This is a genomic window from Streptomyces sp. NRRL S-37 (genome assembly GCF_000721605.1).
Lineage (GTDB): Bacteria > Actinomycetota > Actinomycetes > Streptomycetales > Streptomycetaceae > Streptomyces.
In genome coordinates, this window is sequence record NZ_JOIZ01000012.1 from 171298 (window position 1) to 214515 (window position 43218).

A 43218-nucleotide genomic window follows, 5' to 3' on the forward strand; every position below is an offset into this window, starting at 1 on the left:
CGAGCGGACGGACCGCCTGTTCCCGGAGACGACGACCACCCGGCTGCGCGGGGTGAGCGACGCGGCGGGCTGGGAGGAGGGCGCCCGCGCGGCGGACGACGCACAGGTCAGGGCGCGCCCGCGCCTCCCCTGAGCACCGGGCGGGTCCGGCGGGGTCCGCCGCGGTCCGGCGGCGTCCCCGAAGGGGCGCGGGACCGTGCCGAGGCGCCGTCGCCGTGCTTCCGGCGGAGCGTTCAGTCCCCCGCCTGCTGGTAGGCGCTCACGGAGATCCTGTGGCCGGCCTGCCCGTCGGACGCGACCGGGCCGTACGTCCAGCGGAAGGTCCGGGTGCCGGAGAGGCCGACCCGCAGACTCTCCGCGTCGAAGGCGCCGTCGCCGGGCGTGCCGCGTTCGTAGGTGAGGGTGAAGGACGCGGACTCGCCCTTGGCCAGGGTCAGCCTCTGGGCCGTGGCGCCCTCGGCCGGCGGCACCTCGACGGTGGGGGAACCGCCCACACCGGCCAGCCGCACCTCGGGGAAGCCGTCCAGGACGCAGGTGGCGCTCTGGTTGGTGAGGCCGACGGGAACCTCGCCGGTGTCCCCGGCGGCCGGCGCGACGCTCGCGGGCCCGACCTCCATGCTCACCGTGTCGACCGAGCAGGCGGCGCTCTCCCCCTTGCCATCGTCGCCCCCGGTGTCGCAGGCGGCCAGCAGGAGGAGCGCGGTGAGGGCGGCGGGGACGGCGAGCGGCGTGGTGCGCATGAGTGATCCTCTGGGGTTCGTGGAGGTGCCCACCGGTCATCATCACGCACCCGCCACCGGCCCGCCCCGCGGACACCCTCTAGGAGCCCAGCCCCTCCGTCGGCAGTCCCGTCGGGAGGGAGTCGCCCTCGGCCCTGGTGTACGTCTCGGTGCCGAGGGCGCCCTCCCAGGTGACCTTCAGGGAGTCCTCGCCGACGGAGTCGACGGTGCCGTTCGTCCGGCCCTCGGCGCCCTCGCCGCACTTCAGGCGGATCGAGCGGGTCCCGGCCCGCTCCCGCGCGGTACCGCTGCACACGGTGCCGCCCGTGGCGAAGAGGGCGGCCTCCTCACCGTGGACCATCAGGACCACCGCCTTGCCGTCGGCCGTGGTGAGCCAGCTTCCCTCCAGCTCACTTGCCGGTGCCGTGCTCGTACCGGAGCCCCCGGTGCCGCCACCGGAGTCCGCGGTCGCCGTGGCGGACGGGGCGGAACCGGTCGCGGAGCCGTCCGGGCCGTCGGAGCCGCCCCCGCCGCACGCGGTCAGCGCGAGCGCGCCGGCCAGCCCCACGGCCGCGGCCGCGACTCGCCCGCGTCGGGAGCGCGGCCCGCGCGATGACGGCGATACGGGCGGGTACGTCACCGAAGCCTCCGAAGTCACTGCGACCCCCCTGGCTGTGGCCGGCCCCGTCGGCCGGACGACCGCCGCCAGCTAACAGGACCCGCCCGGCACCCCACCAGCCTCCGTGACACACCTCGCACAGCATGTACACGGCGGACGGCGGACCGGTGTGCGGGAAAAGCGCGGAGCGCACAACGGAACATGATGGAACAGAAAGGCCCCCGCGTGCGTCTCCTAGAAAGCGGGGTCGGGTCAAGCGTCCGCCGAAGCGGGCACGGCACGACCGTCGAGGCTGTAACCGCGGGAGCACCCCGCGTGCACGTGCATCTGCTCATGCATCAGCACATGAACAAAGCTATGATCCCGGTCAGTTGACCACTGCATCAATGGCCACACCAGCCAGTGCACCAGCGGGGAGCGACCTGTGGACCACGACGTGTACGACGGTGACGTGTACGACGGTGCCGACGCGCCCGGCGTGTACAACGGCATGGCGGCCACCGGACTGGACGGTGTGGCCTGGCAGAAGAGCCGGCACAGCAACTCGCAGGGTTCCTGCGTGGAGTTCGCCCGGCTGCCCGGCGGGGAGGTGGCCGTGCGCAACTCCCGCTTCCCCGACGGACCCGCGCTCGTCTACACCCGCGCGGAGATCGAGGCCATGCTGCTGGGTGTGAAGGACGGCGAGTTCGACCACCTGGTCGCCGGCTGACCGGCCCGCCGGGGCGGACGACGTCCCCCCGGTCCGCTCCGGAAGAGGCCGGAGTGGACCGGAGTGACCCAGGAGGCGCTGACGCGCGTAGAACCGCGGCGCCCGCAAGCGCCGCGGTCCGTCATGTGCCGGGACAGGGGCGGTCGGCGGGGCGCGGCAGCCGGAACAGCGCCCAGACCACCTTGCCGCCGAGCGCGCCGGCCATCGGGTGCCAGCCCCAGCCGTCGCTGAAGGACTCGACCAGGAACAGTCCCCGGCCCGACTCGGCGGAGAAGTCGTCCGACGCGCGGGCCACGGGGCTGTCGTCGCTGGGGTCGCGCACCGCGCACACCAGCCGCTCGGTCCACCGCATCAGGTGCAGCCGTACCGGCGTCTCCGGCGCCGCCGGCCGCGGGGTGCCGGCCGGCAGGCCGTGCCGCAGGGCGTTGGTGACCAGCTCGGAGGCGACCAGGCACACGTCGTCGAAGCGGTCGCCCAGGTCCCACCGGTTGAGGGTCTCACGGGTGAACCGCCGGGCCTCACGGACCGCTTCGTAACGGGCGGGGAGGGCGCAGGAGGAGGCGTCGGACGCGGCCGCGAGGTTCAGCGGCGGAAGGCCCTGCCGTAACGGCTCGAGCATGGTCGATCCATTCGTCCCCATGCGAGGCACTCCCGGGAATTCGCGGTCGTAGCGAGGCTGCGGTGGTGCGGAGACCATGGTTTCGGATGCGTACAGCAGATGCAAGGGCAGATGCACGTGCAGCTGACCGAAATCGTCCCTGCCGTACTGGTTTGTTGGCCAATTTTTCCGTCATCTTCCGGTCGTCTTCCGGCTGTTCCCTTGTCTCCTCGTTGCTCCTTCCTTCTCCTCCCGTGCCCGTTCCGTGTCCCTTCCCGACCGGTGTCCCCGGCCGGATTCCGTTTCCGTAACCGCACGAGTACTGCTCGAAGTGTTTTAGTGGCAGACTGCGGGCCCTGAAGACGTTGGGGAGGCTGGCGAACGTGAGCGCGGGAGAGCCGGGATCGGTGGTGCGGCGCATGCTGCTCGGATCACAACTGCGGCGACTGCGTGAGGCGCGGGGGATCACGCGCGAGGCGGCGGGCTATTCGATCCGCGCCTCCGAATCGAAGATCAGCCGGATGGAGCTGGGCCGGGTGAGCTTCAAGACCAGGGATGTCGAGGACCTGCTGACGCTGTACGGCATCACGGACGAGCAGGAGCGCCTGTCGCTGGTCTCCCTCGCCAAGGAGGCCAATGTGGCCGGCTGGTGGCACAGTTACTCGGACGTGCTGCCGAGCTGGTTCCCCACGTACGTGGGCCTGGAGGGGGCCGCCTCGCTGATCCGGGCGTACGAGGTGCAGTTCGTGCACGGCCTGCTGCAGACCGAGGAGTACGCCCGCGCGGTGGTGCGCCGCGGCATGAAGGGGGCGAGCGACGAGGACGTCGAGCGGCGGGTGGCGCTGCGCCTGGAGCGGCAGAAGTACCTGGTCGCGGAGAACGCCCCCGAGTTCCACGTCGTCCTCGACGAGGCCGCCCTGCGCCGGCCGTACGGCGACCGCGCGGTGATGCGCGGCCAGCTCCAGCACCTCATCGACGTCTCCGAGCGGCCCAACGTCCGGCTGCAGGTCGTGCCGTTCAGCCTCGGCGGGCACTCCGGCGAGTCGGGCGCGTTCACCATCCTCAGCTTCCCCGAGTCCGACCTGTCGGACGTCGTGTACCTGGAGCAGCTCACCAGCGCGCTGTACCTCGACAAGCCCGAGGACGTGGCCCAGTACGAGAAGGCGCTCAAGGAGCTCCAGCACGACGGCCCGGGGCCGGCGGAGAGCCGGGACCTCCTGCGGGGACTGCTGCACATGTCCTGAGGTCACCCTCAACTCACATGAAACACAAGTACGATGACGTTCGATCAGGCCTCCCGGTCGATCAGTGCTCCACTGATGCAACGACGCGGCAAGGGATTGAGGGATCACATGTCGTCGTACTTCACCGACCTGGCTCAGCAGTACATCGACGGTGAGTGGCGCCCGGGCACCGGTTCCTGGGACATCATCGACTTCAATCCGTACGACGACGAGAAGCTCGCGTCGATCACGATAGCCACGGCCGACGAGGTCGATCAGGCGTACCGGGCGGCCGCCCGCGCGCAGAAGCAGTGGGCGGCGACCAATCCGTACACGCGCCGCGCGGTGTTCGAGAAGGCGCTCAGACTGGTCGAGGAGCGCGAGGAGGAGATCTCCGAGGCGATCGTCGCCGAACTCGGCGGCACCCGTCTGAAGGCCGCCTTCGAGCTGCACCTCGCCAAGGAGTTCCTGCGCGAGGCGGTCCATCTGGCGCTGGCCCCCGAGGGCCGGATCGTCCCCTCGCCGGTGGACGGCAAGGAGAACCGCGTCTACCGCGTGCCCGTGGGCGTCGTGGGCGTGATCAGCCCGTTCAACTTCCCCTTCCTGCTCTCCCTGAAGTCGGTCGCCCCCGCGCTCGCGCTCGGCAACGGCGTGGTGCTCAAGCCGCACCAGAACACGCCGGTCGTCGGCGGCTCCCTGGTCGCGAAGATCTTCGAGGACGCGGGCCTGCCCGGCGGTCTGCTCAACGTCGTCATCACCGACATCGCGGAGATCGGCGACGCCTTCCTGGAGCACCCGGTCCCGAAGGTCATCTCCTTCACCGGCTCGGACGCGGTCGGCCGCCACGTGGCCACCGTCTGCGCCTCCCTCTTCAAGCGCTCGGTCCTCGAACTCGGCGGCAACAGCGCGCTGGTGGTCCTCGACGACGCCGACCTCGACTACGCCGTGGACGCGGCCGTCTTCAGCCGGTACGTCCACCAGGGCCAGGTCTGCATGGCCGCCAACCGCGTCCTGGTGGACCGTTCAGTGGCCGACGAGTTCACCGAGAAGTTCGTCGCCAAGGTCGGCTCCCTCAAGGCCGGTGATCCGCGCGACCCGGAGACGGTCGTCGGCCCGCTGATCAACTCCCGTCAGGCGGACGCCGTGTCCGGCGTGGTCGAGCAGGCGCTCGCCGAGGGCGCCACCGCCCTGGTCCGGGGCGCGCGCAGGGACAACCTGGTCGAGCCGTCCGTCCTCACCGGGCTGCCCGCGGACTCGGCCCTGCTGCGGCAGGAGGTCTTCGGACCCGTCGCCTTCCTCGTCCCGTTCGACGGCGAGGAGGAGGCCGTACGCATCGTCAACGACACCCCGTACGGCCTGAGCGGCGCCGTGCACACCGGTGACATCGAGCGCGGCGTGAACTTCGCCAAACGGATCGACACCGGCATGTTCCACGTGAACGACGGCACCGTGCACGACGAGCCGATCGTCCCCTTCGGCGGCGAGAAGCACTCGGGCATCGGCCGGCTGAACGGCGACACCATGCTGGACGCCTTCACTACGGTGAAGTGGATCTCGGTGCAGCACGGCCGGAGCGGCTTCCCGTTCTGAGCGGGCGGGGCAGCCCTCTAGGGGCAGGTCCCTGGGGGCCTAGGCTGGGCACATGTCAGTGATCCGTCTTCTGGTGCTCGGCGCGGTGCGCCAGCACGGGCGGGCCCACGGGTACCAGGTGCGCAACGACCTGGAGTACTGGGGCGCGCACGAGTGGTCCAACGCCAAGCCCGGCTCGATCTACCACGCGCTGAAGCAGATGGCGAAACAGGGACTGCTGCACGCGCACGAGATCGCGCCGTCCACGGCAGGCGGCCCGCCGCGCACGGAGTACGAGATCACCGAGCAGGGCACCGAGGAGTTCTTCCGGCTGCTGCGGGAGGCCCTGACCTCCTACGACCAGAAGCCGGACGTGCTCTCGGCGGGGCTCGGGCTCATGGTCGACCTGAAGCGCGAGGAGGCGCTCGCGCTCCTCGAACAGCGGATGCGCTCCATCGGGGAATGGCGCAAGGCCGTCACCGAGTACTACACGCCCGAGGACGGTCCCGGTCAGCTCGGCCACATCGGGGAGATCATGGACTTCTGGGTCCACTCGGCCGACTTCGGTGCCGATTGGACCCGGGGGCTCATCGAGCGCATCCGGGGCGGCGCCTACACCTTCGCCGGTGAGGGCGAGCCGTTCGTCGCCGTCCTGGCCGAGGGGGAGGAGAACCCGTACGGGACGGGGGAGCGGCATCCCGGGGACGACCGTTAATCAAGTTTGACTAGAGGAAGGCGCGGGTGTGCGGTCCGGGCTGGTAGTCAAGTTTGACTAGCGAGGGAGTTTCTGTGTCCGACGCGGCGATCACCGTCGAGGAAGCACACAAGATCTACAAGGGCGGCGGCAGCGGCCCCGCACTGGACGGGCTCGACCTCACGGTCGCGCGCGGCACGGTGCACGGAGTGCTCGGCCCGAACGGCGCCGGCAAGACCACCCTGGTGAGGATCCTGGCCACCCTGCTGCGGCCCGACGCGGGCCGGATCGAGGTGGCGGGACACGACGTCGTGCGCGAGGCGTACGCCGTACGGCTGCGCATCGGCCTGCTCGGCCAGCACGCGGCACTCGACGAGGAACTCGGCGGCCGGCAGAACCTGGAGCTGTTCGGCCGGCTGCACCACCTGGGCGCGCGACGCGCACGCGCGCGTGCGGACGAACTGCTGGAGCGCTTCGACCTCTCCGGCACCGGACGCAAGGCGGTCAAGCAGTACAGCGGCGGCATGCGCCGCCGGCTGGACCTCGCCACCTCCCTGATCACCGAACCGGAGGTGCTCTTCCTGGACGAACCGACCACAGGCCTCGACCCTCCCCCAGTTCTCGGCTTCGCTCGAACCGGGGGGACCCCCATGGCCGCGCGGAGGTGTGGGACTCGGTCCGTTCCCTGGTCGGCGGCGGTACGACGGTCCTGCTCACCACCCAGTACCTGGAGGAGGCCGACCAGCTCGCCGACCGTATCTCCCTGGTGGACGCCGGCCGGGTCGTCGCCGACGGCACGGCGGACGAGCTCAAGGCGGCCATCGGCGGCGACCGCATCGACGTCGTCCTGCGCGACGCCGGACAGCTGGGCACGGCCGTCGCCCTGCTGCCCGTACCGGAGGACGCGGTCACCGTGGACTCCGACCGGCGGCTGCTCAGCGCCCCCGTCACCGACCGCATGGCGGCCCTGGCCGGGGTCGTCCGCGCGCTGGAGGAGGCCGGCGTCGAGGCCGAGGACATCGCCCTGCGCAGGCCCACGCTCGACGAGGTGTTCCTGCGGCTGACCGGGCACGACGACCGAGTGAAGGAGGCCGCGTGACCACCATGACGTACGCCCTGACCGACTCCTGGACCATGACCCGCCGCGAACTCGCCCGCTGGGGGCGGCAGCCGGCCGCGGTGGCGGTGAACCTGGTCTTCCCGGTGATGCTGCTGCTGATGTTCGGCTACCTGGTCGGCGGCGGCCGGGGCGTGAGCGGCGAGTACCTCGACTTCCTGGTGCCCGGCATGCTCGCGCTCACCATGGCCTTCGGCCTGGAGGGCACGATGATCGCCGTCACCCATGACCTCGACAAGGGCGTCATCGACCGCTTCCGCTCCATGCCCATGGCCAACGGCGCGGTCCTGGTGGGCCGTTCCGCCGCCGACATGCTCCAGTCGGTGCTCGGCCTGGCGGTGCTCCTCGCCGTCGCCGCCGCGCTCGGCTGGCGCGCCCAGGGCGGCCCGGCGGGCTTCCTGGGCGCCGTGGGACTGCTCCTGCTGTTCCGGTTCGCGATGCTGTGGATCGGCATCCACCTGGCGCTGGTCGCCGGGAAACCGGAACTGGTGCAGGCCGTGCAGATCCTGGTCTGGCCGGTCGGCTTCCTGTCCAACGCCTTCGCCGACCCCCGGTCCATGCCCGACTGGCTGGGCACGGTCGTCCAGTGGAACCCCCTGTCCCAGACCGCCACGGCCGTACGCGACCTGTTCGGCAGCCCTGGCGGCGAACCGGGCCACGTGGGGGCCGCCGTCGTCTGGCCGCTGGGCCTCCTGGCGGTGTTCTTCCCGCTGGCGGTACGCCGGTTCTCGCGGCTCAGCCGCTAGTGGTGGAAGCCGGTGGCCGCGTTCCTGTCATGGGTGAGGGGGCGCGGCTGCCGGCGCAGCTCCGGCAGCAGCCGGGACAGGTCCTCGGCGAACACGTCCGCGAGGTCCTCCGAGAAGCCGTTGCGGCACACCACGCGCAGCACGGAGAGGTCCTCGCGGTTCGCCGGGAAGGTGTACGCGGGCACCAGCCAGCCGTGCTCCCGCATCCGCCGGGACACGTCGAAGACGTCGTACGCCGTCACGTCGCCGGCGGTCGTGAACGCGAACACCGGGAGCTCGTCGCCCCGCGTCAGCAGCCGGAAGTCGCCCAGCGCCCCGATCCGTTCCGCGAGCCCCCGCGCGACGTCCCGCGCGGCCTGCTGCACCGCGCGGTAGCCCTCCCGGCCCAGCCGCAGGAACGTGTAGTACTGCGCCACGACCTGCGCGCCCGGCCGGGAGAAGTTCAGCGCGAAGGTCGGCATGTCACCGCCCAGGTAGTTCACCCGGAAGACCAGCTCCTCGGGCAGCGCCCGCGCGTCCCGCCACAGCGCCCAGCCGACACCGGGGTACACCAGGCCGTACTTGTGCCCGGAGGTGTTGATGGACGCCACGCGCGGGAGGCGGAAGTCCCACACCAGGTCCTCGTCGAGGAACGGCGCGACCATCGCCCCCGACGCCCCGTCGACGTGCACGGGGATGTCGAGTCCGGTGCGCTCCTGGAGCCCGTCCAGCGCCGCGCACAGGTCCGCGACCGGCTCGTACGATCCGTCGAAGGTGGAGCCGAGTACGCCGACGACTCCGATGGTGTTCTCGTCGCACAGCGCGACGGCGGCCTCCGGGTCGAGGTGGAACCGCTCGCCCTCCATGGGCACCTGACGGGGCTTCACCTCCCAGAAGGTGCAGAACTTGTCCCAGCAGACCTGGACGTTGACGCCCATGACGAGGTTCGGCCGGGCGCCCCGCGCGGGGCCTCGTCCGCTCCAGCGGCGCTTCAGCGCCATCCCGGCGAGCATGCACGCCTCGCTCGAACCGGTCGTCGAACAGCCCACGGCCGCGGCCGGATCGGGTGCGTGCCACAGGTCGGCGAGCATCGCCACACAGCGCCGCTCCAGCTCGGCGGTGCGCGGGTACTCGTCCTTGTCGATCATGTTCTTGTCCCGGCACTCCGCCATCAGACGGCCGGCCTCCGGCTCCATCCAGGTGGTGACGAAGGTGGCCAGGTTCAGCCGCGCGTTGCCGTCCAGCATCAGCTCGTCGTGCACGAGCTGGTACGCCGTCGAGGGCGCCATGGGCGTGTCGGGCAGCCGGTGCTTGGGCGGCGCCTCGGTCATGTCCCCGACCGGATTGGCCGGCCCCAGGAAGGGATTGACGGACACGGGGCGCTCGTCGTGCTGCGGGCCTTTGTGGAGTGGCACGGGGTCTCCTTGGTCTCGGGGCGACGGGGTCGGGGAGAGGAAGGGGGAAGGTCATCGCACGGCTGTCCCGTCCTCCCGCAGCTGCATCAGCGGGCGCCCCGTCACCAGCAGCCAGGCCGGCAGCGACGCGACGCACAGGAGGGCGAGGATCCCGGGGGAGGCGACCAGGACGGCGGCGACGAACAGGCTCACCCAGCCCTGGCGGGTGATGGCCAGCAGGATCCCCAGCACCCCCGCCGACACGCCCACCGCTGGCTGCACCCCGGGCACCAGGGCGTGCGCGCACAGCCCGAGCGCGGTGCCGACGAACACCGCCGGGAAGATCCGCCCGCCCCGGAAGCCGCAGGACGCGGCGACGAGCAGCGCGGCCAGTTTCACCACCGCCATCGTGGCGAACCCGCCCGCCGACCAGCCGTCGGGATCGCGCGCCAGGACCGCGATCTCGTCGAGCCCCTTGAACAGCGTCAGATGCCCGCCCAGTGCCGCCAGGGCGCCCAGCACCACGCCACCGGCCGGGAGCATCAGCATCGGGTGCCGCAGCCGCGCGAAGGCCCCATGGACGTACGGGAAGGCGTACACGGCGCACATGCCGAGCACCGCGCCCACCGGGGCCACCACGAGGGACGCCAGCAGGTCGCCCCAGCCGGGCCGCCCGAACGGCGGCAGACGCAGGTCGAAACTCGGCCGCGACACCAGCGAGGTGGTGAGCGCACCGGCCCCGGCGGCGGCCAGCGGCGCGAAGAGGCTGTCCCACAACCGCCCCTTGATCCGCTGCCCGGCCAGCGCCTCGGAGATGACCAGCGCGGCGGCGACCGGCGTGCCGAACAGCGCGCCGATCGTCCCGGCCTCCGCCAGCGCCACCCAGCCGCGTTCCTGGGTCTGCGGGAAGGCCCTGAGGCCCGCCCAGACCGCCAGCGAGACGTTCACGGCGATGATCGGGTTCTCGGGCCCCAGACTGGGCCCGCCGGCCAGTACGAACGCCGTCGCCAGCAGCAGCCCCGGCAGCACCGCGGGCGGCAGTACGGGCGCGTCCAGACCGGTGGTCGCCGGATCGGGGCCCGCGTGGCCCGGTACCTTCCACACGACCAGTCCGACCACGATCCCGGTGGTGACGAGCACCACGAACATCCACGGCACGGAGTACCCGCCGACACCGAGGGCGTCCGGCAGGTCCTGCCAGAGCACGTCCTGCAGCTCCTCGGCCGCCGTGCTCACCCCCACCAGGATCAGGCTCGTCGCCACGCCCACGACCAGCGCGGGGACGACGGCCGACAGCAGGGCGCGTGCCGGGGCGGCGGGGGGTGCCTGCTGCGAGCTGTCCTGGGCCACCCGCACACGATAAACGGACAAGCAGCGCAAATCGGTAACCGGCTTGCACCTCACGTGGCGTGAGGACCCAGGCTGGAGCGCGTACCCAGAAGGGAGCGGAAGTGAGCTACTCCGTGGGACAGGTGTCTGGCTTCGCCGGTGTCACCGTGCGCACCCTGCACCACTACGACGACATCGGCCTGCTCGTGCCCAGCGAGCGCAGCCACGCGGGGCACCGGCGTTACAGCGACGCCGACCTCGACCGGCTGCAGCAGATCCTGTTCTACCGCGAGCTCGGCTTCCCGCTCGACGAGGTCGCCGCCCTGCTCGACGACCCGGACACGGACCCGCGCGCGCACCTGCGCCGCCAGCGCGAATTGCTGACCGGCCGGATCGAGAAGCTGCAGAAGATGGTGGTGGCCGTCGAACACGCCATGGAGGCACGCAACATGGGCATCAACCTCACGCCCGAGGAGAAGTTCGAGGTCTTCGGGGACTTCGACCCCGACCAGTACCAGGAGGAGGTCCAGGAACGCTGGGGCAACACCGACGCCTACCGCCAGTCGCAGCAGCGGGCCGCCTCGTACACCAAGGAGGACTGGCAGCGCATCCAGGACGAGGCCGACGAGCTCACCCGGCGCTTCGTCGCCCTCATGGAGGCCGGTGAGCCCGCCGACTCCGAGGCGGCCATGGACGTCGCCGAGGACCACCGGCGGGGGATCGACCGCAACCACTACGACTGTGGGTACGAGATGCACACCTGCCTGGGCGAGATGTACGTCTCGGACGAGCGTTTCACGCGGAACATCGACGCCGCCAAGCCGGGCCTCGCCGCCTACATGCGCGACGCGATCCTCGCGAACGCCGTCCGGCACACCGCGTGACGTCCCGTCCCGGTCGCTCCCGGACGGGGGCCGCCGCTCCTCCCAGGGCGGTGCCGGCGCCCCCTCCGGGCCAGGGCCGCCGGCCGTGATCCTCCACGGCCGGCGGCCCACGGCTTTGTCCGGGGCGGGGGACAGGGCATGCTGGGTACCCCACGGAACCTGGGCCCGAGCGGCTGCGTTCATAATTTGGGCAGCCAGGCCCAGCCCCTACCCCCCAGCAGCAGGAGCCACATCCCCGTGACCACGCTTGCGCTCGGCCCCGAGTGGCTGAGCCCGGACTACCTGATCGAGACCTTCAGCCTCCCCGGCATCCTGCTGATCGTCTTCGCGGAATCCGGACTCTTCGCGTTCCTGCCCGGTGACTCCCTGCTGTTCACGGCGGGTCTCTTCGTGGCCGAGGGCAACTACATCAGCCAGCCGCTGTGGCTGGTGTGCACGCTGATCGTGATGGCCGCCGTCCTCGGCGACCAAGTCGGCTACATGATCGGCAAGTTCTTCGGACCCAAGCTGTTCAGCCGGCCGAACTCCAAGCTCTTCAAACAGGAGAACCTGGAGAAAGCACACGAGTTCATGGAGAAGTACGGCCCCAAGGCGATCGTCCTGGCCCGCTTCGTCCCGATCGTGCGCACGTTCGCCCCCATCGTGGCCGGCGCCGGCCGCATGAAGTACCGCACGTTCTTCGTGTACAACCTCATCGGCGGTGTCGCCTGGGGCAGCGGTGTCACCCTCGCGGGCTACTGGCTCGGGCAGATCGAGTTCATCAAGACCAACGTCGAGCCGATCCTCGTCCTGATCGTGCTCATCTCCGTGGTGCCGATCATCATCGAGTACCTGCGCGAGCGCGGGAAGAAGAAGCGCGCCGCCGAGACCCCGGCCGCCGCCCCGCAGTACCCCCAGAACCCCCAGCACCCGGTCATGGACGACGCCACGACCCAGCTGCGCCGCATCACCCCGCCCACCCCGCAGCAGCCCCGGCAGCAGCACTACGGCAACCAGGGGTACCCCCAGCAGCAGCCCCAGCAGCCGTACGGCGATCAGGGCTACCCGCAACAGCAGCCTCAGCAGCCGTACGGCGACGAGTACTACAACCAGCAGCAGCCTTACAACCGCGGCTACTGAAACCCTCAGGGGCGCGGGGCTGTGCCGATGTGCGGCTTCGCCGCGTGGGCGCGAACAACCCCCACCGGGCCGCGGTCGCCGACGCACCCCCGGCCCCCGAGTCGGACGGCGCCCGGGGCCAGACGGCGCTCACGCCAAAAAACCCGCGTCCGGCGCTAAAAGCCCCGCGTCCGCTTCGCCGCCCGGCGCTTCTCCGCGGACCCGATCCGCAGGAAGATCCGCGAGATCTCCGACCCGAGGTTCACCCCGATCGCGATGGCCATGGCCAGGGCCACGGCCTTCGTGAGGGAGGTCAGCCCCGATTCGACCTCGTTCTGGGCGATGCCCAGCAGACCGAAGTACGTGGCGGAACCGGGCAGCAGCGGCCCGATCGCCGCCGTGGTGTACGGCAGCGCGGACGCGAACCGGTACCGGGCCAGCAACTGCCCGAACAGGCCCACGAGGCCCGCCGCCGCAGTCGTGGACGCCACCGGCGAGATGTCGCCCGTGTAGTGCATCGCGCCGTACACCACCCAGGCGACCCCGCCGTTCAGGGTCGCCATCAGCACGGTGGACCGTTCCTGCTGGAGCAGCACCGCGAAGGCCAGGGACAGCAGCATCGACGCGGCGATCTGCCACAGCGGGTCGTCGGAGACGCCGAGCTTCGCGTCCGGGTTCAGCCTGGCGCCCAGCTGCACGCCGAAGTACAGCACCGTCAGCACCCCGGCCACGATGCCCACGAAGAAGTACAGGACCTCCAGCAGGCGCGCGGACGCCGTGATGTAGAAGCCGGTCAGGCCGTCCTGCACACCGGCCACCAGCGCCCGCCCGGGCAGCAGCGCGAACAGCCCACCGGTGATCACCGCGGACGCCTTCACGTCCACGTGCGCCAGCGTCAGCGCCACCCCGATCGCGGCCGGCGGCATCGCGGCCACCGTGAACTGGTAGAACTCCGGCAGCCCGCGCCCCGCGCACAGCCAGGCCAGCCGGTCACCGAGCATCGCGCCGGCCGCGGCCGCCACGAACACCAGGAAGCCGCCGCCGACGAGCACCGACGCCGCCCCCGCGAGCAGTCCGCTCGCCAAGGTCAGCGCCCAGCCGGGGTACGGGTGCCGGTTGCGGCGGATCTCCGCCAGCCGCCGGTAGGCCTCCTCCAGGGAGACGTGCGTCTCGTCGTCGCTGAGGTCGTCCACCAGCTGGTAGACGGCCGCCAGCCGGGTGTAGTCGGGGCTGCGGCGCCGCACCGTGCGCGACGCGGTCACCGGGTCGTCGACCAGGGACGGCTGATGGGAGATCGACAGCAGGGTGAACGTGACGTTGGGCTCGCAGCGGTCCAGGCCGTAGGAGCGGCACACGGCGAACATCGCCGCCTCCACGTCCTCGGCGCCCTCGCCGCCCGCCAGCAGCAGCTCGCCGATGCGCAGGGTCAGGTCGAGCACGCGCGGCACGGCCGGCCCGGTCTCGTCGTGCCGCTGCACCGGCTCCGGAGCCGGCCGCTCGGTCACCGGCATGCGCAGCATGGTGCGCATCCGGTCCTGCCACGGCACGTCCTTGGCCAGGCTGACCAGCGGGATCCCGCTCGCCGGGGTGAACGCGGCCGTCTGCTTCGCGCTGTAGGTGCTCGGCGTGCTGAACGCCGACCCCTCCGCCCCCTCCGAGGGCGGCGGGGGCACGTCCAGCCCGTCGGGAACGGCGAACTCGGAAGTCGTCTCGGACTCCGTACCGGTCGCCGGTACGGCCAGCCCCTCGGGGACGGCGAACTCGGAGGTCGTCGACGACTCGGCCTCGGCCGGCGCCGCGACACCGGAGGGAGGCGTGAACGCGCTCCTCGCCTCGTCCGACTGCGGCTTGCGGTCCTCCGCGTCCGTCACCTGCTCCGCTCTCCCTTTACGACACCGTCCGCGACACCGTCCGTAAACCTGCCCCGTACAGCCTCAGTATGCGCACGCACGGCAAAACGGGCCGCACGCGTGCGTGCGGCCCGTTCCTGCGTCGCGCAGGCGGGAGGGCTCAGTGGCCGCCCGTCTCCTTGAAACGCTTGTAGGACCGCTCGATCTCCGCCTCGGCGTCCACCCGGCCGACCCAGTTGGCGCCCTCGACCGACTTGCCCGGCTCCAGGTCCTTGTAGACCTCGAAGAAGTGCTGGATCTCCAGGCGGTCGAACTCGGACACGTGGTGGATGTCCCGCAGGTGCTCCACGCGCGGGTCCGTCGACGGGACGCACAGCAGCTTGTCGTCGCCGCCGGCCTCGTCCGTCATCCGGAACATGCCGATCGCGCGGCAGCGGATCAGGCAGCCCGGGAACGTCGGCTCGTCCAGGATGACCAGCGCGTCCAGCGGGTCGCCGTCCTCGCCGAGGGTGTTCTCGACGAAGCCGTAGTCGGTCGGGTAGGCGGTCGAGGTGAAGAGCCGACGGTCCAGGCGGATCCGACCCGTCTCGTGGTCCACCTCGTACTTGTTCCGCGAACCCTTCGGGATCTCGATCGTGACGTCGAACTCCACCGGACGCTCCTCCATGATCAGCACATCGTTCTGGTGATTAAGTGTCCCTCACGCAGGTGTGTGATCGCGAAAGGGGCTGGTGGTCGTGCCAGAGCTGAGGCCTTGGCGGGCCGCGGGACCGCATGTCGCGCGGATCGCGGACGCCGTACGGCCGCGTCTCGCCCGGGCCGCGGAGACCGTACGGCCACGTCTGGCGCGCCTCGCCGCGGCCGTCGGGCCACGGTTCGCGCGGCCGGGCCGGCCGGGATCACCGCAGGGCCCGCGGGTCGCGCTGCCGAAGACCTGGCAGTTCACCGCGACCGCCGCCACCGCCGGTCTGGCGCTGGCCGCGGGTGTGGCGACCGCCGCCGGTCCCTGGGACTCTTCGGGTCAGCGTACGGCCGAACGGGACCGGGCCGTGGCCCTGGAAGCCGCGCGTGGCACAGATCACGGCGGCACCCGCGCCCACGCCGGCACGCCGCCCCGCGGCCCCCAGGCCGCCCCGCCGGCCGTCTCCGTGCTCACCGGCCTCGGCGGCACCGCCACCACCGTGAAGTCGGCGCCCGGCGGCAAGGCCCTCGGCGCCGTCCTGGACCCGCTGCTGAAGAACCCGGCGCTCGGCCGCCACTCCGCCGCCGTGGCCGACGCGGCCACCGGTGACCAGCTCTACGGCACCGGCTCCGAGGACGCGCTCACTCCCGCCTCGACCACCAAGATCGCCACTGCCGTCGCCGCGCTCTCCGCGATGGGCGCCGACCACCGCCTCACCACCCGCGCGGTGTACGAACCCGACACCGGGGAGGTCGTCCTGGTCGGCGGCGGCGACCCCACGCTCACCGCGCGGAAGGACGCCCAGGGACTCGCGAGCCTGCGCGACCTCGCCGAGCGCACCGCCGCCGCCCTGGCCAGGCGCGGGGTGCGCGAGGTGACGCTGTCCTACGACACGACCCTCTACAAGGGCACCACGATCCACCCGATCGGGGTCAACCCGAACCTCGCGGCCGTCACCCCCCTCATGGTCGACGAGGCCCGCACCGACGGCTCCACCAGCGGGCCGGCCCCACGGGCCGCGGACCCGGCGGCCGACGCCGCGCGGACGTTCGGCGACCTGCTGAAGGAGCACGGCGTCAGGGCCACCCCGCCCGGCCCGTCGAAGGCGACCACCCGCGCCGCCACGCTCGCCACGGTCTCCTCGCCCCCGCTGGCCGCCCTCGTCGAACGGATGCTGACCAACAGCGACAACGACCTCGCCGAGGCCCTCGCCCGCCACACCGCCCTGGCCACCGGCGGGAGCGCCGACTTCGCGGGCGCCGGCGCGGCGGTCACCACCCGTCTGAAGCACCTCGGGCTCCCCCTGAAGGGCGCGGACGTCAAGGACGGCAGCGGCCTCGACCGGCGCGACAAACTCACCGCCGGCCTCCTCACCGCCCTGCTCGTCAAGGCCGGCGACCCGGCCCACCCCGAGCTGCGCCCCGCCCTCACCGGCCTGCCCGTCGCCGGCTTCACCGGCACCCTCGCCGGCCGCTACACCGACGGTGCGGCCGGCGTCGTACGCGCCAAGACCGGCACGCTCACCGGCGTGAACACCCTGGCGGGCACGGTCGTCGACAAGGACGGCCGCCTCCTGGTCTTCGCCTTCCTGGCGAACGACACCACCGCCCCCACGGCAGCCCAGTCCGCCCTCGACAAGGCGGCCACAGCCCTGGCGGCATGCGGCTGCCGCTGACTTCCCACAGGGGCGCGGGGAACTGCACAGGGGCGCGGGGAACTGCGCAAGGGGGTCTGGGGGCGAAGCCCCCAGGGACGGGAAGGGGCGGCGGGGGCGAGAAACCAGGGAACACGACGACCGCCCGCCCCCCGACCACCACGGGCCACGGGCCCGATGACCACCCGCTCCCGGCCCCCGCAGGCGCCGGCGCCGACGACCACCCACCCCCCGGCCCCCTCACCTCACCGTCCTGCCCGAAACCGGGCCACTCACGTACCGTTGACGCATGACGAGCATCGGTGGTGCTGCCTCTTCCGGGATGGTCGACTGGAACCTCGCGGTCGCGACCGCGACCCGCCTCATGCGCCCGGGCCCCGACGTGAGCCGCGACGAGGCCCGCGCCGTCGTCGCGGAACTGCGCCGGCACGCGAAAGCCTCGGAGGAACACGTCCGGGGCTTCACCCGTCTGGGCACCGAGGAGACCCACGACACCCCCCTCCTCGTCGTCGACCGCCCCGGCTGGGTCCGGGCCAACGTCGCCGGCTTCCGCGAACTGCTCAAACCCCTCCTCGACAAGATGCAGGAACGGCGCGGCACCAGCCCCGGCAACGCGGTCCTCGGCGCCGTCGGCGGCAAGGTCACCGGCGTGGAACTGGGCATGCTGCTGTCCTTCCTCGCCTCCCGCGTCCTCGGCCAGTACGAGACCTTCGCCCCCGCCACCCGCGACCTCCCGGCCGGTGCGAACGGCGCCGGACGGCTGCTGCTCGTCGCCCCCAACATCGTCCACGTCGAACGCGAACTCGACGTCGAACCGCACGACTTCCGCCTGTGGGTGACCCTCCACGAGGAGACCCACCGCACCCAGTTCACCGCCGTGCCCTGGCTGCGCGACCACCTGGAGGGCGAGATCCAGTCGTTCCTGGAGGAGACCGACGTCGACCCCATGACCGTCCTGGAACGCGTCCGCGAAGCCGCCCAGTCCCTCGTCGGCGGCCGCCCCGAGGGCGAGGAGGGCGACGACGGACACTCCCTCGTCGAGCTCGTGCAGACCCCCGCCCAGCGCGAGATCCTCGGCCGCCTCACGGCCGTGATGTCCCTCCTGGAGGGCCACGCCGACTTCGTGATGGACGGCGTCGGCCCCGCCGTCGTGCCGAGCGTCGCCGAGATCCGCGAGAAGTTCCAGCAGCGCCGCGCCAAGGGCGCCTCCCGCCTGGACATGGCCCTGCGCAAGCTGCTCGGCCTGGACGCCAAGCTCCGCCAGTACCGCGACGGCGAACGCTTCGTGCGCGCCGTCGTCGAGGAGGTCGGCATGGACGGCTTCAACCGGGTGTGGACCTCGCCCAACACGCTCCCCACCAAGGCGGAGATCGCCAAACCGGCGGACTGGATCACACGGGTGCACCGGAAACCGGAAGCCTGACCCCCGCGCACCGTCATGCACCGCACCCGGCCGACGGCAGACGGACGCCCCTCCAATCACCCGTCCGAGGGACCGTGAGTCCCGAGTAGGCGTGCAATGCTCGGGGAACGGCCCGGTTCTGTCACCATCTACACACTCTGAGTGACCGAACCTCGGGTTCACCCCCCGACAACTTCATGAAGGGAACCGGACATGGGTCCCCATCCTGCGGTCGCGGCGATACGCCTGGCGGTCCGCCGCGTCCTGACCGACATCCTCGACGACCACGGCCGAGCCCCCGGCCGCGCACCGCACGAGCGGCCGCCCTCCCCGCTCGTGCTCGTGGCCTGCTCCGGCGGCGCCGACTCCATGGCGCTCGCCTCCGCCCTCGCCTTCGAAGCCCCCCGCCTCGGCGTCCGCGCCGGCGGTGTCACCGTCGACCACGGCCTCCAGGCCGGCTCCGACCTGCGCGCCGCCGAAGTCGCCTCCCGCCTGCGCGAACTCGGCCTCGACCCCGTCGAGTCCACCGCCGTCACCGTCGGCCGGGGCGGCGGACCCGAGGCCGCCGCCCGGGACGCCCGCTACGCCGCCCTGGATGCCGCCGCCGAACGGCACGGCGCCGCCGCCGTCCTGCTCGGCCACACCCGCGACGACCAGGCCGAGACCGTCCTGCTCGGCCTCGCCCGCGGCTCCGGCATCCGCTCCCTGTCCGGAATGGCCGCGGTCTCGGGGGCCGACGGCCGTTACCGGCGTCCCTTCCTCCAGCTCGACCGGCAGACCGCCCGCAAGGCCTGCATGGTCCAGTCCCTGCCCGTCTGGGACGACCCGCACAACGCCGACCCCGCCTACACCCGCTCCCGGCTCCGCCACGAGGGCCTGCCCGCCCTGGAGAAGGCCCTCGGCAAGGGCGTCGTCGAGGCCCTCGCCCGTACGGCCCAGCTCTCCCGCGACGACGCCGACGCCCTCGACGCCTGGGCCGGCCGGGTGGCGGCCGGCGTCCGCGACGCCGACGGCCGCCTGGAGTGCGCCGCGCTGCACGACCTGCCGCCCGCCGTACGCCGCCGTGTGCTGCGCCGCGCCGCCATCGAGGCCGGCGCGCCGGCCGGTTCGCTGTTCGCCCGCCACATCGAGGAGGTCGACCGGCTGATCACCGGCTGGCGCGGTCAGGGGGCCATCAACCTCCCCGGCCGGGTCGTGGTCCGCCGGCAGGGTGGCAGACTGGTGATTCGGCAGGGCTGATTCCGGACCCCACCGACCCGTACGAGTCGCGGGACGGACCGGACCGGCCGGTGGGACGACCGAAAGTGATGCGGGTGGACGCGAAAGACATGGGTGCCGACCTCGAGAAGGTACTCATCACCAAGGAAGAGATCGACGCCAAGCTGGCGGAGCTGGCCGCGAAGATCGACGCGGAGTACGCGGGCAAGGACCTGCTGATCGTCGGCGTGCTCAAGGGCGCGGTGATGGTGATGGCCGACCTCGCGCGGGCGCTGTCCACCCCCGTCACGATGGACTGGATGGCCGTGTCCTCGTACGGGGCGGGCACCCAGTCCTCCGGTGTGGTGCGGATCCTCAAGGACCTCGACACCGACATCAAGGGCCGGCACGTCCTGATCGTCGAGGACATCATCGACTCCGGACTGACCCTGTCCTGGCTGATCTCCAACCTCGGCTCGCGCGAGCCCGCCTCCCTCAAGGTGTGCACGCTGCTGCGCAAGCCCGATGCCGCCAAGGTCGCCATCGACGTGGAGTGGGTCGGCTTCGACATCCCCAACGAGTTCGTCGTCGGTTACGGCCTCGACTACGCCGAGAAGTACCGCAACCTCCCGTTCGTCGGTACGCTCGCGCCTCACGTCTACGGCGGCTGAACCCCGGGGCCGGGCCCGCCGTACGTGATCGGGAACCCCGGCGGGCTCCGCGGCGTTGGAGCATGCGTGGACGCGATTGCCGGCTGTCCCCCGCAGCTTCGGGGGACCAAGCTGGGGTACCGTCCGAAGAACAGCCTTTATCAAACTCACTATGGCAGGAGGGACGGGGCGGCACCGCTCCGTATGGATGGACGTGAAGCGATACTTCCGTGGGCCGGTCATGTGGATCGTGCTGGCCGTCCTCGCCGTGGTCGTGTTGATGCAGGTCGTCGGCTCGTCCGGCGGCTACAAGACGGTGGACACCGGCGAGGTCGTCCAGGCGATCAATGAGAACAAGGTCGAGTCGGCCAAGCTGACCACCGGCGACGAGCAGATCATCAAGGTCCAGCTCAAGGACGGCGTCGAGGTCAAGGACAGCTCGAAGATCCAGGCGAGCTACATCGGCGACCAGGGCGTCACCATCGCCAGCACGCTGCAGGACAAGTTCCAGAACAAGCAGATCCCGGACGGCTACACGGTCTCGCCGTCCAAGCAGAACGCGTTCGTGAGCATTCTGCTGTCCCTGCTGCCCTTCGTCCTCATCGTGGTCGTCTTCCTGTTCCTGATGAACCAGATGCAGGGCGGCGGCTCCCGCGTCATGAACTTCGGCAAGTCCAAGGCGAAGCTCATCACCAAGGACACCCCGAAGACGACGTTCGCCGACGTCGCGGGATCGGACGAGGCGGTGGAGGAGCTCCACGAGATCAAGGAGTTCCTGCAGGAGCCGGCGAAGTTCCAGGCCGTCGGGGCGAAGATCCCCAAGGGCGTCCTGCTCTACGGCCCGCCCGGTACGGGCAAGACCCTGCTCGCGCGTGCCGTCGCGGGCGAGGCCGGTGTGCCGTTCTACTCGATCTCCGGTTCCGACTTCGTCGAGATGTTCGTCGGTGTCGGTGCCTCCCGGGTCCGTGACCTGTTCGAGCAGGCCAAGGCGAACGCCCCCGCGATCGTCTTCGTCGACGAGATCGACGCGGTCGGCCGCCACCGCGGCGCCGGCCTCGGCGGTGGTCACGACGAGCGCGAGCAGACCCTGAACCAGCTCCTCGTGGAGATGGACGGCTTCGACGTCAAGGGCGGCGTGATCCTCATCGCCGCGACGAACCGGCCCGACATCCTCGACCCGGCGCTGCTGCGGCCCGGCCGCTTCGACCGCCAGATCGCGGTCGACCGCCCGGACATGCAGGGCCGCCTCGAGATCCTCAAGGTGCACCAGAAGGGCAAGCCGGTCGCCCCGGACGTCGACCTGTCGGCCGTCGCCCGCCGCACCCCCGGCATGACCGGTGCCGACCTGGCCAACGTGCTCAACGAGGCCGCGCTGCTGACCGCGCGCAGCGATCAGAAGCTGATCGACAACAAGATGCTGGACGAGGCGATCGACCGTGTGGTCGCGGGCCCGCAGAAGCGGACCCGGATCATGTCGGACAAGGAGAAGAAGATCACCGCGTACCACGAGGGCGGACACGCCCTGGTGGCGGCGGCCTCCCCGAACTCCGACCCCGTCCACAAGATCACGATCCTCTCCAGGGGCCGTGCCCTCGGCTACACGATGGTGCTCCCGGACGAGGACAAGTACTCGACCACGCGCAACGAGATGCTGGACCAGCTCGCCTACATGCTGGGCGGCCGCGCGGCCGAGGAGCTCGTCTTCCACGACCCGACCACCGGTGCCGCCAACGACATCGAGAAGGCCACCGGTGTGGCCCGTGCGATGGTCACGCAGTACGGCATGACCGAGCGGCTCGGCGCCATCAAGTTCGGCGGCGACAACACCGAGCCGTTCCTCGGACGTGAGATGGCCCACCAGCGCGACTACTCGGAAGAGGTCGCCGCGCTGGTCGACGAAGAGGTCAAGAAGCTCATCGAGACCGCGCACAACGAGGCGTGGGAGATCCTCGTCGAGAACCGTGACGTCCTCGACAACCTGGTCCTGGCCCTCCTGGAGCGGGAGACGCTGGGCAAGGAGGAGATCGCCGAGATCTTCGCGCCGATCGTCAAGCGCCCGCCCAGGCCCGCCTGGACCGGCTCCTCCCGCCGTACGCCGTCCACCCGCCCGCCGGTCCTCTCCCCCAAGGAGCTGGCCCTGACGAACGGGGCGAACGGCGCGACGCCGGCCATCACCACCGCCAAGAGCACCGCGACGGACCCCGTCCCGGCGCCGGAGCGGACCCCGGAGGAACGCCCCGAGAGCTGATCCCGAGGCTCCCGGTGATCCCACCGGGCCCGGAATGGATGCCGCGCCCCCCTGGTTCTAGCCTGGGGGCGCGGCATTTCGCGTACCGCAGTGGAGACGCGTGCCCCTCACGCGTGAAGGCACAGGAACGAGGCACCCACATGACCGACCCCGTGACGCTGGACGGCATGGCCCCCATCGGCGAGTTCGACGAGAAGCGGGCCGAGAACGCCGTACGCGAGCTTCTGATCGCGGTCGGCGAGGACCCGGACCGGGAAGGCCTGCTGGAGACCCCGGCGCGGGTGGCGCGGGCGTACCGGGAGATATTCGCGGGGCTGTGGCAGAAGCCCGAGGACGTGCTGACGACGACGTTCGACCTCGGCCACGACGAGATGGTGCTGGTCAAGGACATCGAAGTCCTGAGTAGCTGTGAGCATCATCTGGTGCCGTTCGTCGGGGTCGCCCATGTCGGTTACATTCCATCGGTCGACGGCAAGATCACGGGCCTTTCGAAGCTGGCTCGGCTCGTGGATGTCTATGCCCGCCGCCCGCAGGTGCAGGAACGACTCACCACGCAGATCGCGGACTCCCTGATGGACATCCTGGAGCCGCGTGGGGTGATCGTGGTGGTGGAGTGCGAGCACATGTGCATGTCGATGCGGGGAGTGCGGAAGCCCGGGGCGAAGACCATCACGTCGGCCGTGCGGGGGCAATTGCGTGACCCCGCCACCCGCAACGAGGCGATGAGCCTGATCATGGCGCGCTGACGCGCCGCGCGTCATGCGCCGGCACAGGTGTGCCTGAGGGCACGGGTGCGTCTCAGGTCGTCGGTGCCGTGCCCGGGCCGTTCGTGTCGTCGTCCTCCGGGAGCTTGCAGACGCGCTCCAGGAAGATGGCCGCCGCTATGACGCCGATGCCCGCCAGGACCGAGAAGCCGGCGTAGATGGCCTGGTCACGGCGGGCGGGGATGTCCAGGGACTCCAGCAGGAAGACGCCCGTGCCGCCGTACATGCCGGCGACGAGCGCGGCCACCAGGGCGCTGGCCTGCCCGAACACGACCGCGCGGGCGGCCATCAGGGGGTCGACGCCCTTGGCGTCGGCCTGCCGCTCGCGCTGGGCCTTGAGGCGGGCGCGGAGGGAGAGCGCGGTGGCCGCGAGGACCACCGCGATCAGGGCGAGGACGATGGGCGCGGCCACGGGCACGCTCGGAAGGGTGCCCAGGGAGTTCCAGAGGCGGGCGCCGGCCCAGGACAGGATCCCGGCCACGACGAAGACGCCTGCCAGCACCCTGATGCGCAGCTCTTTCACGGTGTCCCTTCGCGTTCCCCCGGACGGTGCCCCGGAATGTGGTCGTCTCGACCTTAACGGCTACTCGGGCAGCCGGAGTTCCAGGTCCGCGCGGGGCGTGACGCCTTCACGGGTGACCGCGCCGAGGAGATCGGCGACCGGACCGCGCCCGGGCAGCTCCGCCTCGGGGTCGACGTCGTGCCAGGGGGCGAGCACGAAGGCGCGCTCGTGGGCGCGCGGGTGCGGGAGCGTGAGCCGCGGGTCGTCGGAGTGGAGATCCGCGTACGAGACGATGTCCACGTCCAGGGTGCGCGGGCCCCAGCGCTCGTCCCGGACTCGGTGGAAGGCCTCCTCGACCGCGTGCGCCCGCTCCAGCAGGGAGGACGGGGGCAGGGTGGTCTTCAGCACCACGACCGCGTTGAAGTACGAGGGCTGGCTGCCGGGCTCGACGCCCCACGGCTCCGTCTCGTACACGGGGGAGACGGCCTTGACCCGGATGCCCGGGGTGTCCTCCAGGGCGTCGACGGCCCCCTGGAGGGTCTCCAGGCGGTTGCCCAGGTTGGCGCCGAGGGAGACCACGGCCCGCTTGGGGTTCTGCAGGGTGGTGTCGGCGGCGTCGACCCGCTCGACCACGGAGGCGGGGACGGGCTGGACGGTCGGGTCGGTGTGGCCCTGGGTGGACGGCCTGGTCATACGCGGCTCCGGGTGATGGTGACGGTCACGTCGTCGAAGGGCACGGTGATCGGCGCGTCCGGCTTGTGGACGCACACCTCGACCTCCCGCACCGCGTCGTGCTTCAGACAGACCTGGGCGATGCGCTCGGCGAGCGTCTCGATGAGGTTGAGCGGTTCGCCCTGGACGACCGCCACGACCTCCTCGGCCACGATGCCGTAGTGCACGGTCTTCGTCAGGTCGTCGTCGGCCGCGGCCGGCCGGGTGTCCAGGCCGAGGACGAGGTCCACGAGGAAGGTCTGGCCCTCCTCGCGTTCCTTGGGGAACACACCGTGGTGCCCGCGGGCCCTCAGGCCGCGCAGCGCGACACGATCCACGCGAATCACTCCTGCAGTCGTCGGTCCGGCCGGTCGGTGCCTGTGCGGACGGCACACCGGCCCGCATTCGAATCTACCCGCGGGCACCGACGACGCCGGTGGCCCGGGGTGCGGGGGCGGGCCGGCGGACGGGGATTTCACCGCCCGTTTCCCCTGGGGAAAGCGGGGGCTCACGAGGTGGTGGCCGTTTCCGCCCGCCCTGTCGTGATTCCCGCCACTTCCGGTGGGGGACGACGGGCCATGAGGCCCCTCTGTCCCGCTGTCCGTCTGCCCGTTCAGGCCGGAGTGTCGTCGTCCTCGTCCTCCTCTTCCTCGGCGAGCACCGGGGAGGCGTGGTGGGACCAGAGCTTCCAGCCGGACGGGGTGCGCCGGAACACGTTGGTGGCGACGACGAGCTGGCCGACCAGGGGGCCGAGCTCCTCGCCGGCCTCGGGGGCGGGGCCGCCGCTGAGGATGTTCTCGGTGCACGTCACCAGGGCGGTGTCGCCGGTGACGGAGACATGCGTGTCGGTGAGGAAGAACTGGATGTAGTCGGTGTTCGCCATGATCAGGGCGTACGACCTGAGCACCTCGCCGCGTCCGGTGAGCACGGGCCAGCCGGGGTGCACGCAGGAGACCACGCCGGTGTCCGCAGGGTCGTGGTACGACTCGTCGACGCCGAGGTCGCCGGGGGTCAGCCAGAGCGACGCGACCTCTTCGAAGTCGCCTCTTTCGAGCGCCTCGTAGAAGGCGGTGTTGGCGGCCTCGACGTGTTCGACGTCGGTGTGGGGTGCGCTCACCGGGCTCCTTCTGCGCCGTGCGCGCCGGGTTCGGAGGGTGCGGTGCACGCCGTACGCGCCTGCGCTATGGCGCGGGTGACCCGTACGGCGTCCGCGGTGGCGCGTACCTCGTGCACGCGGACCGCCCAGGCGCCGGCCTGCGCGGCGAGGGCGGAGACGGCGGCGGTGGCCGCGTCGCGCTCCCGCGCGGGCGGTGCCGCGCCGTCCGGACCGGCCAGGACACGGCCGAGGAACCGCTTGCGGGAGGCGGCGACGAGTACCGGGTGGCCGAGGGCCAGGACGCGGTCGAGGCGGGCGAGGAGGGCCAGGTCGTGGTCGGCGCCCTTGGAGAAGCCGAGACCGGGGTCGACGATCACACGGTCGGCGGCGATCCCGCCTTCCAGGACGGCCTCCACGCGCGCGTGGAGTTCCTCGGCGACCTCCGTGACCACGTCGGCGTACACACCCTCGATGTTGCCGCCCTCCAGGAAGCCGCGCCAGTGCATGACGACGAAGGGGGCGCCGGCAGCGGCGACGACGGGGATCATGGCCGGATCGGCGAGTCCGCCGCTGACGTCGTTGACCAGGGCGGCGCCGGCCGCGAGGGACTGTTCGGCGACGGAGGCGCGCATGGTGTCGACGGAGACGGTGACGCCCTCGGCGGCGAGGCCGCGGACCACGGGGATGACGCGCTTGAGTTCCTCGGCCTCGTCGACGCGGGTGGCGCCGGGCCGGGTGGACTCGCCGCCGACGTCGACCAGGTCGGCGCCCTGGGCCACCAGGTCGAGGCCGTGCTTGACGGCGGTCGTCGTGTCGAACCAGCGGCCGCCGTCGGAGAAGGAGTCGGGGGTGACGTTCACGACTCCCATGACCGCGCAGCGGTCCCAGTGAGGAAGGCCCGCGACCTGGCGGCGTCCGCTGTGGTTGCTCATATGTTCAGCGTAGGCCCGTGAGGGGCCGGAGTACGCCTCGGGCCGGGCGGGGCGCCCGGGGCCCGCGGGGTGCCGTGGAGGCTGTCCGGCGCCCCGGCGACGGCGTACGGACGGCTGTCCGGCGAGGCGGCCGGGAGGCGCGGAGTTCACCGGGCGGAGTTCACCGGGCGGAGTTCGGCGGGCGGAGTTCGGCGGGCGGTTCACGGGGCAAAAAACGATCTTGATAATTGGGCAATACGTCTATTCACGTGTCATGCGCGTTCCCTGATGCCCTGTGAAATCCTCGGTGCGGCTTTGTTTTTACGGTGCGGGGCACCATCATTCGCCTACGCGCGGTAAGTTTCTGGCCATGCCACGTGGACGTCACCGTCATTCCCCGCCTCTGCACAGGATGCTGCCCCCGTCGGCGATCGCAGGCGTGTCCGTCGTCTGCGCCCTGGGGCCCTGGGTGTTCACGCAACCGATGGTGCTTCGTGTCCTGGCCGCGGCCGCCGCGGTCACGGCGATCGCAGGCGCCGTCGTCATGCGGCACTGGGACGCTCAGGCGGGCAAACGCGTCGCCGAGCTCACGCGCGCGCGTGCGGGCGACGAATGGCGTTTCGAGGAACGGATCGCCGAACTGGAGTCCGACCTCGAGGAGTCGCGCGAGCTGCGGGCGAAACTGGAGCAGCGGTTGCGCGCCAAGCGCGCGGAACTCGCCGGGCTGCGCAACGAGCACGCGGCTCTGCTGCGGCGGTACGCCGCGTCGGAGGTCGACCGGGCGAGCGTCCTGGAGGAACGCCGGGTGCTCGAGATAGAGGTCGCGGTTCCGGCCCGCGCGCTGCCGGCGGGGCCGTCAGCGGCGCCCGGTGACGCGGAGGTGCCGGAGCAGGCGGTGGTGCCGGAGCAGGCGGAGTCCGGGACGGCGGAGCGGGACGAGACCGTCACCGAGGAGACGCCGGCGGCTCCGCCCGTCTTCTCGCCGGAGGGGTCGAAGCTGTTCCTGCGGGCCGGCGCGGCACTGGAGCGGCTCGCCGCGGACGCGGACGCCGTGGAGGACGGCGCAGGCACGGACGTACGGACCGACGAGGCGTCCGGGCAGGCCGACGACGACGCCCGGACCGGTGACACGCCGGAGGACGACGGCTCCCCGGAGGACGACGACGCCCCCGAGGGCCCTGAAGACGACGGCCCCGAGCCCACGAAGCGGTCCGAGCGGGACCAGGAGCAGGAGGACGAGGCCGGGACCGAGGGCCGGTCCGGGGTGGTCGGCGAGCACGAGCGTACGACCCTCGACTCTCCCGCACCGACCGCTCCTCCGGCCCGGTCCGTGCGGCAGCCCTCCGGGCACTTCACCGTGCCGACGGCGGTGGCGGTCGTGCCGCCGACCACACCCGTACGGCGGCCGGTGTCCGAGGGCGGCTTCGACTTCTTCGGGGCGAAGAAGGACACGGACGGCGCCGCCCTGGACACCGTGCAGAACGAGGACCTCGCCGACGTCGTCGGCCAGGAGGCGCTCGCGCTGCACAAGGCGGAGGCCGAGGCGCGGTTCAAGCCCGCCGACGAGGAGGCGCGCGGCACCGGCCAGGTCATCGACCTGACGGCACACGACGAGACGGAGCACATCGACGTCGAGGGCCTGCGCAGCGCGGCCTCCTGACCCGGTGCACCAGCCGAACGGGCTCCGCGCACACCGCGCGGGGCCCGTTCGGCGTTCCGGTGCACCCGCACGTGCGGGCGGTGCGGCACCTACGCCGATCCGCGGCCCGCGGCCGAAGACGCACCCGCGCGTGGTCGATGCGCCCGTCCCTCCGGGGGCGGGCTTCTCCGTGCGGCTGTGCCCGCGCGCGTGCGGTCGATGCCGTTCGACGACAGGGACGGCCTCCCACGGCCGGTGCGCGTGCCCCGTGCACGTCGTCCGTCTCAGCGGCCCCGGCAGGCCCGCTCCCGTCCCTCGTGTGCCGCGTCCGTCCGCCTCAACGGTCCTGGCAGGTGTCTCCGGGGTCCGGGCGCAGTCGTCCCAGGGGTCCGGGCAGCCGTTCCCGCCCCTGTGCGGCGTCTGCCCCGGCAGCCCTGGCAGGCGCTCGTCGTCCGTGCGGGTCAGGCCATCCAGCGGTCCGGGCGGGCGTCCCTGCGGCCGGTGCGGGAGCGTTCCGCCTGGGAGCGCAGGAGGGCCGCCGCCTCCGTGGCGTCCCGCAGACGGGCCGTCACCGACTTGTTCGCGCCGGTGTCCACGTGGACGTCCGCGACCCCCCGGGCCCGCTGCCAGGGGCCCTGGGCCAGCCGCACGCTCTGCACCTTGGCGTGCGGCACCAGGGACAGGCGGCGGCGCAGCAGCCCGTGGCGGGTGGCGAACACGGCGTCGGTGACGGCGAGTCCGTAACCCCGCCACCACACCGGAACGCACCACCGCGCGCGGCGCGGCGGCCGGGAGAGCGCCTCGTGCGGGGGCACGCCCACCCCGGGCAGCACCCGCGCGACGACCGACTCGGCGAGCTCGCGCGGAGCGACCGGCAGCAGCAGGGAGTTGGACGAACCCGCCACGTCCAGCTCCACCCGCACCCAGCCCCGTCGCCGCCACAGCAGCGGCTCGACCAGCCGTACGGTCTGCACGCGCCCCGGCGGCACCGTCTCGTGCGCCCGGTCCAGCAGCCCGTGGTCGATGCGCAGCCCGTCGGGCGACTCGCCCAGCGTCCAGTCGTACTCGGCGACGAACCGGCCCACACTGCTCGCGCCCGCGGCGCCGAACAGCGGCACGGCCGCGGCGAGCACCGTCCACAGGCTGTGGGTGGCCGTCCACAGCAGCGGCACCACGACGGCGGCGACGAGGAGCCAGCCCCAGGTCGCCCCGGTCAGCAGCAGGGAGACGGCGAGGACGCCCGGCGGCACCCGCAGCATCTCCCGGGACGGCGCCTCGCCCACCTCGTGCGCGGTCTCCGGCGCGAAACCCGCCGCCCGCGCGAGGAGTTCCGCGCGCAGCGCACGCGCCTCGCCGGCGCCCAGGAAGGCGAGCTCGTCCTTCTTGTCGGTGCCTATGACGTCGAGTCTGAGCTTCGCCACGCCCGCCACCCGCGCGAGCAGCGGCTGGGTGACGTCGATGGCCTGGATCCGTTCGATCCGGATGTGCGCGGTGCGCCGGAACAGCAGCCCGGTGCGGATGCGCAGCTCGCTCTCGGTCACCGCGAAGTGGGTGAACCACCAGGTCAGAAAGCCGTAGAGGGCGGCGGCCGGGATGAGTGCGGCGAGACCGATCAGCAGGTGCGTCGTCGTCAGCCGGGTCAGCTGGCGCTGCGCCTGGTCGGGGTCGTGCAGCGCCCACCCGATCAGCACCGCGACGGGCGCCCACGCCCGCCTGAGCGGTGTGACGGGGTGCAGCCGCCTCTCGGTCACCGGCGGCCGGTCGCGTACGTCCCCGTGGACGTCGGGGGCCGTCACAGCCCCGCCGATCGGGCCTCGCCGAGCGCGGTGAGCCGGTCGCGCAGCCGCTCCGCCTCGGCCGGGTCGAGGCCGGGGATGGTGGCGTCGGTCGCCGCGGCGGCCGTGTGGAGCTGCACGCTGGCCAGCCCGAAGTGCCGTTCGACGGGCCCGGAGGTGACCTCGACCAGTTGCATCCGCCCGTACGGCACGACCGTCTCCTCGCGCCACAGCACGCCCCGGCTGATCAGCAGGTCGTCGGCGCGCTCCGCGTACCGCCAGGAACGCCAGTTCCGCTCCAGCAGCACCCAGCCCCAGACCAGCAGGGCCAGCGGCAGCAGCGCGAAGGCGGCCCAGCCGGGCCCGGCCAGCAGCCCCGGCACCAGCGCGGCGGCCAGGGTCAGCAGCCCCAGCCACACCACCAGCAGCAGCCGCCGCATCCGCAGCAGTCCCGGGGGCAGCGCGATCCACGCCGGTCCCTCGCCGTCCCGGGCCGCCGGTCCGCCCGTTCCCGCCGTTCCCGCTGTCCCCGTGTCGTGCGGGCTCCCCGTCTCCATGGGCCCAGCGTACGTAGGGGAGACTGTGTTCATGACTCCTACGACGGAGACCATGGTCGGTATCGGCGGCGCGGCGGAGAGCACCGACATGGTGCTCAACATCGGGCCCCAGCACCCGTCCACGCACGGCGTGCTGCGGCTGAGGCTCGTCCTGGACGGCGAGCGCATCGTCCGCGCGGAGCCCGTGATCGGCTACATGCACCGGGGCGCGGAGAAGCTGTTCGAGGCCCGCGACTACCGCCAGATCATCATGCTGGCCAACCGCCACGACTGGCTGTCGGCGTTCTCCAACGAGCTGGGCGTGGTCCTCGCCGTGGAGCGGATGCTCGGCATGGAGGTCCCCGAGCGCGCGGTGTGGCTGCGCACGCTGCTCGCGGAGCTGAACCGGGTGCTCAACCACCTGATGTTCCTCGGCTCCTACCCGCTGGAACTGGGCGGCATCACCCCGATCTTCTACGCCTTCCGGGAGCGCGAGGAGCTCCAGCACGTCATGGAGGAGGTCTCCGGCGGGCGGATGCACTACATGTTCAACCGCGTGGGCGGCCTCAAGGAGGACCTCCCCGCCGGATGGACCACGCGTGCGCGCGGCGCCGTCGCCGACGTCCGCTCCCGCATGGACCGCTTCGACGACCTGGTGCTCGGCAACGAGATCTTCCGTGGCCGCACGCGCGGCGTCGGCGTGCTGTCCCCGGAGGCGGTGCACGCGTACGGGGTGAGCGGGCCGATCGCCCGCGCGTCCGGCGTCGACTTCGACCTGCGCCGCGACGAGCCGTACCTCGCCTACGGCGAACTGGGTGACGTCCTGAAGGTGGTGACCCGTGAGGAGGGCGACTGCCTCGCCCGCTTCGAGTGCCTCCTGGAGCAGACCCACAACGCCCTCGACCTCGCCGACGCCTGCCTCGACCGGCTCGCCGGGCTGCCCCCCGGCCCGGTCAACCAGCGGCTCCCGAAGGTGCTCAAGGCGCCCGAGGGGCACACGTACGCGTGGACCGAGAACCCGCTCGGCATCAACGGCTACTACCTGGTCAGCAAGGGCGAGAAGACCCCGTACCGGCTGAAGCTGCGCTCGGCGTCGTACAACAACATCCAGGCGCTCACCGAGCTGCTGCCGGGGACGCTGGTCGCGGACATGGTGGCGATCCTCGGGTCACTGTTCTTCGTCGTCGGAGACATCGACAAGTAGGTCCCCCGCGTCCGCGATCCCCACCGGCTGCACCAGCCAGCCGAAGTCGCCGAGTCCGCCGGGCGCGGTGAGCTCGGCGGCCTCGCCGGCGTCCGCGAGGGCGCGTACGTACCCGGCCGGGTCGGTGGACGCCAGCGCGAGCGGGGGGCGTGCGCCGCTGATGCCCAGGGCGCGCAGGGCGTCCCGCTGGGTCAGCAGGCGCGTGCCGGGGAGCGCGCGGGCCGCGGCGCACGCGTCCAGGGCGACGTGCGCGGTGAGGTCGCACGTCCCGTCCGGCACGGGCGTCGTCTCCCGCCCCTCCCGGAACGCGGTGAGCGTTCCGAACGGCGGCCGCGCGGCGGCCGTGTGCGCGTAGTCCACGGCGACGGCGAGCCCCCGCGCGAGCGTGCCGACGGCCGACGCCCAGGCCCGGTCCCGCGGCAGCCCGATCTCCGCGCGGAGTCCCTCTCCGGCCCCCAGCGGCCACCACCGCGCCAGCCACTCGGCCGCCGCGCCCGCGACCGGCTCCCCGAGCCGCTCCGTCCCGTCCTCCCGCACCAGCACCAGCCGCGGTACGCCCGACGGGTCCACCTCGGCGACGTCCACGGGCACGTTGTCCAGCCACTCGTTGGCGAAGAGCAGTCCCGTGACCCCCTCCGGGGGCTCGGCCCGCCACTCGATCCGGTGATCCAGCCCGGCCGGCCGCCCGGCGAGCTCGACGGCGTACGCGCGCACGCGCGGTGCCACGTCGGCGGGCAGCGCGGCGAGGACACCGGTGACCAGTTCGCCCCGCCCGGCCGCCATGTCCACGAAGCCGAGCACCGCCGGCCGCCCCAGCGCCGCGTCGACCCGGCACAGCAGCCGCGCCACCGCGCGGGCGAACAGCGGTGAGGCGTGCACGGACGTACGGAAGTGTCCGGCCGGGCCCGCGCCGGGCCCGCGGTAGAAGCCGTCCGGCCCGTACAGGGCGTCCTGGGCCGCCGCCCGCCAGCCCCGCAGGCCGCCACCCCCCACCGCCCCTGCCGTCACCGGTTCCACGCCCCCGCCGTCGCCGTCGTCACCGGCCCAGGTTAAGCGCGCGGATATGCCGGGCCTCCACCTTGCGGAGTACACGTGCCGACCGGGGATCGGCCCTCCGGTTGACCCCTGCACGCATTTCGCTTCCCTACGCTGGGTTACGTGCAACGCCTCTATGACTTCCTCCGCAGACACCCGACGTGGGTCGACGGCTTCTGGGCCGTGGTCCTGTTCGGGATTTCGGTGATCAGCGGAGCGAGCATGGAGGAGTCCCGGGGGGCGGACCTGCCCGCTCTCACGGTGCCGGTCATGCTGGTGCTGTCGCTGGTCGTCGCGCTGCGCCGCCGGATGCCCGAGCGGATGCTGGTCCTCGCCCTCGCCGTGGGCCTGGGGCAGCTGATCGCGGACGTGGCGACGATGCCCGCCGACTTCGCCCTGCTGGTGATCGTCTACACGGTCGCGGCGGTCGGGGCCCGCTGGGCCTCCCGCCTCGCGCTGACCGCCGGCCTGTGCGCGGCCCCGCTGGCGCAACTGCGCTGGCCCACCGAGGAACTGAGCGTGGCGACCAACCTCGCCATAACGATCTTCCAGGCCGTGCCGTTCGCCCTCGCCTGGGTGCTCGGCGACTCCATCCGCACCCGCCGCGCGTACTTCGCGCAGCTGGAGGAGCGGGCCGCCCGGCTGGAGAAGGAACGCGAGGCGCAGGCCAAGGTCGCGGTCGCCGCCGAACGCGCCCGGATCGCCCGCGAGCTGCACGACGTCGTCGCGCACAACGTGTCGGTGATGGTGGTGCAGGCCGACGGCGCCGCCTACGTCCTCGACGCCGCCCCCGACCAGGCGAAGAAGGCCCTGGAGACGATCTCCTCCACCGGCCGCCAGGCCCTCGCCGAGATGCGCCGCCTGCTGGGCGTGCTGCGCACCGGCGAGCACCAGGAGGCCGGGGAGTACGTGCCGCAGCCCGACGTGCGGCAGATAGAGGACCTCGTCGAGCAGTGCCGGGGGTCGGGACTGCCGGTGGACTTCAAGGTCGAGGGCACTCCGCGTCCGCTGCCCAGCGGCGTCGAGCTCACCGCGTACCGCATCGTGCAGGAGGCGCTCACCAACACCCGCAAGCACGGGGGCTCCGACGTGGGCGCCAGCGTGCGCCTGGTGTACTTCGACGACGGTCTCGGCCTCCTCGTGGAGGACGACGGCAAGGGTGCCCCGCACGAGCTGTACGAGGAGGGCGGCTTCGACGGGCAGGGGCACGGCCTGATCGGCATGCGTGAGCGGGTCGGCATGGTCGGCGGCACCCTGGACGCGGGCCCGCGCCCGGGCGGAGGATTCCGCATCAGTGCGCTGCTGCCGCTCAAACCCGCGCATTGACGCCCGCGCACGCCCCCCGTTGACACCTGTCACACCCCCCCCACGACGACTTGACGACCGAAGGGAAGAGGCCCCGATGACGATCCGCGTGATGCTCGTCGACGACCAGGTGCTGCTGCGCACCGGATTCCGGATGGTGCTCGCCGCCCAGCCGGACATGGACGTCGTGGCGGAGGCGGGCAACGGGGTCGAGGCCCTGGAGGTGCTGCGGTCCACCGCCGTCGACGTGGTCCTGATGGACGTCCGCATGCCCAAGCTCGACGGCGTGGAGACGACCCGCCGGATCTGCGCGGACACCGACCCGCCGAAGGTGCTGATCCTCACCACCTTCGACCTCGACGAGTACGCCTTCTCCGGACTGAAGGCGGGCGCGTCCGGCTTCATGCTCAAGGACGTGCCGCCGGGCGAACTGCTCGCCGCCATCCGCGCGGTGCACAGCGGCGACGCCGTGGTCGCCCCGTCCACCACCCGCCGGCTCCTGGACCGGTTCGCGCCGATGCTGCCCAGCACGGGCCAGCAGCCCGAGCACAAGCAGCTGGAGCGTCTCACCGAGCGCGAGCGGGAGGTCATGGTGCTGGTCGCGCAGGGCCTGTCCAACGGCGAGATCGCGGCCCGCCTGGTGCTGTCCGAGGCCACCGTGAAGACCCACGTGGGCCGCATCCTGACCAAGCTGGGCCTGCGCGACCGCGTACAGGTCGTCGTCCTCGCCTACGAGACGGGTCTGGTACGGGCCGGCGGACACGGCTGAACGGACGGCCGTACGCCGGTAGGGTGCGCGCATGCTGCTGTGGATCAACGGCCCGTTCGGGGGCGGCAAGACACAGACCGCACACGAGATACGGCGCCGCCTGCCGGGCAGCGTCGTCTGCGACCCGGAGCACCCCGGGTTCGGCCTGCACCGCATGCTGCCGTCCGGACTGCGCGGCGACTTCCGGGACCTGGAGTCCTGGCGGCGGGGCGTCGTCGAGGTCCTCGACCTGGCCCTGACCGGGCAGGACGGCGTGGTGATCGCCCCCATGACCGTCACCGACTCCGGCCACTTCGCGGAGACCGTCGGGCGGCTGCGCGAACTCGGCCACGACGTACGCCACTTCACCCTCCTCGCCGAGCGTGCGACGGTGCTGCGGCGGCTGCGCGAGCGCGGCTTCGGCCACCTCGTGCGGTACGCGAGGGGGAAGGAGGCGCCGCGCCGGGAGAGCTGGGCGGTGCGGCAACTCGACCACTGCCTGGAGCGGCTGAGCGAGCCGGAGTTCGCCGAACACCTGTGGACGGACCACACCACGGTGCCGAAGACGGCGGACCGCATCGCCGTCCTGGCCGGACTGACCCTGCTCCCCCACCACGAGGGCCGGCTGCGGACCCGGCTGCGGCAGGCGGGCGTGGGTATCCGCCACATCCGCTTCGACTGACGGACACCGTACGCGCCGTCAGCGCAGGATCCCCTCAAAGGGCGGCGGGGGCGAAGAGACCTCCTCAGGCCGCCCGCAGCAGCCGCCGCGCGAACTCCTCCGCCGCCTCCCGGACGTCCCCGGCGCTCCACTCCAGGCCGTCGGACCGCACGTACACCTCCGTGGCGGACACCCCCGGCCCCTTCGGGTCCCAGTGGTCGGCGAAGAGCATCGCCCCCGTCTCCTCCACCGCCGCGATCGCCGCCTCGGCGACCACATCCGCCTCGTACGGCAGCCACACCTGGAAGTCGTGGGTGTGCGGCACCTCCGGGTGGACGCGGAACCAGGGCATCCCCCCTGCCTCCAGACCCTCGCGCAGCGCGGCGGCCACCACGCGCGCGTGCCGGACGTACTCCGGCAGCCGGGGCAGCTCCCGGTCCAGGCCGATCAGCGCCGACAGCGCGGTCGGGAACTGCTGGAACACGTTGCCCCCGTACCGGTGCCGCCAGGCCTTCGCCTCCTCCACCAGCGTCGTGGGACCGGCGAGGGCCGCGCCGCCGAACGCGCCGAGGGACTTGTAGAACGACACGTAGACGCTGTCCGCGAGGCCCGCGATCTCCTCCAGCGGCCGGCCGAAGTGCTCGACGCACTCCCACAGCCGGGCCCCGTCGACGTGCACGACCGCCTCGCGTTCCCGCGCGGCGGCCACCACCCCGGTCAGCTCCTCCCACGTGGGCAGCACGAAACCGGCGTCCCTGAGCGGCAGCTCCAGCATCAGCGCCCCGAAGGGCTCCTCGAAGTCGCGCACCTCTTCGGCGGTGGGCAGCCGGGGCTCGCTCGTCAGCCGCACCGGCCGCAACCCGCTGACCTGGCTGAACGCGTTCCGTTCATGCACCTCGGGGTGGCTGAGCGGGTGCAGCGCGACCGTGGGGTCGCCGGTGCGGCCGGCCCAGCAGCGCAGCGCCACCTGCTGGGCCATCGTGCCGGTCGGGAAGAACGCGGCGGCCTCGGTGCCGAGCAGACCGGCGACCCGCTTCTCCAGGGCCTCGACGACACCGTTGCCGTAGACGTCGGACATCTCGTCGAGGTCGTACACGCTCCCCGCGGCCTCCAGCAGCGCCAGCCGCTCCCGGAGCGGGGCGACGAAGCCGAGGCGCGCGAGTACGCGCGGGGCACCGCGCCGGGCGGCGATCCGCCGTTCGCGCAACGTCGGCCGCGACGCGCCGTCCGCCTCCGGGCCGGGCTCCCGCCCGTCCCGCACCCTCGTGGTGTCACTCGTACCGTCCGTATCACTCATACGTGTGATCATCCCGCGCCCCGCCCGCGCGGGCACCCCCCATGTCCGTACGCGCGGGCCCGTACGCGCGGAGGCCCACGCCGCACGCGCGCGTGCCGCACCATTTCCGCACGCGCGTGTGCCACGACGGCGCACGGAAACCCACAGCCTGTGGACAACCGACCGCCCCCGGAACCGATCGCGTTAACATGACGAGAAATCGTCCGGTACCCCGAGCGGACTGGAACGGGAAGGCCGCCGTCGCGTGAACACAACCCCACAGCCAGATCCCCGAGGCCGCCCCGCGCGGCTCACCGTCGGCGTCGTCGGCGCCGGACGCGTGGGCCCCGCCCTGGCCGCGTCCCTCCAGCTCGCCGGACACCGCCCGGTGGCCGTCTCCGCCGTCTCCGACGCCTCCCGCAGGCGCGCCGAGCGGATGCTCCCCGACGTGCCGGTGGTGCCGCCCGCCGAGGTCCTCCAGCGGTCCGAGCTGGTCCTGCTGACCGTCCCGGACGACGCCCTGCCCGAGCTGGTCGCCGGACTCGCCGACACCGGCGCGGTCCGGCCGGGCCAGCTGCTGGCGCACACCTCCGGGCGGTACGGCGCGAAGGTCCTCGACCCCGCCCGGCGGGCCGGCGCGCTGCCGCTCGCCCTGCACCCCGCGATGACGTTCACCGGCACCCCCGTCGACGTGCAGCGCCTCGCCGGGTGCTCCTTCGGCGTCACCGCCCCCGAGGAGCTGCGGCTGGCCGCCGAGGCCCTCGTCGTCGAGATGGGCGGCGAGCCGGAATGGATCGCCGAGGAGAACCGCCCGCTCTACCACGCGGCCCTCGCCCTGGGCGCCAACCACCTGGTCACCCTGGTCGCCCAGTCCCTGGAACTGCTGCGTACCGCCGGTGTCGAGGCCCCCGACCGGATGCTCGGCCCGCTGCTCGGCGCCGCCCTGGACAACGCCCTGCGCTCCGGCGACGCGGCCCTCACCGGCCCGGTCGCGCGCGGCGACGCGGGCACGGTCGCCGCGCACGTCACCGAGCTGCGCCGGCACGCCCCGGGAGCCGTCGCCGGCTACCTGGCGATGGCCCGCGCGACCGCCGACCGGGCCCTCGCCCACGGCCTGCTGAAACCGGAACTCGCCGAGGACCTCCTCGGAGTGCTCGCCGACGGAACCGGCGGAGCCGCCGGGGCCGACGGCACCGGAAGCACCCCGGGGGAGGACCGATGAGCGACACGCCCCGGCACCCCGCCCACCCCACCCCCGCGACGACGCGCGCGTCCCGGAACGGAGTCACCCGATGACCGCCACCCTGCTGCGCACCGCCGCCGAACTGCACGCACGCGCGCGTACCGGCCGCCGTGCCGTCGTGATGACCATGGGGGCCCTGCACGAGGGCCACGCCACGCTGATCCGCACCGCGCGGGGGATCGCCGGCCCCGACGGCGAGGTCGTGGTCACCGTCTTCGTCAACCCGCTGCAGTTCGGCGCGGGCGAGGACCTGGACCGCTACCCGCGCACCCTGGACGCCGACATCGAGCTCGCCGGGCAGGCGGGCGCCGACGCCGTCTTCGCCCCGTCCGTGGACGAGGTCTACCCGGGCGGCGAACCCCAGGTCCGCGTCACGGCCGGCCCCATGGGCGAACGCCTGGAGGGCGCCACCCGCCCCGGCCACTTCGACGGCATGCTCACCGTCGTCGCCAAACTGCTCCACCTCACCCGCCCCGACGTCGCGCTGTACGGCCAGAAGGACGCCCAGCAGCTCGCCCTGATCCGCCGCATGGTGCGGGACCTGAACTTCGGCGTCGAGATCGTCGGCGTGCCCACCGTCCGCGAGGAGGACGGGCTCGCCCTGTCCAGCCGCAACCGCTACCTCTCGCCCGCCGAGCGGCGCACCGCGCTCGCCCTGTCCCAGGCCCTGTTCGCGGGCCGCGACCGGCACGCCGCCCAGCAGGCGCTGCGCGCGCGGGCCAGCGAGGTGCCCGCCACGCGCGCGCGTGCCGAGGCGCTCAGCGCCATAGGGGAGTCCCGCGCGGCGGCCGACGCGCACGCCGTCGCCACGACCGCCGGCGGCCCGGCGGCCGTCCGCGCCGCCGCCCGCCTGGTCCTCGACGAGGCCGCCCGCCTCACGCCGCCCCTCGACCTGGACTACCTGGCCCTGGTCGACCCCTCCGACTTCACCGAGATCGGCGACGACTTCACCGGAGAGGCCGTCCTCGCGGTGGCCGCCCGCGTGGGCACCACCCGCCTGATCGACAACCTCCCCCTGACCTTCGGAACCTTCGGAGCCGCCTCGTGACCAGCACAGGCATACGCCCGCCCGTCGCCCACCACCCCCGGACGGGAGCCCTCGGCGAGCGTCCCCGTCTGCACGCGCCCGCGCCCGGGTGGTCCATCGACGCGGACGTCGTGGTCGTCGGCTCCGGCGTCGCCGGCCTCACCGCCGCCCTGCGCTGCGAGGCCGCCGGCCTGACGACGGTGGTCGTCACCAAGGCCCGCCTCGACGACGGCTCCACCCGCTGGGCCCAGGGCGGCATCGCCGCGGCCCTCGGCGAGGGCGACACCCCCGAGCAGCACCTGGACGACACCCTGGTCGCCGGCGCGGGCCTGTGCGACGAGGAAGCGGTCCGCATCCTCGTCACCGAGGGCCCCGACGCCGTACGCCGCCTCATCGAGACCGGCGCGCACTTCGACGAGTCGGCCGACGGCGACCTGGAACTCACCCGCGAGGGCGGCCACCACCGCCGCCGCATCGCCCACGCGGGCGGCGACGCCACCGGCGCGGAGATCTCCCGCGCCCTCGTCGAGGCGGTCCGCGCACGCGGGACGCGCACCATCGAGAACGCCCTCGTCCTCGACCTCCTCACCGACGCCGAGGGCCGCACCGCCGGCGTCACCCTGCACGTCATGGGGGAGGGCCAGCACGACGGCGTGGGCGCCGTCCACGCGCCCGCCGTGGTCCTGGCGACCGGCGGCATGGGCCAGGTCTTCTCCGCGACCACGAACCCCGCCGTCTCCACGGGCGACGGCGTGGCCCTCGCCCTGCGCGCGGGCGCCGAGGTGAGCGACCTCGAGTTCGTCCAGTTCCACCCGACGGTGCTCTTCCTCGGCCCGGACGCGGAGGGCCAGCAGCCGCTGGTCTCCGAGGCGGTACGCGGCGAGGGCGCCCACCTGGTGGACGCCGACGGCGTGCGCTTCATGCGGGGGCAGCACGAACTCGCCGAACTCGCCCCGCGCGACATCGTCGCCAAGGGCATCATGCGCCGCATGCGGGAGCGGGACACCGAGCACATGTACCTCGACGCCCGCCACTTCGGCGCCGAGATGTGGGAACACCGCTTCCCCACGATCCTCGCCGCCTGCCGCGCGCACGGCATCGACCCGGTCACCGAGCCCGTCCCGGTCGCCCCGGCCGCCCACTACGCCTCCGGCGGCGTCCGCACCGACTCCCACGGCCGCACCACCGTGCCCGGCCTGTACGCGTGCGGCGAGGTCGCCTGCACCGGCGTGCACGGCGCCAACCGCCTCGCCTCCAACTCCCTCCTCGAGGGCCTGGTCTACGCCGAGCGCATCGCCGCCGACATCGCGCGCGCCGGAAACACCCTCCACGCGCGCGTGCCGCAGCCGCTCCCCGTCACGGAGCGCCCCGCCCACCCCCTCCTCCCCCCGGAGGCCCGCTTCACCATCCAGCGGATCATGAGCCGGGGAGCGGGCGTCCTGCGCTCCGAGGCGTCGCTCTCCGAGGCCGCCGACAGTCTCCAGCGGCTCCACGCCGAAGCGCGCGACGCCCTCGACGAGAACGGCAAGACCGCCGAGCCCGGCGTCGACACCTGGGAGGCCACCAACCTCCTGTGCGTGGCCCGCGTCCTGGTCGCCGCCGCGCGGCGGCGCGAGGAGACCCGCGGCTGCCACTGGCGCGAGGACCGTCCCGAGCGCGACGACACGGCCTGGCGCCGCCACATCGTCGTACGGCTGAATCCGGACCGATCGCTGGCGGTGCACGCCACCGACACCACAGACTTCCCCCCGACCCTCACCCAGGCCCAGGAGCAGTGACAGCAGTGACCACCCCCGACCTTCCCCTCGTCCCCTCCGGCGGCTGTGGCGACGGCTGCGCCTGCGGCGCCGACGAGGAGACCTACCTGGAGTGCGGCCTCGACCCCGCGCTCGCCCAGCTCCTGGCCGACGCCGGCCTCGACCCCGTCGAGGTCGAGGACATCGCCAACGTCGCCCTCCAGGAGGACCTGGCCCACGGCGTGGACGTGACGACGGTCGCGACCATCCCGGAGGACGCCGTCGCCACCGCCGACTTCACCGCGCGGGAGGCGGGCACGGTGGCGGGCCTCAGGGTCGCCGAGGCGGTCATGTCGGTCGTCTGCACGGAGGAGTTCGAGGTCGAACGCCACGTGGAGGACGGTGACCGCGTGGAGGCGGGCCAGAAGCTCCTCTCGGTCACCACCCGCACCCGCGACATCCTCACGGCGGAACGCAGCGCCCTGAACCTCCTGTGCCGCCTGTCGGGCATCGCGACCGCCACGCGCGCGTGGGCGGACGTCCTCGACGGCACCAAGGCGAAGGTCCGCGACACCCGCAAGACCACGCCCGGCCTGCGCAGCCTGGAGAAGTTCGCCGTGCGCTGCGGCGGCGGCGTCAACCACCGCATGTCCCTCTCGGACGCGGCCCTGGTCAAGGACAACCACGTGGTGGCCGCCGGCGGTGTCGCCGAGGCCTTCACCGCGGTCCGCGAGCGCTTCCCCGATGTCCCGATCGAGGTCGAGGTCGACACCTTGCACCAGCTCCGTGAGGTCCTGGACGCCGGCGCCGACCTGATCCTGCTGGACAACTTCACGCCCGGCGAGTGCGCGGAGGCGGTGGCCCTCGTCGACGGGCGCGCCGCCCTGGAGGCCTCGGGCCGTCTCACCCTCACCAACGCCAAGGCCTACGCCGACACGGGCGTCGACTACCTGGCCGTGGGCGCCCTCACCCACTCCTCGCCGATCCTGGACATCGGCCTCGACCTGCGAGCGGCGGAGTAGGACCGGCCATGCTGCTGACGATCGACGTGGGCAACACCCACACCGTCCTGGGCCTCTTCGACGGCGACGACATCGTCGAACACTGGCGCATCTCCACGGACGCGCGCCGCACGGCCGACGAACTCGCGGTCCTCCTCCAGGGCCTGATGGGCATGCACCCGCTGCTGGGCGACGACCTGGGCGACGGCATCGACGGCATCGCGATCTGCGCGACGGTCCCGTCCGTCCTGCACGAACTCCGCGAGGTCACCCGCCGCTACTACGGGGACGTTCCGGCGGTGCTGGTCGAGCCGGGCGTGAAGACGGGGGTGCCGATCCTCACCGACAACCCCAAGGAGGTCGGCGCGGACCGCATCATCAACGCGGTTGCGGCGGTCGACCTCTACGGCGGTCCGGCGATCGTCGTCGACTTCGGCACGGCGACGACGTTCGACGCGGTCTCCGCGCGGGGGGAGTACGTCGGCGGGGTCATCGCCCCCGGCATCGAGATCTCCGTCGAGGCGCTCGGCGTCCGCGGCGCGCAGCTGCGGAAGATCGAGGTGGCGCGTCCGCGCAGTGTGATCGGCAAGAACACGGTCGAGGCGATGCAGTCCGGCATCATCTACGGATTCGCCGGTCAGGTCGACGGTGTGGTCAACCGGATGGCCCGCGAGCTGGCGGACGATCCCGAGGACGTGACGGTCATCGCGACGGGCGGGCTGGCGCCGATGGTGCTGGGTGAGAGCTCGGTCATCGACGAGCACGAACCGTGGCTGACGCTGATCGGGCTGCGCCTGGTGTACGAACGGAACGTGTCGCGTCTGTGACGCGCGGGTGCCTGTGCGGCGGCCCGGTGCCGTATGGGTGCCCCTCGCTGTGGTGGGCCGGCGCCGGGTTCGTGCGGCCCGGTGCCGTACGGGGTGCGCTGCGTCGCTGTGGGCCGGGGTGTTTGCGCGGCCCGGCGCTTGCGGGGTGCCGTCGCGCCCACCCGTGCCGCCCCAGCGGCACGACTGCCCGCGGAAGCGGTGGCGTGCGGCGCGACTGCCTGCGGAGGGTGGGGTAGTGGCGGCGGTTGGGCGCGGGAGCGGCTGGGTGGTGGCCCGTCCACCCGGGTGGTGGCCCGCGCCACACCTGTCCCATGCGCGATGTTTGTCTGATTAGCGCGTATCGTCGCCGCATGCCCACGCCCTACGGACCCCGCGGCGGCATGGCGTTCGGTGCGGAGGAACTGCGCGTGCTCCGCCGCGCTCTCGCCCTCGCCCTGTGCCCCGCCCCCGCCTCGGCCGACGACCTCCAGGACTGCCTCCGCCTCGTCACGGACCTCGACGAGGCGACGCGGGAGAGTGCCCGGCTGCGCGCCTTCCTCCTGGCCGACCTCGGCCGCTACCGCGCGGCCCTCCCCGGCACCGCCGTCGGCTACCTCACGCTCCTGGAGGAGGCGCTGGGCGCCGGATACCGCCCCCACTCCGACGACCTGGCCGCCCTCCGGGCCCTGCGCGGCAACCCCACCGCCGCCACCCTCCTGCGCCACTGCCGGCGCACCTTCCTCCTGGCCCTCCCCGGCGGCCGCGCGGCCACCGAGGACCCGCAGGAGGAGCAGGACCCGTCCCCGAAGCCGGCCACCCCCCACCCCGCCCCGGACCCCACTCCCGCCCCCGCACCCGGACCCGCCCGCCCCGTCCCCACC

At 72.7% G+C, this 43218-nt stretch carries 41 protein-coding genes and 1 pseudogene (1 of these 42 only partly in view); 26 read left to right on the forward strand and 16 right to left on the reverse strand.

Annotation, left to right across the window (positions count from 1 at the left end):
- A protein-coding gene (locus IH50_RS0119085; protein ID WP_030863320.1) for a DUF2786 domain-containing protein crosses the window boundary here: on the forward strand, positions 1 to 133 show its end. It extends 983 nt beyond the left edge of the window; the window shows 133 of its 1116 coding nt (coding positions 984-1116); the start codon falls outside the window, past its left edge; the stop codon is at positions 131 to 133.
- Between the two features lie 100 nt (positions 134 to 233).
- Here the strand turns inward: IH50_RS0119085 and IH50_RS0119090 are convergent, their stop codons facing one another.
- Both IH50_RS0119090 and IH50_RS0119095 read right to left on the reverse strand, forming a co-directional pair.
- Positions 234 to 740, reverse strand: a complete 507-nt coding sequence (locus IH50_RS0119090; RefSeq protein WP_030863322.1) for a DUF4232 domain-containing protein — start codon at positions 738 to 740, stop codon at positions 234 to 236.
- 79 nt (positions 741 to 819) lie between these two features.
- Positions 820 to 1287, reverse strand: coding sequence for a hypothetical protein (locus tag IH50_RS0119095; protein WP_037872539.1), 468 nt, complete (start codon positions 1285 to 1287; stop codon positions 820 to 822).
- A 475-nt stretch (positions 1288 to 1762) separates the two neighbouring features.
- Here IH50_RS0119095 and IH50_RS0119100 point away from each other — a divergent pair, with 475 nt between their 5' ends.
- Entirely contained in the window at positions 1763 to 2047 is a 285-nt protein-coding gene (locus IH50_RS0119100) for a DUF397 domain-containing protein (protein ID WP_030863328.1), read from the forward strand.
- Between the two features lie 121 nt (positions 2048 to 2168).
- On the opposite strand, the gene IH50_RS0119105 is transcribed toward IH50_RS0119100, so the two are convergent.
- Positions 2169 to 2666: an ATP-binding protein gene (locus tag IH50_RS0119105; RefSeq protein WP_037872540.1), complete on the reverse strand. Its 498-nt coding sequence runs from the start codon at positions 2664 to 2666 to the stop codon at positions 2169 to 2171.
- Between the two features lie 398 nt (positions 2667 to 3064).
- Here IH50_RS0119105 and IH50_RS0119110 point away from each other — a divergent pair, with 398 nt between their 5' ends.
- The 5 genes and pseudogenes from IH50_RS0119110 (at position 3065) to IH50_RS0119130 (ending at position 7994) form a co-directional block, all read left to right on the forward strand.
- Positions 3065 to 3889, forward strand: coding sequence for a helix-turn-helix domain-containing protein (locus tag IH50_RS0119110; protein WP_051767379.1), 825 nt, complete (start codon positions 3065 to 3067; stop codon positions 3887 to 3889).
- 108 nt (positions 3890 to 3997) lie between these two features.
- A complete protein-coding gene (locus tag IH50_RS0119115; protein ID WP_030863336.1) occupies positions 3998 to 5458 on the forward strand; it encodes an aldehyde dehydrogenase family protein in 1461 nt (486 codons plus the stop codon).
- A gap of 52 nt (positions 5459 to 5510) precedes the next feature.
- On the forward strand, positions 5511 to 6152 hold the full coding sequence (locus tag IH50_RS0119120; protein ID WP_030863338.1) for a PadR family transcriptional regulator: 642 nt from the start codon (positions 5511 to 5513) through the stop codon (positions 6150 to 6152).
- A 74-nt stretch (positions 6153 to 6226) separates the two neighbouring features.
- Positions 6227 to 7230: pseudogene (locus tag IH50_RS37805) on the forward strand (ATP-binding cassette domain-containing protein).
- 5 nt (positions 7231 to 7235) lie between these two features.
- A complete protein-coding gene (locus IH50_RS0119130; RefSeq protein WP_030863343.1) occupies positions 7236 to 7994 on the forward strand; it encodes an ABC transporter permease in 759 nt (252 codons plus the stop codon).
- Here IH50_RS0119130 and IH50_RS0119135 read toward each other — a convergent pair.
- Both IH50_RS0119135 and IH50_RS0119140 read right to left on the reverse strand, forming a co-directional pair.
- Positions 7991 to 9388, reverse strand: coding sequence for a glutamate decarboxylase (locus tag IH50_RS0119135; RefSeq protein ID WP_030863346.1), 1398 nt, complete (start codon positions 9386 to 9388; stop codon positions 7991 to 7993). The genes IH50_RS0119130 and IH50_RS0119135 overlap by 4 nt on opposite strands.
- A gap of 51 nt (positions 9389 to 9439) precedes the next feature.
- Complete coding sequence (locus IH50_RS0119140; RefSeq protein ID WP_030863348.1) at positions 9440 to 10717, reverse strand: ion channel protein; 1278 nt, start codon at positions 10715 to 10717, stop codon at positions 9440 to 9442.
- A gap of 101 nt (positions 10718 to 10818) precedes the next feature.
- Here IH50_RS0119140 and IH50_RS0119145 point away from each other — a divergent pair, with 101 nt between their 5' ends.
- A complete protein-coding gene (locus IH50_RS0119145; protein ID WP_030863350.1) occupies positions 10819 to 11580 on the forward strand; it encodes a MerR family transcriptional regulator in 762 nt (253 codons plus the stop codon).
- A 237-nt stretch (positions 11581 to 11817) separates the two neighbouring features.
- On the forward strand, positions 11818 to 12699 hold the full coding sequence (locus IH50_RS0119150; protein WP_030863352.1) for a DedA family protein: 882 nt from the start codon (positions 11818 to 11820) through the stop codon (positions 12697 to 12699).
- A gap of 155 nt (positions 12700 to 12854) precedes the next feature.
- Here the strand turns inward: IH50_RS0119150 and IH50_RS0119155 are convergent, their stop codons facing one another.
- The gene (locus IH50_RS0119155) at positions 12855 to 14549 is read right to left on the reverse strand and encodes a threonine/serine exporter family protein (RefSeq protein WP_030863354.1); all 1695 of its coding nucleotides are present in this window, start codon (positions 14547 to 14549) and stop codon (positions 12855 to 12857) included.
- A gap of 139 nt (positions 14550 to 14688) precedes the next feature.
- The gene (locus IH50_RS0119160) at positions 14689 to 15180 is read right to left on the reverse strand and encodes an inorganic diphosphatase (RefSeq protein WP_030828087.1); all 492 of its coding nucleotides are present in this window, start codon (positions 15178 to 15180) and stop codon (positions 14689 to 14691) included.
- 79 nt (positions 15181 to 15259) lie between these two features.
- On the opposite strand from IH50_RS0119160, the gene dacB reads away from it, so the two are divergent.
- The 6 genes from dacB (at position 15260) to folE (ending at position 23107) form a co-directional block, all read left to right on the forward strand.
- Positions 15260 to 16885, forward strand: coding sequence for a D-alanyl-D-alanine carboxypeptidase/D-alanyl-D-alanine-endopeptidase (gene dacB, locus IH50_RS0119165; protein WP_030863356.1), 1626 nt, complete (start codon positions 15260 to 15262; stop codon positions 16883 to 16885).
- Between the two features lie 268 nt (positions 16886 to 17153).
- Positions 17154 to 18287, forward strand: coding sequence for a zinc-dependent metalloprotease (locus IH50_RS0119170; RefSeq protein ID WP_030863358.1), 1134 nt, complete (start codon positions 17154 to 17156; stop codon positions 18285 to 18287).
- Positions 18288 to 18479: 192 nt separating this feature from the next.
- Positions 18480 to 19505, forward strand: coding sequence for a tRNA lysidine(34) synthetase TilS (gene tilS, locus IH50_RS0119175; RefSeq protein WP_030863360.1), 1026 nt, complete (start codon positions 18480 to 18482; stop codon positions 19503 to 19505).
- 68 nt (positions 19506 to 19573) lie between these two features.
- The gene (hpt, locus tag IH50_RS0119180) at positions 19574 to 20134 is read left to right on the forward strand and encodes a hypoxanthine phosphoribosyltransferase (protein WP_030863364.1); all 561 of its coding nucleotides are present in this window, start codon (positions 19574 to 19576) and stop codon (positions 20132 to 20134) included.
- A gap of 187 nt (positions 20135 to 20321) precedes the next feature.
- The gene (gene ftsH / locus IH50_RS0119185; RefSeq protein ID WP_030863367.1) at positions 20322 to 22361 is read left to right on the forward strand and encodes an ATP-dependent zinc metalloprotease FtsH; all 2040 of its coding nucleotides are present in this window, start codon (positions 20322 to 20324) and stop codon (positions 22359 to 22361) included.
- Between the two features lie 140 nt (positions 22362 to 22501).
- Positions 22502 to 23107: a GTP cyclohydrolase I FolE gene (folE, locus tag IH50_RS0119190; protein WP_030863370.1), complete on the forward strand. Its 606-nt coding sequence runs from the start codon at positions 22502 to 22504 to the stop codon at positions 23105 to 23107.
- A gap of 52 nt (positions 23108 to 23159) precedes the next feature.
- Here the strand turns inward: folE and IH50_RS0119195 are convergent, their stop codons facing one another.
- The 5 genes from IH50_RS0119195 to folP form a co-directional block, all read right to left on the reverse strand.
- Positions 23160 to 23648 carry a DUF3180 domain-containing protein gene (locus tag IH50_RS0119195; protein ID WP_030863372.1) on the reverse strand — a complete coding sequence of 163 codons (489 nt, stop codon included), beginning with the start codon at positions 23646 to 23648 and terminating at the stop codon, positions 23160 to 23162.
- A 60-nt stretch (positions 23649 to 23708) separates the two neighbouring features.
- Positions 23709 to 24320: a 2-amino-4-hydroxy-6-hydroxymethyldihydropteridine diphosphokinase gene (folK, locus tag IH50_RS0119200; RefSeq protein WP_030863374.1), complete on the reverse strand. Its 612-nt coding sequence runs from the start codon at positions 24318 to 24320 to the stop codon at positions 23709 to 23711.
- Entirely contained in the window at positions 24317 to 24676 is a 360-nt protein-coding gene (gene folB / locus IH50_RS0119205) for a dihydroneopterin aldolase (RefSeq protein ID WP_030863376.1), read from the reverse strand. The genes folK and folB overlap by 4 nt, the downstream gene beginning before the upstream one ends.
- A 275-nt stretch (positions 24677 to 24951) precedes the next feature.
- Positions 24952 to 25455 carry a nuclear transport factor 2 family protein gene (locus tag IH50_RS0119210; protein WP_030863378.1) on the reverse strand — a complete coding sequence of 168 codons (504 nt, stop codon included), beginning with the start codon at positions 25453 to 25455 and terminating at the stop codon, positions 24952 to 24954.
- Positions 25452 to 26366: a dihydropteroate synthase gene (gene folP, locus IH50_RS0119215; protein ID WP_030863379.1), complete on the reverse strand. Its 915-nt coding sequence runs from the start codon at positions 26364 to 26366 to the stop codon at positions 25452 to 25454. Before folP ends, IH50_RS0119210 begins: the two co-directional genes overlap by 4 nt.
- Positions 26367 to 26715: 349 nt before the next feature.
- Here folP and IH50_RS0119220 point away from each other — a divergent pair, with 349 nt between their 5' ends.
- On the forward strand, positions 26716 to 28005 hold the full coding sequence (locus IH50_RS0119220) for a hypothetical protein (protein WP_199822104.1): 1290 nt from the start codon (positions 26716 to 26718) through the stop codon (positions 28003 to 28005).
- A gap of 440 nt (positions 28006 to 28445) precedes the next feature.
- On the opposite strand, the gene IH50_RS0119225 is transcribed toward IH50_RS0119220, so the two are convergent.
- Together IH50_RS0119225 and IH50_RS0119230 are read right to left on the reverse strand one after the other, a co-directional pair.
- Positions 28446 to 29780, reverse strand: a complete 1335-nt coding sequence (locus IH50_RS0119225; RefSeq protein WP_030863382.1) for a PH domain-containing protein — start codon at positions 29778 to 29780, stop codon at positions 28446 to 28448.
- Entirely contained in the window at positions 29777 to 30316 is a 540-nt protein-coding gene (locus IH50_RS0119230; protein WP_030863384.1) for a PH domain-containing protein, read from the reverse strand. The genes IH50_RS0119225 and IH50_RS0119230 overlap by 4 nt, the downstream gene beginning before the upstream one ends.
- Positions 30317 to 30347: 31 nt before the next feature.
- On the opposite strand from IH50_RS0119230, the gene IH50_RS0119235 reads away from it, so the two are divergent.
- Complete coding sequence (locus IH50_RS0119235; RefSeq protein ID WP_030863388.1) at positions 30348 to 31499, forward strand: NADH-quinone oxidoreductase subunit D; 1152 nt, start codon at positions 30348 to 30350, stop codon at positions 31497 to 31499.
- Here the strand turns inward: IH50_RS0119235 and IH50_RS0119240 are convergent.
- Positions 31464 to 32516 (reverse strand): SAM-dependent methyltransferase, encoded by a 1053-nt coding sequence (locus IH50_RS0119240; RefSeq protein ID WP_107062086.1) that lies wholly within the window; start codon positions 32514 to 32516, stop codon positions 31464 to 31466. The two genes, IH50_RS0119235 and IH50_RS0119240, sit on opposite strands and share 36 nt — an antisense overlap.
- 141 nt (positions 32517 to 32657) lie before the next feature.
- On the opposite strand from IH50_RS0119240, the gene IH50_RS0119245 reads away from it, so the two are divergent.
- From IH50_RS0119245 to IH50_RS0119255, 3 genes are all read left to right on the forward strand, one after another.
- Positions 32658 to 33860, forward strand: a complete 1203-nt coding sequence (locus IH50_RS0119245; RefSeq protein WP_030863393.1) for a sensor histidine kinase — start codon at positions 32658 to 32660, stop codon at positions 33858 to 33860.
- Positions 33861 to 33936: 76 nt separating this feature from the next.
- On the forward strand, positions 33937 to 34608 hold the full coding sequence (locus tag IH50_RS0119250; RefSeq protein ID WP_030863395.1) for a response regulator: 672 nt from the start codon (positions 33937 to 33939) through the stop codon (positions 34606 to 34608).
- Positions 34609 to 34639: 31 nt separating this feature from the next.
- Entirely contained in the window at positions 34640 to 35269 is a 630-nt protein-coding gene (locus tag IH50_RS0119255) for an AAA family ATPase (protein ID WP_030863398.1), read from the forward strand.
- Positions 35270 to 35333: 64 nt separating this feature from the next.
- Here the strand turns inward: IH50_RS0119255 and IH50_RS0119260 are convergent, their stop codons facing one another.
- Entirely contained in the window at positions 35334 to 36557 is a 1224-nt protein-coding gene (locus IH50_RS0119260) for a threonine aldolase family protein (RefSeq protein WP_037872542.1), read from the reverse strand.
- Positions 36558 to 36789: 232 nt separating this feature from the next.
- Between IH50_RS0119260 and IH50_RS0119265 the strand changes: the two genes are divergently transcribed.
- The 6 genes from IH50_RS0119265 to IH50_RS0119290 form a co-directional block, all read left to right on the forward strand.
- Entirely contained in the window at positions 36790 to 37746 is a 957-nt protein-coding gene (locus IH50_RS0119265; protein ID WP_030863403.1) for a Rossmann-like and DUF2520 domain-containing protein, read from the forward strand.
- A gap of 70 nt (positions 37747 to 37816) precedes the next feature.
- Complete coding sequence (gene panC, locus IH50_RS0119270; protein WP_030863406.1) at positions 37817 to 38815, forward strand: pantoate--beta-alanine ligase; 999 nt, start codon at positions 37817 to 37819, stop codon at positions 38813 to 38815.
- 11 nt (positions 38816 to 38826) lie between these two features.
- Positions 38827 to 40572, forward strand: a complete 1746-nt coding sequence (locus IH50_RS0119275; RefSeq protein ID WP_051767380.1) for an L-aspartate oxidase — start codon at positions 38827 to 38829, stop codon at positions 40570 to 40572.
- A 5-nt stretch (positions 40573 to 40577) separates the two neighbouring features.
- Positions 40578 to 41552 (forward strand): carboxylating nicotinate-nucleotide diphosphorylase, encoded by a 975-nt coding sequence (gene nadC / locus IH50_RS0119280; RefSeq protein ID WP_030863411.1) that lies wholly within the window; start codon positions 40578 to 40580, stop codon positions 41550 to 41552.
- Between the two features lie 8 nt (positions 41553 to 41560).
- Positions 41561 to 42358 (forward strand): type III pantothenate kinase, encoded by a 798-nt coding sequence (locus IH50_RS0119285; RefSeq protein WP_030863413.1) that lies wholly within the window; start codon positions 41561 to 41563, stop codon positions 42356 to 42358.
- Between the two features lie 350 nt (positions 42359 to 42708).
- Positions 42709 to 43218 (forward strand): hypothetical protein (locus IH50_RS0119290; protein ID WP_051767381.1); only part of this gene is annotated, 510 nt, incomplete at its 3' end.

Coding starts and splice junctions, on each gene's coding strand:
- IH50_RS0119090 (WP_030863322.1), bottom strand. CDS start 740: ATGCGCACCACGCCGCTCGCCGTCCCCGCCGCCCTCACCGCGCTCCTC.
- IH50_RS0119220 (WP_199822104.1), top strand. CDS start 26,716: ATGCCACGTGGACGTCACCGTCATTCCCCGCCTCTGCACAGGATGCTG.
- IH50_RS0119235 (WP_030863388.1), top strand. CDS start 30,348: ATGACTCCTACGACGGAGACCATGGTCGGTATCGGCGGCGCGGCGGAG.
- hpt (WP_030863364.1), top strand. CDS start 19,574: ATGCGGGTGGACGCGAAAGACATGGGTGCCGACCTCGAGAAGGTACTC.
- IH50_RS0119170 (WP_030863358.1), top strand. CDS start 17,154: ATGACGAGCATCGGTGGTGCTGCCTCTTCCGGGATGGTCGACTGGAAC.
- folP (WP_030863379.1), bottom strand. CDS start 26,366: ATGAGCAACCACAGCGGACGCCGCCAGGTCGCGGGCCTTCCTCACTGG.
- tilS (WP_030863360.1), top strand. CDS start 18,480: ATGGGTCCCCATCCTGCGGTCGCGGCGATACGCCTGGCGGTCCGCCGC.
- IH50_RS0119285 (WP_030863413.1), top strand. CDS start 41,561: ATGCTGCTGACGATCGACGTGGGCAACACCCACACCGTCCTGGGCCTC.
- IH50_RS0119105 (WP_037872540.1), bottom strand. CDS start 2,666: ATGCTCGAGCCGTTACGGCAGGGCCTTCCGCCGCTGAACCTCGCGGCC.
- IH50_RS0119260 (WP_037872542.1), bottom strand. CDS start 36,557: ATGATCACACGTATGAGTGATACGGACGGTACGAGTGACACCACGAGG.
- IH50_RS0119120 (WP_030863338.1), top strand. CDS start 5,511: ATGTCAGTGATCCGTCTTCTGGTGCTCGGCGCGGTGCGCCAGCACGGG.
- ftsH (WP_030863367.1), top strand. CDS start 20,322: ATGGACGTGAAGCGATACTTCCGTGGGCCGGTCATGTGGATCGTGCTG.
- IH50_RS0119250 (WP_030863395.1), top strand. CDS start 33,937: ATGACGATCCGCGTGATGCTCGTCGACGACCAGGTGCTGCTGCGCACC.
- IH50_RS0119110 (WP_051767379.1), top strand. CDS start 3,065: ATGCTGCTCGGATCACAACTGCGGCGACTGCGTGAGGCGCGGGGGATC.
- IH50_RS0119130 (WP_030863343.1), top strand. CDS start 7,236: ATGACGTACGCCCTGACCGACTCCTGGACCATGACCCGCCGCGAACTC.
- panC (WP_030863406.1), top strand. CDS start 37,817: ATGACCGCCACCCTGCTGCGCACCGCCGCCGAACTGCACGCACGCGCG.
- folK (WP_030863374.1), bottom strand. CDS start 24,320: ATGACCAGGCCGTCCACCCAGGGCCACACCGACCCGACCGTCCAGCCC.
- IH50_RS0119115 (WP_030863336.1), top strand. CDS start 3,998: ATGTCGTCGTACTTCACCGACCTGGCTCAGCAGTACATCGACGGTGAG.
- IH50_RS0119230 (WP_030863384.1), bottom strand. CDS start 30,316: ATGGAGACGGGGAGCCCGCACGACACGGGGACAGCGGGAACGGCGGGA.
- IH50_RS0119255 (WP_030863398.1), top strand. CDS start 34,640: ATGCTGCTGTGGATCAACGGCCCGTTCGGGGGCGGCAAGACACAGACC.
- folE (WP_030863370.1), top strand. CDS start 22,502: ATGACCGACCCCGTGACGCTGGACGGCATGGCCCCCATCGGCGAGTTC.